This window comes from Streptomyces sp. NPDC093111 (assembly GCF_040683955.1).
In the GTDB taxonomy this organism is placed as follows: domain Bacteria; phylum Actinomycetota; class Actinomycetes; order Streptomycetales; family Streptomycetaceae; genus Streptomyces.
This window is the reverse complement of the sequence record NZ_JBFBNW010000020.1, coordinates 54,845-111,517: the sequence shown is the minus strand read 5'-3', so window position 1 is coordinate 111,517 and position 56,673 is coordinate 54,845. Positions and strand designations below refer to the sequence as shown.

Annotated in this window: 48 protein-coding genes (2 of these 48 only partly in view); 29 read left to right on the top strand and 19 right to left on the bottom strand. The window is 73.7% G+C overall.

Annotated features, from left to right (window positions below; genetic code table 11):
* Positions 1-245 carry the 3' portion of a helix-turn-helix transcriptional regulator gene (locus AB0Q96_RS30720; RefSeq protein WP_365331114.1) on the top strand. Its footprint begins 739 nt before the window's first position, so 245 of the gene's 984 nt are visible here — the last part of the coding sequence; the start codon falls outside the window, past its left edge; its stop codon occupies positions 243-245.
* Positions 246-290: 45 nt separating this feature from the next.
* Here the strand turns inward: AB0Q96_RS30720 and AB0Q96_RS30715 are convergent, their stop codons facing one another.
* The 5 genes from AB0Q96_RS30715 to AB0Q96_RS30695 form a co-directional block, all read right to left on the bottom strand.
* On the bottom strand, positions 291-3,110 hold the full coding sequence (locus AB0Q96_RS30715) for an AAA family ATPase (RefSeq protein WP_365331112.1): 2,820 nt from the start codon (positions 3,108-3,110) through the stop codon (positions 291-293).
* Between the two features lie 531 nt (positions 3,111-3,641).
* On the bottom strand, positions 3,642-4,874 hold the full coding sequence (locus AB0Q96_RS30710; protein ID WP_365331110.1) for a 3-deoxy-7-phosphoheptulonate synthase: 1,233 nt from the start codon (positions 4,872-4,874) through the stop codon (positions 3,642-3,644).
* Between the two features lie 7 nt (positions 4,875-4,881).
* Positions 4,882-5,961, bottom strand: coding sequence for a hypothetical protein (locus tag AB0Q96_RS30705; RefSeq protein WP_365331108.1), 1,080 nt, complete (start codon positions 5,959-5,961; stop codon positions 4,882-4,884).
* Positions 5,962-6,223: 262 nt separating this feature from the next.
* A complete protein-coding gene (locus AB0Q96_RS30700) occupies positions 6,224-8,335 on the bottom strand; it encodes an anthranilate synthase family protein (RefSeq protein ID WP_365331106.1) in 2,112 nt (703 codons plus the stop codon).
* Positions 8,332-9,978 (bottom strand): FAD-dependent monooxygenase, encoded by a 1,647-nt coding sequence (locus tag AB0Q96_RS30695; protein ID WP_365331104.1) that lies wholly within the window; start codon positions 9,976-9,978, stop codon positions 8,332-8,334. The genes AB0Q96_RS30700 and AB0Q96_RS30695 overlap by 4 nt, the downstream gene beginning before the upstream one ends.
* Before the next feature lie 307 nt (positions 9,979-10,285).
* Between AB0Q96_RS30695 and AB0Q96_RS30690 the strand changes: the two genes are divergently transcribed.
* The 13 genes from AB0Q96_RS30690 to AB0Q96_RS30630 all read left to right on the top strand — a co-directional run bounded on the left by AB0Q96_RS30690 (position 10,286) and on the right by AB0Q96_RS30630 (position 24,858).
* Positions 10,286-11,554 carry an aspartate kinase gene (locus tag AB0Q96_RS30690; RefSeq protein ID WP_365331102.1) on the top strand — a complete coding sequence of 423 codons (1,269 nt, stop codon included), beginning with the start codon at positions 10,286-10,288 and terminating at the stop codon, positions 11,552-11,554.
* 23 nt (positions 11,555-11,577) lie between these two features.
* Positions 11,578-12,405 carry a 2-amino-3,7-dideoxy-D-threo-hept-6-ulosonate synthase gene (locus tag AB0Q96_RS30685; RefSeq protein ID WP_365331100.1) on the top strand — a complete coding sequence of 276 codons (828 nt, stop codon included), beginning with the start codon at positions 11,578-11,580 and terminating at the stop codon, positions 12,403-12,405.
* Between the two features lie 87 nt (positions 12,406-12,492).
* Positions 12,493-13,596 (top strand): 3-dehydroquinate synthase II, encoded by a 1,104-nt coding sequence (locus AB0Q96_RS30680; protein WP_365331098.1) that lies wholly within the window; start codon positions 12,493-12,495, stop codon positions 13,594-13,596.
* Between the two features lie 12 nt (positions 13,597-13,608).
* A complete protein-coding gene (locus AB0Q96_RS30675) occupies positions 13,609-14,370 on the top strand; it encodes an amidohydrolase family protein (RefSeq protein ID WP_365331096.1) in 762 nt (253 codons plus the stop codon).
* Positions 14,367-15,689, top strand: a complete 1,323-nt coding sequence (locus AB0Q96_RS30670) for an AMP-binding protein (protein ID WP_365331095.1) — start codon at positions 14,367-14,369, stop codon at positions 15,687-15,689. Before AB0Q96_RS30675 ends, AB0Q96_RS30670 begins: the two co-directional genes overlap by 4 nt.
* 77 nt (positions 15,690-15,766) lie before the next feature.
* On the top strand, positions 15,767-16,963 hold the full coding sequence (locus tag AB0Q96_RS30665) for an FAD-dependent monooxygenase (RefSeq protein WP_365331093.1): 1,197 nt from the start codon (positions 15,767-15,769) through the stop codon (positions 16,961-16,963).
* 32 nt (positions 16,964-16,995) lie between these two features.
* Entirely contained in the window at positions 16,996-17,802 is an 807-nt protein-coding gene (locus AB0Q96_RS30660) for a 2,3-dihydro-2,3-dihydroxybenzoate dehydrogenase (protein ID WP_365331091.1), read from the top strand.
* Between the two features lie 42 nt (positions 17,803-17,844).
* Positions 17,845-18,504, top strand: coding sequence for an isochorismatase family protein (locus tag AB0Q96_RS30655; RefSeq protein ID WP_365331090.1), 660 nt, complete (start codon positions 17,845-17,847; stop codon positions 18,502-18,504).
* 78 nt (positions 18,505-18,582) lie between these two features.
* The gene (locus AB0Q96_RS30650; protein ID WP_365331088.1) at positions 18,583-19,137 is read left to right on the top strand and encodes a cupin domain-containing protein; all 555 of its coding nucleotides are present in this window, start codon (positions 18,583-18,585) and stop codon (positions 19,135-19,137) included.
* A 257-nt stretch (positions 19,138-19,394) separates the two neighbouring features.
* Positions 19,395-20,078 (top strand): DsbA family protein, encoded by a 684-nt coding sequence (locus AB0Q96_RS30645; RefSeq protein ID WP_365331086.1) that lies wholly within the window; start codon positions 19,395-19,397, stop codon positions 20,076-20,078.
* Positions 20,079-20,242: 164 nt separating this feature from the next.
* Complete coding sequence (locus AB0Q96_RS30640) at positions 20,243-21,895, top strand: FAD-dependent monooxygenase (protein ID WP_365331084.1); 1,653 nt, start codon at positions 20,243-20,245, stop codon at positions 21,893-21,895.
* 33 nt (positions 21,896-21,928) lie between these two features.
* Positions 21,929-23,368: an MFS transporter gene (locus AB0Q96_RS30635; RefSeq protein WP_365331082.1), complete on the top strand. Its 1,440-nt coding sequence runs from the start codon at positions 21,929-21,931 to the stop codon at positions 23,366-23,368.
* 440 nt (positions 23,369-23,808) lie between these two features.
* Positions 23,809-24,858, top strand: coding sequence for a methyltransferase (locus tag AB0Q96_RS30630; protein ID WP_329418471.1), 1,050 nt, complete (start codon positions 23,809-23,811; stop codon positions 24,856-24,858).
* A 93-nt stretch (positions 24,859-24,951) separates the two neighbouring features.
* On the opposite strand, the gene AB0Q96_RS30625 is transcribed toward AB0Q96_RS30630, so the two are convergent.
* Positions 24,952-25,491, bottom strand: a complete 540-nt coding sequence (locus AB0Q96_RS30625) for an HPP family protein (RefSeq protein ID WP_365331080.1) — start codon at positions 25,489-25,491, stop codon at positions 24,952-24,954.
* A 171-nt stretch (positions 25,492-25,662) separates the two neighbouring features.
* Here AB0Q96_RS30625 and AB0Q96_RS30620 point away from each other — a divergent pair, with 171 nt between their 5' ends.
* From AB0Q96_RS30620 to AB0Q96_RS30610, 3 genes are read left to right on the top strand one after another with little or no spacing between them, the layout of a single operon-like run.
* Positions 25,663-26,418, top strand: a complete 756-nt coding sequence (locus AB0Q96_RS30620) for a (Fe-S)-binding protein (protein ID WP_365331078.1) — start codon at positions 25,663-25,665, stop codon at positions 26,416-26,418.
* Positions 26,415-27,920: a lactate utilization protein B gene (locus AB0Q96_RS30615; RefSeq protein ID WP_365331076.1), complete on the top strand. Its 1,506-nt coding sequence runs from the start codon at positions 26,415-26,417 to the stop codon at positions 27,918-27,920. The genes AB0Q96_RS30620 and AB0Q96_RS30615 overlap by 4 nt, the downstream gene beginning before the upstream one ends.
* The gene (locus AB0Q96_RS30610; RefSeq protein ID WP_365331074.1) at positions 27,917-28,588 is read left to right on the top strand and encodes a lactate utilization protein C; all 672 of its coding nucleotides are present in this window, start codon (positions 27,917-27,919) and stop codon (positions 28,586-28,588) included. Before AB0Q96_RS30615 ends, AB0Q96_RS30610 begins: the two co-directional genes overlap by 4 nt.
* Here the strand turns inward: AB0Q96_RS30610 and AB0Q96_RS30605 are convergent.
* Positions 28,575-29,138 (bottom strand): hypothetical protein, encoded by a 564-nt coding sequence (locus tag AB0Q96_RS30605; RefSeq protein ID WP_365331072.1) that lies wholly within the window; start codon positions 29,136-29,138, stop codon positions 28,575-28,577. The two genes, AB0Q96_RS30610 and AB0Q96_RS30605, sit on opposite strands and share 14 nt — an antisense overlap.
* 288 nt (positions 29,139-29,426) lie before the next feature.
* On the opposite strand from AB0Q96_RS30605, the gene AB0Q96_RS30600 reads away from it, so the two are divergent.
* On the top strand, positions 29,427-30,644 hold the full coding sequence (locus AB0Q96_RS30600; protein WP_365331070.1) for an AI-2E family transporter: 1,218 nt from the start codon (positions 29,427-29,429) through the stop codon (positions 30,642-30,644).
* A gap of 24 nt (positions 30,645-30,668) precedes the next feature.
* Here the strand turns inward: AB0Q96_RS30600 and AB0Q96_RS30595 are convergent, their stop codons facing one another.
* On the bottom strand, positions 30,669-31,568 hold the full coding sequence (locus AB0Q96_RS30595) for an EamA family transporter (RefSeq protein ID WP_365331068.1): 900 nt from the start codon (positions 31,566-31,568) through the stop codon (positions 30,669-30,671).
* A gap of 69 nt (positions 31,569-31,637) precedes the next feature.
* Between AB0Q96_RS30595 and AB0Q96_RS30590 the strand changes: the two genes are divergently transcribed.
* Complete coding sequence (locus tag AB0Q96_RS30590; protein WP_365331066.1) at positions 31,638-32,519, top strand: LysR family transcriptional regulator; 882 nt, start codon at positions 31,638-31,640, stop codon at positions 32,517-32,519.
* Here the strand turns inward: AB0Q96_RS30590 and AB0Q96_RS30585 are convergent.
* The 8 genes from AB0Q96_RS30585 to AB0Q96_RS30550 form a co-directional block, all read right to left on the bottom strand.
* Complete coding sequence (locus AB0Q96_RS30585; RefSeq protein WP_365331065.1) at positions 32,494-33,447, bottom strand: PhzF family phenazine biosynthesis protein; 954 nt, start codon at positions 33,445-33,447, stop codon at positions 32,494-32,496. The two genes, AB0Q96_RS30590 and AB0Q96_RS30585, sit on opposite strands and share 26 nt — an antisense overlap.
* Positions 33,437-34,636, bottom strand: coding sequence for a CaiB/BaiF CoA-transferase family protein (locus AB0Q96_RS30580; protein WP_365331063.1), 1,200 nt, complete (start codon positions 34,634-34,636; stop codon positions 33,437-33,439). Before AB0Q96_RS30580 ends, AB0Q96_RS30585 begins: the two co-directional genes overlap by 11 nt.
* A gap of 72 nt (positions 34,637-34,708) precedes the next feature.
* Positions 34,709-36,598: a GAF domain-containing protein gene (locus AB0Q96_RS30575; RefSeq protein WP_365331061.1), complete on the bottom strand. Its 1,890-nt coding sequence runs from the start codon at positions 36,596-36,598 to the stop codon at positions 34,709-34,711.
* Positions 36,599-36,682: 84 nt separating this feature from the next.
* Positions 36,683-37,516 carry a 3-hydroxybutyrate dehydrogenase gene (locus AB0Q96_RS30570; protein WP_365331059.1) on the bottom strand — a complete coding sequence of 278 codons (834 nt, stop codon included), beginning with the start codon at positions 37,514-37,516 and terminating at the stop codon, positions 36,683-36,685.
* Positions 37,517-37,571: 55 nt separating this feature from the next.
* Complete coding sequence (locus AB0Q96_RS30565; protein ID WP_365331058.1) at positions 37,572-38,054, bottom strand: NUDIX domain-containing protein; 483 nt, start codon at positions 38,052-38,054, stop codon at positions 37,572-37,574.
* 70 nt (positions 38,055-38,124) lie between these two features.
* Positions 38,125-39,750: an apolipoprotein N-acyltransferase gene (lnt, locus tag AB0Q96_RS30560; RefSeq protein ID WP_365331056.1), complete on the bottom strand. Its 1,626-nt coding sequence runs from the start codon at positions 39,748-39,750 to the stop codon at positions 38,125-38,127.
* Between the two features lie 67 nt (positions 39,751-39,817).
* Positions 39,818-40,375, bottom strand: coding sequence for a hypothetical protein (locus AB0Q96_RS30555; protein WP_365331054.1), 558 nt, complete (start codon positions 40,373-40,375; stop codon positions 39,818-39,820).
* Between the two features lie 239 nt (positions 40,376-40,614).
* On the bottom strand, positions 40,615-41,400 hold the full coding sequence (locus AB0Q96_RS30550; protein ID WP_365331052.1) for an aspartate/glutamate racemase family protein: 786 nt from the start codon (positions 41,398-41,400) through the stop codon (positions 40,615-40,617).
* 58 nt (positions 41,401-41,458) lie between these two features.
* Between AB0Q96_RS30550 and AB0Q96_RS30545 the strand changes: the two genes are divergently transcribed.
* From AB0Q96_RS30545 to AB0Q96_RS30525, 5 genes are all read left to right on the top strand, one after another.
* Positions 41,459-42,691: a glycosyltransferase gene (locus AB0Q96_RS30545; RefSeq protein ID WP_365331050.1), complete on the top strand. Its 1,233-nt coding sequence runs from the start codon at positions 41,459-41,461 to the stop codon at positions 42,689-42,691.
* 248 nt (positions 42,692-42,939) lie between these two features.
* Positions 42,940-43,440: a DUF6643 family protein gene (locus AB0Q96_RS30540; protein WP_365331048.1), complete on the top strand. Its 501-nt coding sequence runs from the start codon at positions 42,940-42,942 to the stop codon at positions 43,438-43,440.
* A 37-nt stretch (positions 43,441-43,477) separates the two neighbouring features.
* On the top strand, positions 43,478-44,311 hold the full coding sequence (locus AB0Q96_RS30535; RefSeq protein WP_365331046.1) for an MOSC N-terminal beta barrel domain-containing protein: 834 nt from the start codon (positions 43,478-43,480) through the stop codon (positions 44,309-44,311).
* A 101-nt stretch (positions 44,312-44,412) separates the two neighbouring features.
* On the top strand, positions 44,413-45,018 hold the full coding sequence (locus AB0Q96_RS30530; protein WP_365331044.1) for a hypothetical protein: 606 nt from the start codon (positions 44,413-44,415) through the stop codon (positions 45,016-45,018).
* A gap of 82 nt (positions 45,019-45,100) precedes the next feature.
* Positions 45,101-47,506, top strand: a complete 2,406-nt coding sequence (locus tag AB0Q96_RS30525) for a right-handed parallel beta-helix repeat-containing protein (protein WP_365331042.1) — start codon at positions 45,101-45,103, stop codon at positions 47,504-47,506.
* Here the strand turns inward: AB0Q96_RS30525 and AB0Q96_RS30520 are convergent.
* Entirely contained in the window at positions 47,476-49,875 is a 2,400-nt protein-coding gene (locus tag AB0Q96_RS30520; protein WP_365331040.1) for a hypothetical protein, read from the bottom strand. The two genes, AB0Q96_RS30525 and AB0Q96_RS30520, sit on opposite strands and share 31 nt — an antisense overlap.
* A 146-nt stretch (positions 49,876-50,021) precedes the next feature.
* On the opposite strand from AB0Q96_RS30520, the gene AB0Q96_RS30515 reads away from it, so the two are divergent.
* The 3 genes from AB0Q96_RS30515 to AB0Q96_RS30505 all read left to right on the top strand — a co-directional run bounded on the left by AB0Q96_RS30515 (position 50,022) and on the right by AB0Q96_RS30505 (position 51,901).
* Positions 50,022-50,849, top strand: coding sequence for a DeoR/GlpR family DNA-binding transcription regulator (locus AB0Q96_RS30515; RefSeq protein ID WP_365331038.1), 828 nt, complete (start codon positions 50,022-50,024; stop codon positions 50,847-50,849).
* Between the two features lie 28 nt (positions 50,850-50,877).
* On the top strand, positions 50,878-51,336 hold the full coding sequence (locus AB0Q96_RS30510; protein ID WP_365331036.1) for an SRPBCC family protein: 459 nt from the start codon (positions 50,878-50,880) through the stop codon (positions 51,334-51,336).
* Positions 51,337-51,397: 61 nt separating this feature from the next.
* A complete protein-coding gene (locus tag AB0Q96_RS30505; protein ID WP_365331034.1) occupies positions 51,398-51,901 on the top strand; it encodes an SRPBCC family protein in 504 nt (167 codons plus the stop codon).
* On the opposite strand, the gene AB0Q96_RS30500 is transcribed toward AB0Q96_RS30505, so the two are convergent.
* Positions 51,858-52,988: a PLP-dependent cysteine synthase family protein gene (locus AB0Q96_RS30500; RefSeq protein ID WP_365331032.1), complete on the bottom strand. Its 1,131-nt coding sequence runs from the start codon at positions 52,986-52,988 to the stop codon at positions 51,858-51,860. The genes AB0Q96_RS30505 and AB0Q96_RS30500 overlap by 44 nt on opposite strands.
* 214 nt (positions 52,989-53,202) lie before the next feature.
* Between AB0Q96_RS30500 and AB0Q96_RS30495 the strand changes: the two genes are divergently transcribed.
* Together AB0Q96_RS30495 and AB0Q96_RS30490 are read left to right on the top strand one after the other, a co-directional pair.
* Positions 53,203-53,496 carry a hypothetical protein gene (locus tag AB0Q96_RS30495; protein WP_365331030.1) on the top strand — a complete coding sequence of 98 codons (294 nt, stop codon included), beginning with the start codon at positions 53,203-53,205 and terminating at the stop codon, positions 53,494-53,496.
* 171 nt (positions 53,497-53,667) lie between these two features.
* Positions 53,668-54,162: an ATP-binding protein gene (locus tag AB0Q96_RS30490; protein WP_365331028.1), complete on the top strand. Its 495-nt coding sequence runs from the start codon at positions 53,668-53,670 to the stop codon at positions 54,160-54,162.
* Positions 54,163-54,266: 104 nt separating this feature from the next.
* Here the strand turns inward: AB0Q96_RS30490 and AB0Q96_RS30485 are convergent, their stop codons facing one another.
* A protein-coding gene (locus tag AB0Q96_RS30485) for an FtsX-like permease family protein (RefSeq protein WP_365331026.1) crosses the window boundary here: on the bottom strand, positions 54,267-56,673 show its 3' portion. It continues 143 nt past the right edge of the window; 2,407 of the gene's 2,550 nt are visible here — the last part of the coding sequence; the start codon falls outside the window, past its right edge; the stop codon is at positions 54,267-54,269.

Sequence of the window (56,673 nt, the reverse complement as noted above, 5' to 3'; positions counted from 1 at the left end):
TCGAGCAGTCCTGGCAGAACGCGCTGCCGCTGCACGGCGGCGCGGCGCGGCCGGGCGGCCTCGCGCCGGGCGACCGGCGGCTGCTGCGGCTCCTGGCGGGCGGTGCGAGCGACGAGGTGATCGCCCGCGAGCTGGGGATCAGCCGGCGCACCTTCTTCCGGCGGCTGCAGATCCTGATGGCCCGGCTGGGCGCGGCGAACCGCTTCCAGATGGCGCTCCAGGCGCAGCGCGCCGGCTGGCTGTGACACGGAGCCGCCCGGCCGGAGGCTCCGGCCGGGCGGCGGTGCCGGTCAGCCCTCGGCCTCCGCGGCGGCGTCCTGCTTGAGGACCCAGCGGGTCAGCGCGACGCGGCTGGACAGGCCCAGCTTGGAGAAGATGTGCCGCAGGTGGCTGTCCACGGTGTGCGGCGAGAGGAAGAGGCGGGCCGCCACCTCCCGGTTGGTGAGGCCCTCGGCGACCAGCCGGGCGACCTTGATCTCGGACCGGGTCAGCTGGCTCCAGGCGAGCGAGGCCAGCTGCGGCGGGCCCGCCGCCGTCCGGGCGACCAGGGGCCGTCCGAGCCGTTCGGAGACCCGGTCGGCGTCCATCCGCAGACCCGCCGTCGTGAACAGGTCGTACGCCTCTCGGATCAGGTCCGTCGCCTCGTGCCGGTGGCCGGTGTGCTGCATCGCCGCGCCCAGGTCCTCCAGGGCCTCGGCGCGCAGCGGGGTGCGCGGGCTGTCCTGGTACGCCTCGACGGCGGCCCGCAGCATCGCCGGGTCCCCTTCGAGGAGGCCGCGGGTGTGGGTGTCGGCGGCGGCCAGTGACGCGAAGCCCGGGTTGCGGCGGGAGAGTCCGCTGATGGCGTCGGCGACGGCGCTGGCGATCTCGCGGGCGCCGGTGCGCAGGGCCAGCCGCACCACGCGCGGGGCGGCGCCCGGCTCCTGGGTGAACAGGAGGACCCGGCCCGGCAGGCCGTCGAGCAGCGGCTTCAGTGCCTCCAGCGCCTGTTCGGGGCGGCCTTCGGCCTCCAGGAGCAGGGCCGTGCACCAGGCGAGGTCCTCGACGCGGGAGCCGATGCCGTCCGCGTCGAGGCGGCGGGCGCACTCCAGGCGGGTGCGGGCCGTCTCCAGGTCGCCGGAGCAGAGCGCGAGCCGGGAGAGGGTGGCGAGCAGGGGCACGCCCATGGCCATGGTGGTGAGCTGTTCGGCCATGCGCAGACCGGCCTCGGCCTCGGCGACGGCGTCGTCGACCAGGCCGCGGGCCAGCCACAGTTCGGCCCGGTGGTAGTGCCACAGCGGCTGCGACCAGGCGGTGCCGAAGCGGTGCGCCTCGCGCTGGCCGTACTCGTAGACCGCGGCGGCCTCCGTGAAGCGGTCGGCCGCGGCCATCGCGGAGCCGAGCCACAGGCGCGGGTGGAGCTGCGCGGCCTCGCCGCCGTACTCGTCGGCGATCTGCACCGCCTCGCCGGCCAGGGTGATGGCGCCGGAGATGTCGCCGGAGGACTGTGCGGCGATGCTCTGGGCGGCGATGCCGAGGGCCATCGACGGGTACTCCGCCGCGCTGCGGGCGAGCAGGACGGCCTGGTCCGCCGAGACGGCCGCCTCGGGCAGTCCGCCCGCGTTGAGCAGGGCGTGGGCCTGGATGGCAAGCACCCGGGCGCGGACCGAGTCGGCGACGCTGGGCAGCGCGAGCGCCCGCTCGGTGTAGCGGACGGCGGCGACGTCCTGGCCGCCGTGCTTGAGCGCCGAGGCCAGCCCGTACAGGAGCATGGCCTCGGTCTCGGGGTGCATGCCGGTCTTGAGGGCGGACTCGCCGAGCTCCTGCGCCTCGGAGAGCCGGCCGACGGTGGAGAGCAGGCCGACCGCCTCGGCGGCGAGCCGCGGCCGGACCGGGTGGTCGTCGCCGATCGCCTTGAGGGTGCGCAGGGCGAGGTCGGCGGCGGTGCTGGGGGAGGTGCGGGCGAGCTGGGTGATGGTGGTGCGCAGGGCGTCCACGGTCTGGCTGTTCCAGTGCGAGCTGCCGCGGATCAGGTGCTCGGCGATCTCGCTGGCCGGGCGGTTCTCGGCGCGCAGCACGGTGACCGCCTCGCGGTGCAGCACCTTGCGCACGGGGCCGGGGATGGCGCTCAGCACGGACTCGCGGATGAGGTCGTGGCGGAAGGCCAACTCGGTGCCGGTCTCCATGAGGGCGTCCTGCTGCATCGCCTCCTCGGCGGCGGCGACCAGTTCGACGGCTCTTCGGCCCCACAGGCCCGCGGCCTCGTGCACGGTGAAGGGGCGGCCGAGGACCGCGCCCGCCTCCAGTAATCGGTGGGCGTCCTGCGAGAGGCTCTGCAAGTGCCGCTGGACCGCGTCGACGAAGCCGGCCGAGAGGTCGGCGCCGATGGGCCGGTCGCCGAAGCCGGGCAGGCCGTCGACGGCCGGCAGCGGTCCGCCCCCGGTGCGCTGCCCGCTCAGCAGCTCCTCCAGGAGGAAGGGGTTGCCGCCGCTGCGGCGGGCGAGGGCGAGGAGGTCCCGGTCGGGTTCCGTGCCGAGGATCTCGCGGCACAGCGCGTTCACGGCCTCGTCGTCGAGGGGGTGCAGGTCGAGGCGTTCGACGCCCTCCTGGAGCAGCAGTTCCACGGCGCTGCGGCCGGGCGAGCGGGAGGGCGCGGTGCGGCAGGCGAGCAGCCACAGGACGGGCGAGGAGGTCAGCGAGGGAACGAGGAGGCGCAGCGCGAGGGCGGTGAGCTCGTCGGCCCACTGCACGTTGTCGAGGGTGATGAGGAGCGGCCGCTCGGCGACGTAGCGTTCCAGCCGGTCGCCCAGCTGGTCGATGAGCCAGAAGCGGTTGGAGGCGGGGTCGCCCAGCTGGTCGAAATTGTCGACGACGAGGGGGGCGCTGTTCCGCAGGGCGCCGAGCAGGGTGCTCAGAGGGGCGACGTGGTCGAGCTTGGTGGCGCGTCCGGTGGCCGTCGCCATGCCCAGCTCGGTGGCGTATTCGCTGGCGGCCGTGAGGAGTCGACTCTTGCCGATTCCGGGTGAACCTTCAATAATCAGACACTCGCCGACGCCGGCCATGGTGTTGTCGAGCGCTGTGCGGATGCGGGCCAGTTCGGCGGCTCTGCCGACCATGCGTCCCACGGGCATATGCGTGTCCTCCCCCAACTCACGCACCACTTCTCATGGATGCACCCAGCGCGCTTCGTGAGCTGCGTCACTCACTCCGCGCCGCCATCGTCGCACACGGCGTCAGGCTACTGTTCGAACCCCTGAACGGCGACCGGGCAGATCACCCCTTGATCGACTCGATACCGCGGGATGACTCGGGCATGACCGATCCTCGCACCTGTGGCGCGATCGGATCGCGGTGATTTCACGCCGATCCGGTGAAGTCGACGCACACCGGATCACCGGCGCCGCGCCCCGCGAGAACTCGCTTCGCACGCCGGAGGGGTGAAGGACCGGAGAAACGGGCCCGGAGCGCATGAATCCGGCCGGAAGGAATCGCGCCGCCGGGGACCGGAATCCATCAGGTCCCCGACGGACGAAAGCGGCCAGCGGAGCGATTCGGACGCCCTACTAAGCTGGTTCGTACAGGAGTTGAACACACTACGAATCAACTTAGGACATGCCCCGGGAACGGCAGGGCGACGCGGCGCCGTCGGCCCTGACGCCGCCTCAGAAGCAGTCGGCGATCAGCTCCAGACCTTGCTCCGGGCTGAGCCGGGGGTCGCAGAGCGTGGTATAGCGCCCTGTCAACTCCCCCTCGCTCGTGACGGCACCGCCGACGCACTCGGTGACCGGCTCCCCCGCGGCCTCCAGATGGACGCCGCCCGCGGGCACGCCCTGCGCCTCCAGCGTCCGCAGGAAGATCCTCACCTCCCCGACGAGCGTGTCGAGGTGACGTGTTTTCAGGCCATTGGACGCGGTGACCGTGTTGCCGTGCATCGGGTCGCAGAGCCAGACCGCCGGGTGCCCGGCCTCCCGTACCGCGGCGACCAGCCCCGGCAGCGCCTCCGCGGCCCGGTCCCGGCCCATGCGCGCGATCAGGACCAGCCGGCCCGGCGTGCGCTCCGGGTCGAGCAGCCCGCACAGGCGCCGCAGCGCGGCGGGGTCCGCGGTCGGGCCGACCTTGCAGCCGACCGGATTGGCGAGGGTCGCGAGCATCCGCACATGGACGGAGTCGGGGTCGCGGGTCCGCTCGCCGATCCACGGCAGATGCGTGGAGGCCAGGTACGTCCCGAGGCGCGGGTCCTCGCGCAGCAGGCCCGCCTCGTAGTCGACGACCAGCGCCTCGTGACTGGACCACGGCCCGAGCGAGGGGCCCCGGTGCCCCGCGGCCTCCTCGGCCGCCGCCCGCGCGGACCGGTGCTCGTCCACCTGGCCCAGGACCCGGGACGCCGCCTGGTAGGCCCAGAGCATGCGGCGCGGATCGGGCTGCCGGGCGGCCCGGCTGGGCACCTCGGAGTTGACCAGGTGCCCCCGGAACGAGGGCAGCATCCGGTCCTCGTACCGCTCCACCGGCTTCGACCGGGGCTTGGCGTACTGGCCGCCGATCCGGCCGATCCGCAGCACCGGGCGGCCGGTGCGGTCGCCGATCGCCTCGGCGAACCGGTCCAGCATGTCGAGCCGGGCGCCGATCGCCTCGGGGCCGCACTCGTAGAAGCTCTCGGCGCAGTCGCCCGCCTGCACGACCTGCCATGCGCCGAGCGCGACCTTCGCCAGGGCGGCCCGCAGCCGGACGAGGTCGTCGGCACGGACCAGCGGGGGCGCGGAGGTCAGGGCCTCCATGGCCGCCGGGTACGCCGGGTGGTCGCGCCACTGCGGGTTCTGCGCGGCGGGCTGGGCGGTCCAGCGGTGCAGATCGGCGTGGGGTGCGGTGGAGAGGGCGGTGGACGGGGCGGTGGCCATGACTGACTCATTCATCGGCGTCACGGGCGCCCTCGACGGGCCAGCCCTGGTGGGAGGTCGGAAGGGCGGAGGCGGCGCACAGCGCCCCGGCCAGCACGGACTGGACCTGCGCGTACTTGACGGCCGACGCGTCGCCGGCCTGCCCCGGTACGGTGTGGAAACCGCCGTGCCGACGGTCGGCCAGCCGGTCGATCGCCGCCCGGGAGACGGCCGTGGCCCCGCAGTCGTCGTGGCCACGGGAGCGGAGCACCGCACCGGCGAGCAGGAGGTGCGCGGCGTCGCCGCCGCTGATGCCCGACGCGCCTTCCCTGGACGTGAAGTGACGGACCGTCACTGCCATCGTCCGGTGCGCGGCGTCGGCGTGCTCCGCCGATTCGAGCAGCCGCGCCGCATGGGCCAGCGCGAGCGCGATCCTCGGCTCGCCCCCGGGCGTGGGCAGTTCGCGCGCCGCACGACCCAAAGCCGTGGCCATGCGCGGGAGTTGCTCCGTGTCCACGTCGGACTCGCCGAGCGCGTCGGCGATGGCCAGCGCGCGCAGGGCGGCGGCCGCGGTGAGCGGCGAGGGCGCGTCGTCGCCGGTCCGCTTCCAGTCCTCGCTGAGGGCGCCGGGGAACGCCCCGTCCCGGCAGGTGCCGAGGCAGCGGTTCAGCAGGTCGACGGCCCGGACCCGGGCCACCGGGTCGGCGGTGAACCGGCTGCCCACGAGCAGCGCGGTGGCCGCGTGGAACTGGTGGCGCAGGGTGCGGGCACGGCCCTCGGGCCGAACCCGCCAGGACCGGTCGGCCACCTCGGAGAAGCCGGGCCGGCCGTCCCGGTCCAGCAGGGCCTGGAGCCCCTGGAGCGCGATCGGCAGCTCCTCCGGCGCGTTGTCGGCCAGGGCGAGCACCGCGGCGGACTGGTCGGTCAGGTGCTTGTGACCGCTGATCGGGCTGCCACCGGCCGCGGGCGCGGCCCGGTGCACGCCGCCCTCCCGCCGGTCCAGGAGGTGGTGGGCCAGCCAGCGCATGGCGGAGTGGCGGAGGAGTTCCGGCTGGGAGGTCCGACGGCCGGGCGGCCGTTCGGTGCGGTCGGATGGGCTCTGGGACATGGGGGTTCCTCGTCGTCCTCGTCCGTGGGCAAGGGGTTCCGGGGGTGCGGAGGGGATCCGGCGGTGCGGAGGGGATCCGGGAGTGGGGAGGGGTTCCGGGAGTGCGGAGGAGATCCGGGAGTGCGGAGAGGGTCCGGGGGTGCAGTCGGGATCCAGGAGTACGGAGAAGATCCGGTGGCGCCGAAGGGGTCCGGGATCGCGACCTCCGGGGATCGCGACCTCCGGGGGACGCGACCTCCGGGGACGGTCCGCGGGCGTCGGCTCAGACGGCCACGGGGGCCACCGGGGACAGGACTCCGCACAGCAGCGCGCTGAGGATCCCCGGCCCGTGCTGGGTGAGCACGGACTCGGGGTGGAACTGCACCGTCGCGAAACCGGGACCGCGCATCGCGTGGACCTGGCCGGTGACGGGATCGCGGCTCACCTCGACCGGCCGGGACAGGCCCGGGAGGGCGAAGGCGTCCGCCGCGCAGACCGCGGCGAAGGTGTTGTAGAAGCCGACCAGTTCCTCCCCCCACGGCAGCCGCACCGGCAGCTGCACGCCCTGGTTGGGCCGGTCCCGGCGCACCAGGTCGAGGCCGAGGACCCCCGACACCACCTGGTGCCCGAGGCAGACCCCGAGGAAGGGGACGTCCTTGGCGAGCAGGCCGCGGACCGCGCGGCGCAGCGCGGCGATCTTCGGATCGGCCAGGTCCCGGGGGTCGCCGGGGCCGGGGCCGACCACGGCGAAGTCGTACCCGGCCGGGTCGGGGTGGTCCCGCCAGGAGCGCACCTCGACGTCGCAGCCGAGCGCCTCCATCTGACGGGCCAGCATGGCGGTGAACGTGTCCTCGGCCTCGATCACCAGACCGCGCCGCCCCGCGAGCTCCGGCGGCCGGTGCGCCGCGCCCCGCTCGGGCTCCAGCCAGAACCGGGCGAGCGAACGGTTGCGTTCGGCCAGCAGCGCGCGGACCTCGGGGTGCTCCCCCAGCCGTAAGGGGGCCGTCCGGGCGGCCGGAACCACCGGCGCGGCACCCACCGGGCACCCCTCACGACCGGCCTCCGCCACCTCTCCTACCCCTCCCTCCCCCACCGGCTCGTCCGGCTCGTCCACCCCGAACGCCGCCAGCAGCCCCGCCGCCTTCGCGCGGGTCTCGGCGGCCTCGGCGGCCGGGTCGGAGAGCCGCACCAGGGTGGCGCCGACGCCCAGGCGCAGCCGGCGGGCGGCGTCGACCTCGGCGGTGCGGATCACGATCGCCGAGTCCAGCGCCACCTCCCCCGCGGCGTCCCGGCCGATCAGCGCGGCCACGCCGCTGTAGTAGCCGCGCCCGCCGCGCTCGTGCCGGGCGATCACCCGGCAGGCGTTCTCCAGCGGGCTGCCGGTGACGGTCGGCGCGAAGAGGCTGCCGCGCAGGATCGCGTCGACACCGGCCCGGGTGCGCCCCTCGATGAGGTACTCGGTGTGCGCGAGCCGGGCCATCTCCTTGAGGTACGGGCCCCGGGCGATGCCGCCGTCCGGGCAGAACCCGGCGATCATCTTCAGCTCCTCGTCCACGACCATCAGGAGCTCGTCGGCCTCCTTCCGGTCGCGGAGGAACGTGGACAGGTCGGCGAGTTCGGGTCCGGCCGGCGGGTAGCGGTAGGTGCCGCTGATGGGGTTCATGACGGCGGTGCCGGCGTCCACGCTGATGTGGCGTTCCGGCGTGGCCCCGAGCAGCATGTGGTCCCCGGTGTACACCAGGAACACCCAGTACGCGCCCTGGCTCTGGGCCAGCAGCCGCCGGTAGACGGACAGGGCCTGCTCCGGCCCGAAGCCGGGGAGGTCCGCCGTGAAGGTGCGGTGGATGACGAAGTTGGCGCCTTCGCCCGCGCCGATCTCCTGCTTGACCACGTCGCGGACGATCGCCTCGTACTCCTGGTCGTCCAGGTCGAATCCGGCGTCGCGCAGTTCGACGGGCGTGCGCGGCAGGCGTCGCATCAGCTCGTCGACGCCGACCGTCCCCTGCCTGCGGACCGTCAGGGTGCGGATCGGCGCGTGGTCGTCCTGGCACACGAAGCCGCGTTCGGTGATCTGGCGGTACGGGATGAGGGCCAGCACCTGGTGCCGGGGTCCGTCCGGGCCGGCGTCGGCGCCCACCGGCGCGCCCGGCTCCGCCTCCGTGAGCGGAAGTTCGGAGAGCAGATCGGCGGTGCCGGGGTCGCCGAGCAGGATCTCCACCCGGTCTCCGGTGCGCTCCGGCCGGTAGAGGAGGGCGAACGCCTCCGGTACGGGCGTCCCGCCGATGCCCGCCGGACCGTCCCCGGCATCCCCTGTATCCCCCGGACCGCCGTGGTTCCCGGCGTCCCCGCCGGCTCTTGCCGCGCGGGCGAGCAGCAGGTCGAGGAGCTCGCTCATGCCCCGACCGCCTTCGCGCGGCCGAGCACGAGGTCCAGCAGTGCCGAGCCGTCCTCCGGGAGGCGGTCGCCGCGCCAGGCGGCGTGCTGGTCGGGTCGTACGAGGACCAGGTCGGCGCCCCACACCGTACGGATCGCGGCGGCTTCGGCCGCGTCGAAGGTCAGGTGTTCCAGGGGCACGCCCTGTTCGGCGGCCCGCTTGGCGAGCGGGGCGCCGGCGCCCGTGCCGGAGAGGTCGACGAGGGTGAGGCCGGGGCCGAAGCGGTCGAAGAGCTGGGTGCCGTCCGCCAGGGGCAGCGCGGGCACCCGGCCGCCGGGCCACACCTGGGGGGTGATGCCCGTCCACTCCCAGCGCGGGGCGGGTCCCGGCTCGGCGGCGACGACCCGGGAGCGGTGGTAGCGGTGTCCGAAGTGGATGCCGGAGTTGTCGACCTGGTACGACTCGCGCTCCAGGAATCCGGCCAGCTGCTCGCGGGAGGCGCCGTCACGGGCGAGCTGTCCGAAGCGCCGCCAGACCTCCAGGAGGTTGCTCGACATCTCCTTGTTGAACAGGGCGACCGGGCGCCGTTCGTCCTCGTAGCTGTCGAGGAGCGCCTCTCCGCCCCAGCCGGCGAGGCGGGCGGCCAGCTTCCAGCCGAGGTCCACGGCGTCCGCGATGCCGGTGTTCGCCCCGTGCCCGCCGAAGGGGTAGAACTGGTGGGCCGAGTCGCCGGCCAGGAAGACCCGGCCCTCGCGGTAGCGGTCGGTGACGGCGAGCGTGCCGGTCCAGTGGCTGACCGTGAGCACCTCGTCCACGGTGAACTCCTCGCCCAGCTTCTCGCACATCGCGGCGACCGGGTCGCCCTCGAAGCGGGTGCCGTCGGGTATCTGGAACGAGGCGGTCCACAGTTCGCCCTCGTCCCGGGAGACCAGGGTGATGCCCCGGGCGCTGGTGGTGATGAACGCGCGTCCGTGGCGCCGCAGCAGCGGGTCGGAGCTGCGGAAGTAGACCGAACAGCGGCTGCTGGAGGGGCCGCTGACGGGCTGGTCGACGCCGAGCGCGCGGCGCACGGCGCTGCCCCCGCCGTCGCAGCCGACCAGGTACTCCACCCGGAGCTCGCGTTCCCGGCCGGCCGGCTCCTCGCCGCGGTCGGCGAGGGTGACGGTGACGCCGTCCGCGTCCTGCGCCAGGGCGGTGACCTCGACGCCCTCCTCGAAGTCCACCAGCGGGTGCTCCCGCAGCGCCTGCCGGAGCACGTCCTCCAGGAGCGAGCCGGTGATCCGCAGATAGGGTTCGGCCGCCCCGGTGCCGTCGGCGGCGGTCGCGTACCGCTCGGCCTGGGCCCGCGGGGACGGCTGGCGCCAGACCGCCACCGGCGGCTCGTCCAGGCCCGTCAGGAAGACGAAGTCGGCGTCGAATCCGGCGGGCACCGCGCCTTCCCTGACCCGGTCGGCGAGGCCGAGCCTGCGCAGCAGCTCCATGCTGCGCGCGTTGATGTAGTCCATCTTGGGGAACAGCGGCGGCGCGGCGGCCCGGTCGACCACCCTGCTCCGTACGCCGTGCCCGGCCAGTTCCAGCGAGAGGATCGCGCCCGCCGGTCCCGCGCCGGCCACCAGCACCCGCGCCTCGTCCCCCGTGCGGCTCCGCAGCTCTTGCACACCCACGTCGGACGGCTCCTTCGGCTCCTGCACGGCCCCCTTGGACACGCGACGTTGCCACCATCCTCACGGGGCGTCCGGTGCCCGGGGATCACGACTTCGCGTGATCCCCGTGATCTCGCGCCATCACGCCACTGCCCGGATATCCCGTGAAACGGCGATGACCGAAACCTTGTGCTGGACCAGGCTGACCCTCGCCGCTCGAACAGATGGGTGAGGCCGCCTTCGGGTCACAGCGACCGGAAGGCATCTGACAGCCGACAGACAGCCGACAGCCGACATTCGACAGAAACAGCCGACGGGGGCTCCTGACATGGGCGTGCTGGTTCAGAAATACGGTGGCAGCTCCTTGGCCAGCACGGAGCGCCTGGACGCGGTGGCCGCGAGAATCGCCGAGACGCACCGTCGCGGCGCGTCGACCGTCGTCGTGGTGTCCGCGAGGGGCGGCGTCACCGACGACCTCCTCGCGCAGGCCGCCGCCGCCGGCGGCTCCGACATCGGTACGGAGCACCTGCGCGAGACCGATCAGCTCCTCGCCACCGGGGAGTGCGCCTCGGCGGCGCTGCTGGCGCTGACGCTGCTGCGCCTGGGGGTGCCGGCGGTCTCGCTGACCGGGGCCCAGGCGGGCATCGCGGTGGTCGGGAAGCCGGGTTCCGCCATCGTCGACCGGATCGACACCACCCGGATCAACGAGCACCTGGAGCAGGGCAGCGTCACCGTGGTCACCGGCTTCCAGGGCCGCAACGCGCACGGGGACACCGTGACGCTCGGCCGGGGCGGCTCGGACACCAGCGCCGTCGCCGTGGCCGCCGCCCTGAAGGCGCGGTGCTGCGAGATCTACACCGACGTCGACGGGGTCTACAGCGCGGACCCCACCCATGTCCCGGACGCCCGCAAACTCCCCTTCGTCCACGCCTCGATGATGGCGGAGATGGCGTTCGCGGGGGCGAAGGTCCTCCACCCACGGGCGGTGGAGCTCGCCGCGCTGCACGGGGTCGAGCTGCATGTCCGTACCTCGCTCGGAACTCAGGAGGGAACCGTTGTCGGACAAGGAGAGGAAGAGGGGGGCGAAATGACCTCGCTGGAAACGGGGGGCGCGGTCGTCGCCGTCACGTCGGACCCCGATGTGGCAAGGGTCCTGGTGCACGCGCGGGGACGCAGCGATCTGGCGGCCGAGGTGCTGTCGATCCTCGCCCGGCACGCCGTGCCGATGGATCTGGTGGCCCGTTCGGGTCCCCACGAGGAAGAGTTCCGGATGGGGTTCACCATCCGCAGGAGCCATGTGTCCGAGGTCGGGCCCGCGCTGGACAAGGCGGTCGCCGTGCACGGCGGTGAGGTCCGGGTGGACTCGGACGTGGCCAAGGTGTCGCTGATCGGCATGGGGCTGCTGAACCGGCCCGAGTACGTGGCGCGGATGACCGCGGCGCTGGCCGCCGCCGGCATCGCGACGAGCTGGGTGTCCTCCTCCCAGTTACGCGCCTCGGTCACCGTGCCCGCGGACCGTCGCGTGCAGGCCCTGTGCCTGCTGCACAAGGAGTTCGACCTGTCCGGAGCCGGTACCGAGCAGACCGTGGCGCTCTGAGCCACCAGTTGGGGAGGTCAGTCGTGTCAGTCAACTATTCCGCGCGCAGTCTGCGTCTGCGGCGTCTGTTCCGTCACCGCGACCAGAGACTCATGGTCGTGCCGCTGGACCACTCGATCGCGGACGGCCCGCTCACCGCCCGGGGCGGACTCGACGCCCTGGTCGGGCAGTTGGTCGGCAACGGGGTGGACGCGGTGGTCCTGCACAAGGGCAGCCTGCGCCATGTGCGGACCGACCGGTTCACCGGGATGTCGCTGATCATGCACCTGAGCGCCAGCACGGCCCATGCCCCGGACCCGGACGCCAAGTACCTGGTCACCGGGGTCGAGGAGGCCCTGCGGCAGGGTGCGGACGCGGTCAGCGTCCACGTCAACCTCGGCTCGCGGGACGAGCGGCAGCAGATCGCCGACCTCGGCGCGGTGGCGGACGTCTGCGACCGCTGGAACGTGCCGCTGCTGGCGATGATGTACCCGCGGGGTCCCAAGATCAGCAACCCGCGCGACCCCGAACTCGTCGTGCACACCGCGACGCTCGCCGCCGACCTCGGCGCCGACATCGTCAAGACCCTCTACACCGGCTCGCCCGACGAGATGGCGGACATCGTCGAGGCGTGCCCCATCCCGGTGATCGTGGCCGGCGGTGTCCGGTTGGACGCCGAGGACCAGGTCCTGGACTTCGTGGGCGACGCGATCCGCGGCGGGGCCGCCGGGGTCGCCATGGGCCGCAACGTCTTCCAGGCGCCCGACCCCGGGGCGATGGCCCGCAAGATCTCGCAGATCGTCCACAGCACGAGCGAGGGCCCCGGCGCGCACTCCGCCCGCCGGGAGGCCCTCGCCTCCGGAGCCGTCTAGCCGTCCGGCCGGGGCGGACCGCCGTCCGCCGACGCGCCGCTGCTCAACCGGAACCCGTTCACGTGTGACATATAAGGAGCCGTACCCGTGAAGCTCACCTGGATCGACGTCCGCTCGCTGAAGAACGCCAAGAAGGCCGTCATCGAAGAGGCCGTGCACCAGCGGATCGACGGTGTCGTCAGCTCCAGCCTGTCGGACCTCAAGGGCCTGCCGCCGACCGTGAAGAAGGTCTTCCTCCCGCAGGGGAAGGAACTCCCGGCGGAGTTCGGGCCCGCCGACGTGGTGATCCTGTCCGACCGTCAGGGCGACGCGGCCGAGCTGGCCAAGGCGCACCCGACGATCGAGTTCGGGCGTTTCGTGGAGATCGTCGACGCCGACACGCTGGAGGACGCCTGCGTGGCCTCCCGCGAGGAGAAGTGGGCGCTGCTGCTCTTCCGTGACCCCACCAAGATCCCGCTGGAGATCGTGCTGGCCGCCGCGGCCAAGGCCGAGGGCAGCATCATCACCGTGGCCCAGGACGTGGAGGAGGCCACCATCATCTTCGGCGTCCTGGAGCACGGCTCCGACGGCGTGATGATGGCTCCGAAGACGGTCGGCGACGCCACCGCGCTGAAGGCCGCCGCCGAGGTCCAGCCGGCCGAACTCCAGCTGACCGAGCTGGAGGTGGTGCGCACCGAGCACATCGGCATGGGCGAGCGCGCCTGCGTCGACACCTGCTCGCACTTCCGCGAGGACGAGGGCATCCTGGTCGGTTCGCACTCCAAGGGCATGATCCTGTGCGTCAGCGAGACGCACCCGCTGCCCTACATGCCGACCCGCCCGTTCCGTGTCAACGCCGGCGCGATCATGTCGTACACGATCTCCGGCGAGAACGACCGCACCAACTACCTGAGCGAGCTGAAGGCCGGCAGCAAGGTCCTGGCGGTGGACGTCAAGGGCCAGACCCGGGTGGTCACGGTCGGCCGGGTGAAGATCGAGTCCCGTCCGCTGATCTCGATCGACGCGGTCGCGCCCGACGGGCGGAGCGCCAACCTGATCCTCCAGGACGACTGGCACGTCCGGGTCCTCGGCCCCGGCGGCACGGTGCTGAACAGCACCGAGCTGACGCCCGGCGACAAGGTGCTCGGCTACCTGCCGACCGCCGACCGGCACGTCGGCTACGCGATCGACGAGTTCTGCATCGAGAAGTAGGGACACGTCCTGATGGAGCGGCAGCCCGTATTCGACTTCCACGCCAGGCTGCCCGCCGCCCCCGGTGCCCTCGACCGGCTGCTGTCCGTGATGGACGGCAGCGGGGTCGGGCGCGCCGGGGTCGCGGCGGGCGGTGTGGTCGATCTGGACGTCCTCGCCCGCCAGTTGATCGAGGGCGGGCACGTGACCTCGGACCCGGACAACGCCGGTGTACGGGACGCCGCGCTGGCCTCGGGCGGCCGGCTGACGCCGTTCTGGTTCGGCAACCCGCACCGCGGGACCGCCGGTTACCGGGCGGACGGCGCGCGGTTCGCCGCCCTGGAGCTCTCCCCGGCGGTGCACGGCGTCCCCCTGGACGATCCGCGCACCGCCGCCTTCCTCGATCTCGCCGCGGAGTTCGGGCATCCCGTCTACGTGGTGTGCGTGGACCGGGCGGGCTGCCGGGTGTCGGACCTCGCCGCGCAGGCGGCGAAGCGCCCGGGGACCGTGTTCGTGCTCGGGCACCTCGGCATCGGGCTGATCGACACCTACGGGATCAGCCTGGTGGAGCCCGTCCCGAACGTGGTCGTGGAGACGTCCGGGGCGTTCGGCTTCACCGTCCGGGTCGCGATCGAGCGGCTCGGGGCCGAGCGGGTGCTGTTCTCCGCCGAGCACCCGCTCCAGCATCCCTCGGTGGAGCTGACCAAGTACCAGGCCCTCGGGCTTCCGCAACCGCTGCTGCACCAGGTGCTGTGGCAGAACGCCCACCGGATACTCGGACTGGAGTCACCATGAGCCGGCAGTTCTCGGAGCGCCTTCCCCAACTGGGCGACTGGCGCGATCAGGAGCAGCTCCGCAAGATGCAGGACGAGCAGCTGCGCGAGACGCTCGTCTGGGCCCGGAACTCGCCCTTCTACCAGCGCCGTTTCGGCGGCGGGCCCGCGCCCGCCTCGCGCGCCGACTTCGAGGGTCTGGCCCTGACCGGCAAGCAGGACCTGAGGGACGCCTATCCGTTCGGCATGCTGGCGGTGCCGAAGGGCGAGCTGGCCACCTACCACGAGTCCAGCGGCACGGCGGGCAGTCCGACCCCCTCGTACTACACCGAGCGGGACTGGACCGACCTGTCCGAGCGCTACGCCCGCAAGTGGGTCGGCATAGGGCCGGACGACACGTTCCTGGTCCGCACCCCGTACGCGCTGATGATCACCGGTCATCTGGCGCAGGCGGCGGCGCGGCTCAAGGGCGCGACGGTGGTCCCCGGCGACAACCGCTCGCTGGCGATGCCGTACTCGCGCGTGCTGCGGGTGCTGCACGACCTGGAGGTCAGCCTGACCTGGTCGATGCCCACGGAGATCCTGCTGTGGGCGGCGGCGGCGCGGGCCGCCGGGCTGGTCCCGGACCGCGACTTCCCGGCCCTGCGCGCGGTGTTCGTCGGCGGGGAGCCGCTCAGCCCGGCGCGCCGCGCCCGGATCAGCGAGATCTGGGGCGTCCCCGTCGTCGAGGAGTACGGCTCCACGGAGACCGGCAGCCTGGCCGGCGAGTGCCCGGAGGGGCACCTGCACCTGTGGGCGGACCGGGCGGTCTTCGAGGTCTACGACCCGGGGACCGGCACGCTGTCGGCCACCGGCGCCGGGCAGTTGGTGGTCACCCCGCTGTACCGCCAGGCCATGCCGCTGCTGCGGTACAACCTGGAGGACAACGTCGAGGTCTCCGACGAGCCCTGCCCGTGCGGTTGGCAGCTGCCGACGGTGCGGGTCCTCGGGCGTTCCTCGTTCGGCCACCGGGTCGGCTCCGCGACCGTCACCCAGGCGCGCCTGGAGGAGCTGGTCTTCGGGCTGCCGGTCGAGCACGGCGTCATGTTCTGGCGGGCCCGTGCCCGCGCCGATCTGCTGGAGCTGGAGATCGAGGTGGCCCCCGAGCACCGGGAGGCGGCCCGCACCGCGCTGGCGGCGGCGATCGAGGCCGAGTACGGGCCCGTCCCCGCACGGATCGACGGGGTGCCGCCCGGCTCGCTGGTGCCGCTGGAGGCCCTGACGGGCGTCCACGACGTGGTGAAGCCGCGCAGCCTCTTCGGGCCGGACGAGGACTGGAGCAAGGCGCTCCTCTACTACTGAACCACTTCCGCACGTCCGTCAGACATCGGGTCCCGGCTGTCACGGGCGGCACGGGAGGCATGAAAGGAGAGCAGCGCATGGCGGAGGTACCCCCAAGAATCGCCATTGTCGGCGCCGGTATCGCCGGAGTCGCGCTCGCGGTGGCCCTGTCCAAGCGTGGTCTCACCTGCGACGTGTTCGAGCGCACCCGGCACCTGCGTGAGATCGGCGCCGGGATCCAGATCTCGCCCAACGGTTCGCGGCTGCTGCTGGCCCTCGGGATCGGCCGCAGCCTGGACCGTACCGGCGTACGGCCGGAGTCGATCGACGTACGCAACTGGGCCGACGGCGGCACGCTGGCCCGTACCGTCCTCGGCGAGGCGTGTACCGACATGTACGGGGCGCCCTACCTGGCCCTGCACCGGGCCGGGCTGCACAGCGCCCTGGTGGAGCAGCTCCCGGAGTCCGCCCTGCACCTGGGCATGGAGTGCGTGGAGATCGACGAGCTCGACGACGAGGTGGTGCTGCGGTTCGCCGACGGCTTCGAGTTCCGGGCGGATGTCGTCATCGGTGCCGACGGCATCCGCTCGACCGTCCGCGGGCGGACCGTCGGCGACGAGCCGCGGTTCTCCGGGCAGTCCATCTACCGGGCCGTCGTCCCGGCGTCGGCCTGGCCGGCGGCGGAACGTCCGCACGTCTCCATCTGGATGGGGCCCGGCCAGCACTGCGTGGCCTACCCGATCTCGGGCGGGCGTGCGGTCAGCATCGCCGCGACCGCCCCGGCGGGCGACTGGCGGCGCGAGTCCTGGTCGGCCGAGGGCTCCCCGCGGGAACTGCTCGACGCCTACGCGGGCTGGGCGCCGGAGCTGCTGTCGCTGCTGTCCGCCGCGTCGAGCGTGACCCGCTGGGCGCTGTACGACCGCGACCCGGTGGAGAAGTGGAGCAGCGACCGGGTGACCCTGATCGGCGACGCCGCGCATCCGATGCTGCCCTTCGGGGCGCAGGGTGCCGCACTGGGCCTGGAGGACGCGCTGGCCCTGGCGGTCTGCCTCAAGGACGCCACCGCCAAGACCGTGCCCGACGCGCTGCGCCGTTACGAGGGGCTGCGCAGGCCGCGCGCCGAGCAGGTCCACCGCTTCATCCGGGAGAACGAACGCAATCACCACGTCGAGGACGGCGACCGGCAGCGCGAACGGGACGCCGCCCTGGACACGGACTTCGGGCTGCGCCAACGGGCCTGGCTGTTCGGGTACGACGCCGTCGCCGAGGCGGCCGAGGCCACCGTTCAGGAGTAAGCGAAACACCATCAACGAGGCAGGGGGAGCCAATGAGCACGGTGTTGTCCACCGGTACGGAGGGGATCAGCGGCCGCGTCGCCGTGGTGACGGGTGCGGGCCAGGGCATAGGCGCGGCCGTCGCCCGGCTGCTCGGCGTACACGGCGCCCAGGTGGCGCTGTGGGACGCGGCGCCGGAACCGGTCACCGACGTGGCCGCGGAACTCGACGCCGCCGGCGTCAAGAACACGCCCATGTGCGTGGACGTCCGCGACAGCGCCGCGGTCGAGGCGGCGGCGGAGCGGGTGGAGCGTGAGCTCGGCCCGGTGGATCTCCTGGTGAACGTGGCCGGGGTGCTCCGTACCGGTGCCGTCCTCGATCTCGCCGACGAGGCGTGGGACGAGGTCTTCGGCGTCAACGTGCGCGGGGTGTTCGCGGTCTCCCGCTCCGTCGCCGGCCGGATGGCCGGCCGCGGCAGGGGCGCGGTGGTGACCGTCGCCTCCAACGCGGGCGGCGTGCCGCGCGTCGGAATGGGCGCGTACGCGGCCTCCAAGGCGGCGTCCTCGATGCTCACCAAGTGCCTCGGGCTCGAACTCGCCGGCCGGGGCGTGCGCTGCAACGTGGTCTCCCCCGGCTCCACCGACACCCCGATGCTCCGGGACATGTGGGACGCGGCCGGCGACGGGGCGAACGACGCCACGGTCAACGGCTCCCTGGAGGCGTTCCGGGTCGGGATACCGCTCGGGCGCGTCGGCACCGCCGAGCAGGTCGCGCAGGCCGTCCTGTTCCTGCTCTCCGACCAGGCCTCCCACATCACCCTCCAGGACCTGTACGTCGACGGCGGCGCGGCGCTCGGCTGACCGCCGACGCCCGCCGCCGTCCGCCCACGAAGGAGAATCGAGATGGCGATCCCGCCGATTCCGCCCTATCCGCTCCCGACCGAGAGCGAGCTGCCGCGGAACCGGGTGTCCTGGCTGCCGTCGGCCGACCGGGCGGCGCTGCTCGTCCACGACATGCAGCGCTACTTCCTGGCCCCGTTCGACCGCGCGGCCGAGCCCGCGGGCCCGCTCCTCGCCCATGTGCGCCTGCTCGTGGACACGGCGCGCGCGCTCGGCGTCCCGGTCGCGTACACGGCCCAGCCGGGGGACATGGACCCGCGTCAGCGGGGACTGCTCGCCGACTTCTGGGGGCCGGGCATGAGCAGTGCCCCGGAGGACCGGGAGCTGCTGCCGGAGATCGCGCCGACCGGCGACGACACGGTGCTGACGAAGTGGCGCTACAGCGCGTTCCACCGCACCCCGCTCGCCGAGCTGATGCGGGACCGGGGGCGGGACCAGCTGATCGTGGTCGGGGTCTACGCCCACATCGGCTGCCTGGCCACCGCGTACGACGCGTTCGCCCACGACATCCAGCCCTTCCTGGTCGCGGACGCGCTCGCGGACTTCGGCCCGGCGGAGCACCGGCAGGCGCTGGACCAGGCGGCGGACCGCTGCGCGGCGGTGCTGACCACCTCCCAGGTGGTCGAGGCGATCGGGATCCCAGGAACACGTGATGTGGCCTAGCGGGCGGCGCCTGGAAGCTGAAGGTGACGTTTCGGTCACGGCCGGCCGCGCCCGGAACGATACGAGAGGAAAGCAGTCATGACCTTCATCTCCGACAACTCCGTCACCGACGGATTCACGCTGGGGCCCGGTGAGGGCCGGCCGATCGGCCACCAGGTGAACCTCAAGGTCGGACAGGAGACCACCCCGAACCTGCTGGCCGTGGAGTGCGAGTTCGCGCCGGGCTTCGACGTCGGCGCGCACAGCCACTCCACCCACGAGGAGATCTTCTACGTCCTGGAGGGCGAGGTGGAGTTCTTCGCCTTCCAGCCCAAGGTGATCACCTCCGAGCCCGGCTCGTGGACCCAGTGGGAGTCCAAGACCGGGCAGAAGGTGACCCGCGCGACCCCGGGCACCGTGCTGTACGTGCCGAAGGGCACCCCGCACGGCTTCCGCAACCCGGGCGACGTGAAGATGCGCTTCCTGCTGGTGGGCACGCCCGCCGGGCACGAGAACTACCAGCAGGAGATCGCCGACCTGCTCGCCTCGCCCCCGAAGGACGAGGAGGACCTGCGCCGCGCCGTGGAGGAGATCCGCCGCAGGAACCACACCGAGCAGCTGACGCCGGCGGTCCGGGCTCCCTCGGACATGTGACCCGGCCGCCGGGCCGCGGCCGTACGGTTCCGGCCGCGGAGCGCTGAGGGCCGGTCCCCCGAAGGGGACCGGCCCGCGGTGCTGCCCGCGCACGGCCCCGGCCCACGGGATGCCGTGTTCACGCCATGCCGCACGCCCGCCCCGCGCACCACCCGCGCCACGCACGCCATGAACGCCCCGCACGCCCCGCGCACCGCCTACGCCACGCGGACGCACCCGCCCTGCCCCACCCGTACCGACACCGGAGGCCCGATCCCGTGCCCGACGCACCCGTCACCCTGACCTTCTGGTCGGACCTGAGCTGTCCCTGGGCGACCCTCGCCCTGGACACCCTGCACGCCGAGGCGCTCCGCCTCGACGTGGAGCTCCTGGTCGACCACCGGGCGTTCCCGCTCGAACTCTTCAACAAGATGCCCACGCCGAAGCACATCATCGACAGCGAGATCGTCGCCATCGCCGGCCGGCTGCCGGAGCTGGGCTGGCGGCTGTGGCACGCCCCCGACGCCACGTACCCGGTCACGATGCTCCCCGCCATGGAGGCCGTGCAGGCCGCCAAGGACCCGGCCGTGGGCGGCCTGGCCGGCAGCGACCAGCTCGACACGGCGCTGCGCCGCGCCTTCCTCGTCGAGAGCCGCTGCGTCAGCATCCCGGCGGTGATCCTGGAGGCCGCCGACACCTGCCCGCTCGTGGACACCGACGCCCTGGAACGCGCCATGGCCGAGGGCCGGGGCCGGGCCGAGATCCACCGGGACTGGAAGGAGGCCGTGCGCACCTCGGTGCAGGGCAGCCCCACCCTGTTCGGCGCCGACGGGCAGCCCGTGCACAACCCGGGCCCCCGCTACCACTGGTCGAAGGACGTCCCCCCGCCGGAGGGCGGATTCCCGGTGCTGGAGGAGTACAGCCGCGACTGGGCGGCGACGCTGCTCGGCGCGAAGGGCTGAACGGGCCGTTCCGGCCTCTTGACGGACCGACCGGTTGACGCGATTCCGCATGGCTGACCGGCCGGTTCCCGTCGTCGATCAAGATCCCACGAACACGTGATGTCCACGCGCCCCCGGAGGGGGATGCTGCGTACGTCACCTCGGGCAGCGGAGGGTTAGGAGCTATGGACAACGTCCCCGTAGTCGTGGTCGGTGCAGGACCGGTCGGGATGATGACGGCACTGGAACTGGCCCACCATGGTGTGGCCTGTGTGCTCGCCGAGCAGAACGCCGGCCCCACCGTGCATCCCAAGATGGAGTTCACCAACCCCAGGACCATGGAGCACCACGCCAGGCTCGGGGTGGCGGACGACATCCGCAGGGCGGGCGTGCCCGCCGAGTACCCCTTCGACGTGCTCTGGTCGACGGGACTCGACGCCGAGCGGCTCGCCGTCTGGCAGCAGCCCTCCGTCGAGGAGAAGTGGCGGCTGATCAGGGAGAACGAGGACGGCGGGCAGCCCAGCCAGCCGTACCAGCGCGTCTCGCAGGCCGACCTGGAGCCGGTCCTCCTGGACCACTGCCGCCGTCACCCGCTCATCGACGTGCGCCACCTGTGGCGCTTCGAGTCGCTCCGGCAGGACGCCGACGGTGTCACCAGCACCTTCCGCGACCTGGACGGCGACCTCACGCGCACCGTGCGCTCGGCGTACGTCGCGGCCTGTGACGGCGCCGGCAGCACCATCCGGCGGGCCGTCGGGATCCCGCTCACCAACGGCGGCATCGCGGACGGCGAGGGCGGCGAGGTGCACGACCTGCCGGCCGCGTTCTCCGTGACCTTCCGCAGCTCCGACAGCGAGAGCCTGTTCCGGCACGGCTACTTCTGGCACTACTTCACCAACCGCTACGTGCTGATCTCGCTCGACGAGGCCGGCACCTGGGCCTTCCACTCGCTGCGCCAGGAGGACTTCGACCCGCCGCCCGCCGACCCGGCGGCGTGGATCCAGGAGCAGCTCAACGTCGACCTGGACATCGAAGAGGTGCACGTCACCTCGCGCTGGACGCCGAAGTACCTGATCGCCGACGGCTACCGCTCCGGCCGGGTCTTCCTCGCCGGCGACGCCGCGCACCAGATGTTCCCCTCCGGCAGCCACGGCATGAACACCGGCGCGGGCGACGCGGTCGACCTGGGCTGGAAGCTGGCCGCGGTGCTGAACGGTTTCGGCGGGCCCCGGCTGCTCGACAGCTACGAGGCGGAGCGGCGCCCGGTCGGCCTGCGCAACATGACCATGTCGCGCCGCCACCTCGACGTGCACTTCCAGTTCATGCGGCTCGGCGCGGAGGGCGCGACGCCCGCGGAGCAGGGCGCGTTCCTCTCCGCGCAGCCGGGCGAGAACACGTACGAGGGCATCTACCTGGACTACCGGTACGCCGGATCGCCCGTCGTCTGGGCCGACGGGACGAGCGAGCCGCCCTCCGACCTGCTGCGATACGTCCCCAGCACCTGGCCGGGCTCCCGCCCGCCGAGCCTGGTCCTGGAGGACGGCGGGCAGCTCTTCGACCTGTTCGGCCGCGAGTTCACGCTGGTCGACATGGTGGGCGACGGCCAGGCCGACGCGCTGCTGGCCGCGGCCGGGGCGGCCGGACTGCCGATCACCCACGTCGTCGTGAAGGACGACCGGGTGCGGGACCTGTGGGACTGCGACCTCGCGCTGGTACGCCCGGACCAGCACATCGCCTGGCGCGGGGACCGCTCCCCCGCCGACCCGGCCGCCGTCATCGACCGGGTGAGGGGCGCAGCGAGTGACGAAGCGCCGCCGACAGGGGTGGCGAACTCGTGACGGGCATTGCAGATTCGTTTTATGGAGGCGTCAGTGGCGACCGAACAGTTTGAGAAAAGCAATACCTCCCGCGGCGACGCGGGAACGGCGAACGGGCGGGCCTGGCTGATCCTGGCGCTGGTCTGCGCCTGTCAGTTCATGGTGATCCTGGATTCGTCCATCGTGAATGTCGCCCTGCCCTCGGTCCGTGAGGACCTCGGCTTCACCGACACCGGTCTCGCCTGGGTGGTGAACGGATATCTGCTGACGTTCGCCGGCATCATGCTGCTCGGCGGACGCGCGGCCGACCTGTTCGGTCCGCGCCGGATGCTGACCGCCGGTCTGCTGGTGTTCTCGGTGTCGAGCCTCGTCGGCGGTCTCGCGTCCGCCTCCGAGGTCCTGGTGACGGCGCGTGTGGTGCAGGGCGTCGGCGCCGCGATGATGGCACCGTCGACGCTGGCGGTCATCAACACGGTCTTCACCGAGCCGGGTGAGCGGGCCAAGGCGTTCGGCGCCTGGGCCTCCTCGGGCGGCGTGGGCGGTCTGGCCGGCGCGATCGTCGGCGGCGCGTTCACGACCGGTCTGTCCTGGCGCTGGGTCTTCCTCATCAACGTGCCGATCGGCGCGCTGCTGATCGCCGTGACGCTCACGCAGCTGTCCGCCGCGCGCACCACCCGCCGCGAGTCGCTCGACCTCCTGGGCGCCCTGACCGGCACCCTCGGCCTGGCCGCGGTGGTCTTCGGCGTCATGCACATCGCGGACCACGGCTGGACCGACACGCTGGTCGTCGGACCGATCCTGGTCGGCCTGGTCCTGCTGCTCGCCTTCCTGGTGGTCGAGACCAAGGTCGCCCACCCGATGGTGCCCCTGAAGCTGTTCAGGAACCGGGGCATCGCCACCGGCAACGCGATGCTGCTGCTGTTCGGCGGGATCGCCATCGCGATGTGGTACTTCACGGCGCTCTTCCTGCAGAACGTCCTCGGCTTCACCGCGCTCCAGGCCGGTCTCGGCCAGACGCCCGCCGCCGTCGGCTTCATGGTGGTCGCCCGCTACGCCTCGGCCTGGCTGCCGAAGGTCGGCGTGCGTCCGCTGATCCTGGCCGGCAGCGCCTGCTTCGTGGCGGGCTTCCTGTGGCTGTCCGCGGCCGGCCCCGGCAGCGGCTACGCGGCGAGCGTGCTCGGCCCGACGCTGCTCATCTCGGTCGGCATCGGTCTGACCTTCCCGACCCTGATGGCGGCGTCGACCGCGGGCGCGCCCGAGGAGTACGCGGGCATCGTCGGCGGCCTCGCCAACACGGCGAGCCAGGTGGGCGGTTCGATCGGTCTGGCGGTCCTCGCGACGGCCGCCGGCGCCAAGGCCGCCGACGCGGCCGAGGGCACCTCCAAGGTGGACGCCGTGGCCTCCGGCTACGACCTGGTCTTCCTGTGCGCCGCGGGCATCGCCGTGGGCATCGCTCTCGTCAGCCTGCTGGTGCCGAAGAAGGAGAACGCCTGACCCGTTCCGGCGTCCCGGGCGCGCCCCCTGCCGACGGCTTCCCGCCGTCGACAGGGGGCGCGTTCTCGTTTGAGGCGTACGCGTCGAGGCGTACGCGTGAGGGCGTTCTCATGGGGGCGTTCTCATGGGGCCCCAGACCCGGCGGCGGCTCCCGTACCGCCCTGCCACACCGCCCTACCACACCGGCGATTCAAAAGGGATCCCCCGGTACGCGTGCTACCGAAATTCACCCGTTCCCGGGTCGTTCGGAGGCCGTTCCCGGGCATCACGAGAGTCCATTAACCCGCCCCACCGGGGCCTTTCGTAGATCGCATGAATACGTGATGCTCCTCATCTCCCCGTGCGACAGCCTGTATTCACGCCCTCCGCTGAGCGGCCGTCCGGAAAAGACATCGCCCGACCGGGTATTCACCACGCACTGAATCTGGGAGCGAAATACAATGTCGGACACTTCGATCGACCCCTCGACGAGTTCCATCGAGCCGCTGCGTGAGCTCTTCTACGGCCACTACAGGTTCCAGTACCTGAGCGCCGCCTGCCAGTTCGGCCTCTTCGAGCTGCTGGGGCGCGAGCCCGGCCTCACCCGGAAGGACGTCGCGGACCGCCTGGGCATCGAGGAGCAGCCGGCCCGCATCCTGCTGCTCGGCTGCACCAGCGCCGGCCTGCTCCGCAAGGAGGACGACCGCTACTACAACACGGCGGTCTCCGAGCCGCTGGCCGGCAAGCTGGACGACATCCCGGCCGCGTTCGTGCCGTGGGAGCAGCAGATCAACTACCGGCCGATGTTCTGGTTCTACGAGTCGCTGAAGGAGTACAGCAACGTCGGCCTCCAGAAGGAGGTCCCGGGCGACTCCCCGACGCTGTACGGCCGCCTCGCGCTGGACCCGGCGAAGGAGACCGTGTTCCACAACATGATGGGCTCCGTGAGCCGCGTCATGGCCGAGGAGCTCGTGCAGGAGCTGGACCTGTCCGGCTACACCCACCTGCTGGACATCGGCGGCGGCACGGCCGTCAACGCGACGCACCTGGCGCGCCGCTGGCCGCACCTGCAGATCACCATCGCCGACCTGCCCACCGTGGCGGAGCGCGCCAACCAGAAGATCGCCTCGCTCGGCCTGAGCGACCGGGTCCGCGCCGTCGGCCTCGACGTCTTCAAGGACGAGTTCCCCAAGGGCTGCGACGCGGTCCTCTTCGGCCACTTCCTGGAGATCTGGTCCGCGGAGCGCAACAAGGAGCTCATCGCCAAGGCCGCCCGCGCCGTCGAGCCCGGCGCCGGCCTGTTCGTGGCCACCCCGCTGGCCCACGACGACGAGACCGGCCCGGACGTGGCGGCCGCCCTGTCCGCGTACTTCCTGACCATCGCGTCGGGCGAGGGCATGGTCTACACGCCCAAGGAGTACGAGGAGTGGGCCGCCGAGTTCGGCTTCGAGGCGAGCGGTCGCCTGCACGTCGGCATCGGCGACATCGTCATCAAGGGCACCAAGCGCTGATCCGCCCGGCACCCGCCTGATCCAGAACGCCCGCTTCCCGGTCTCCCCCGGGGAAGCGGGCGTTCTGCGTCGCGTCCCGCGCGGGGGCGTCGCCTACCACCAGTAGACGGGGTACCTCGGGCCCGCGCGGCGGACCCGGGAGGCCGCGTAGCCGGTCAGGACCAGGAGGACCGCGGAGCCGAGGAGCAGCGGGACGAAGCGGCCCGGCGCGGGTGCCTGGAGCACGATGACGACGGCGGTGGCCACGGCCGGGGAGTGCGGGGTGCGGGCGAGCGCGTTCAGTGCCATGGTGACGCCCGCGGCGAGCGCGGCGACCCAGGCGGCTCCGCCGGCGAGCGTGAGCGCCGCGTAGCCGGCGCACATCCCCATCAGGTGCCCGACGAGCACGCTGCGGGGCTGCGCGAGCGGCAGGGTGGGGGCGCTGTGCACGAGCGCGGCGCTCGCCGCCAGCGGCGGGATCAGCACCGGCTCGTGCAGCACGGCGCCTATCCCGACCAGCCCGAGCAGGACGGTGGTGGCGCCGCTCACGCTGAGCAGGGCCGCCGCGGGCGCGGGGCGGGCGGGCGGACGGGCCGCCGGAGCGGTGGGGGCGGTGGGGGCGGTCTGGGGGCGCGTGGGCGCGGCTGTCGTCATGATGGGCGTTCCGGGGTCGGGCGGCCTGCGGCCGGATTCTGGACCCCGGTGCGGCGGTGCCCTCGCGCTCAGCCTATCCAGCGGGTTCCGGCCACGGGCCGCCGGGGCTGTCTAGGGTGATCACCAGCTGGTGCGAGGAACCCCGCCCCCGACCTCCCCGAAGGAGCCGCGATGCGTGTCGCCCTGTTCCTGACGTGTGTCAACGACACCCTCTATCCGGACACCGGCCGCGCCGTGGTGCGCCTGCTGACCCGCCTCGGCGTCGACGTCGACTTCCCGCGCGGGCAGACCTGCTGCGGGCAGGCCCACTACAACACCGGCTACCGGCACGAGGCCGAACCGCTCGCGCGGCGCTTCGCGGAGGTCTTCGGAGGTTACGAGGCGATCGTGACGCCCTCCGGTTCGTGCGGGGCGATGGTGCGCGAGCTGTATCCGCGGCTGGGCGAGCGGGCCCGCGCGGAGGGCCGCGGCGACGGGCTGGCCACGGTCCTGGCGCCGGTGGTGCCGAGGACGTACGAGCTGACGGAGTTCCTCGTCGACGTGCTGGGCGTGACGGACGTCGGCGCCCACTACCCGCACACGGTCACGTACCACCCCACCTGTCACGGGGTGCGCGGCCTCGGGCTCGGCGACCGTCCGCTGCGGCTGCTGCGGGCGGTGAAGGGGCTCGACCTGCGGGAGCTGCCGGGTGCCGAGGAGTGCTGCGGCTTCGGCGGCACGTTCGCCCTGAAGAACCCGGACGTCTCCGCGGCGATGGGCGCGGACAAGGTGCGCGGCGCCGAGTCGACCGGCGCGGAGGTGCTGTGCGCGGCCGACAACTCGTGTCTGATGCACCTCGGGGGGACGATGGTGCGCCTGCGGACGCGGCTGCGGCCGGTCCACCTCGCGGAGATCCTGGCGAGCACGGAAGCGGAGCCCCTGGCATGAGCGGCACCTTCGTCGGCATGCCGGCGTTCCCCGAGGCGGCGCGCGAGGCCGTGGCCGACGAGCGGCTGCGCGGCAACCTGCGGCACGCCACCCGCACGATCCGCGCCAAGCGGGCCGCCGCCGTCGCGGAGCTCTCGGACTGGGCGGAGCTGCGGGAGGCCGGCCGGCGGATCAAGGACCACACGCTGCGTCACCTCGACCACTACCTGCTGCGGTTGGAGGAGTCGGTGACGGCCGCCGGCGGCACGGTGCACTGGGCGGCGGACGCGGCGGAGGCCAACCGGATCGTCACGGACCTGGTGAAGGCCACCGGCGAGTCGGAGGTCGTCAAGGTCAAGTCGATGGCCACCCAGGAGATCGGCCTCAACGAGGCCCTGGCGGCCGAGGGCATCCGCGCCTACGAGACCGATCTCGCCGAGCTGATCGTGCAGTTGGGCGACGACCGGCCCTCGCACATCCTGGTCCCGGCCATCCACCGCAACCGCGGCGAGATCCGGGACGTCTTCCGCTCCGAGATGAAGGAATGGGGCCGCCCGGCGCCCGAGGGCCTCTCCGACTCCCCCGCCGAACTGGCCGAGGCGGCCCGGCTCCATCTGCGGGAGAAGTTCCTGCGGGCCAAGGTGGGCATCTCCGGCGCCAACTTCATGGTCGCCGAGACCGGCACCCTGGTCGTCGTCGAGTCCGAGGGCAACGGCCGCATGTGCCTGACCCTGCCCGAGACGCTGATCTCGGTCGTCGGCATCGAGAAGACGATCCCGACCTGGCGGGACCTGGAGGTGTTCCTCCAGACCCTGCCGCGTTCCTCGACCGCCGAGCGGATGAACCCGTACACCTCCCTGTGGACCGGCACGACCGACGGCGACGGGCCGCGCGCCTTCCATCTCGTGCTGCTCGACAACGGGCGCACCGACACCCTCGCCGACGAGGTCGGCCGGCAGGCGCTGCGCTGCATCCGCTGCTCGGCCTGCCTCAACGTCTGCCCGGTGTACGAGCGGGCCGGCGGGCACGCCTACGGCTCGGTCTACCCGGGGCCCATCGGCGCCATCCTCAGCCCGCAGCTGCGCGGGACGGCGAGCGAGATCGACGCCTCCCTCCCGTACGCCTCCTCGCTGTGCGGCGCCTGCTACGAGGTCTGTCCGGTCGCCATCGACATCCCGGAGGTCCTGGTCCACCTGCGCGAACGCGTCGCCCAGGGCGGTCCGGCGACCCGCGAGGGCAACAAGGTGGTGCTGCGTCCCGCGAAGGGCCACGCCGCCGAGCGGGCGGCGATGCGCGCGGCCCGCTGGGCGTTCGGCCGGCCGGGCGTGCTGCGCACCGGCCAGCGGCTCGCCGCCCGCACCCGCCGGCTCCACCCCCGGACGCTGCCCGGCCCCGGCCGGGCCTGGAGCGCGACCCGCGACCTGCCGCCGATGCCGGCGGAACCGTTCCGCGACTGGTGGGAGCGGACCGACGGCGGCCGGAACGACGGTGCCACCCCGCAGGACCGTGAGGAGACGCGATGAGCAGCAGGGACCGGGTCCTCGGCCGGGTGCGGCGCGCCCTCGCCGGACCTCCGAGGGACCCCGAGCCGTACGAGGAGGCCGTCCCGCGCGCCTATCTGCGGCAGCACGGCGAGCGGAGCCCCGAGGAGACCGTGGACCTGCTCGCGGAGAACCTGGCGGACTACCGGGCGCTGGTGCACCGCTGCACGCCCGGGGAGCTCCCCGCGGTCCTCGCGGGACTGCTGGCGGCGCGGGGCGCGCGGACGGTACTGGTGCCGCCGGGCCTCGATCCCGGCTGGCTCGCGGCGAGCGACGCCGAGCGGGTCCCGGACCGCGCGGAGAGCACTCCCGGCGCACTCGACCGGATCGACAGCGTGGTCACCGGCTGCGCGGTGGCCGTCGCCGAGACCGGCACCCTGGTCCTCGACGGCTCCGCCGACCAGGGCCGCCGCCGCATCACCCTGATCCCGGACCACCACATCTGCGTGGTCCGCACCCCCGACCAGGTGGTCACCTCCGTCCCGCTCGCCCTCGGCCGCCTCGACCCGACCCGCCCCCTGACCTGGATCTCCGGCCCGTCGGCGACCAGCGACATCGAACTGGACCGGGTGGAGGGGGTGCACGGCCCGCGCACCCTGGAGGTCGTCCTGGTCGGCGACCGGCCCTCGTGGGGGTTCAGGGGCAGGTGACGTTGATGGTGACCTCGTGGGTGGCGGCGACGCTGCTGCCCCAGTTGCCGAGGACGTCCTTCATCTGGACGCCGTAGTAGGACCAGAGCTTCCAGGGGCCGGCCTGGCAGGGGTACGCGGTGCCGTTGGTGGCGGCCTTGTCGCTGCCGGAGGCGCCGGGGAAGACGGCGTCGGTGGTCTTGGTGCCGTCGGGGAAGGTGATCTCGTAGGAGCTGGGCTCCCAGATACGGCAGCCGTTGGGCGGTGCCGCCCAGCCGATGATCTTCCACCAGCCGCATTCGGTCCACAGGGTCGGGTAGACGCCGCCGTTGCCGCTGTCGTAGAGGCAGAGCCAGCTCTTCATCCGCCGGTCCTGGTTGCTGTCCTTGTAGTCGACCCACTCGCCGCCACAGTGCGGCTCCTCGACCGTCCTCGTCACGGAGACCGCCCGCTCCGCCGCGGGCGTGGCCGCGGCGGGCGTGGACGTGACGGTGAGAGCGGCTACGGCAGCCAGGGCTGCGGACACAACGGTGCGGTGCAGGGCGGCAGCCCGGACACGAGAAGTGATCATGGAGACATCCTGGCGTTCCGTCTGCCCCTGTCCCCTCGGAGAAACGATCATCCGTCACTCGAAAGAGGAGCCGGGAGACGCGATCCGTGGCCGGTCCTGCCCCTCTGGAGACCGCTGTCGACGCCGGGCCCGCGATACCCACGCGAAGCGCTCCGGGTCGGGTGCACGATCCACCGCAGTGCCGCACGCCCCGGGGACACCCCGGGGGCCGACATTCGCCCGACCCGGTCGGGCGAATGTCGGCTCCCGGCCGTGGCGTGGCACGGCCACGGTGGTACGTCGTCGGTCATGCAGCCAGCCGCACCGCCCACGGTCGCCCCGCTCCTCCGCACGGCCGCCGCCTACGCGTGGCGCGTGCTGGTCGTCGGCGCGCTCGTCTACGTCCTGTTCTCCGTGCTCGGGCGGTTCCACGAGGTCGCGGTGGCGGTGTTCCTCGGCCTGGTGATCACCGCGCTGCTGCGCCCGGTCGCCGATCTCGTCGCGCGGAAGCTGCCCCGCCCGCTCGCGGTGGCCCTCACGCTGTTCGGCGGCATCGCGCTCGTCCTCGGCGTGCTCACCCTGGTCGGCGAGGCGGTCGCGGGCGAGAGCTCGACGCTGGCCCGGGAGTTCCGGGACGGCGTCGGCCGGATCGAGGACTGGCTCCAGCGGCCGCCGTTCCGGCTGAACCCGCGGGCCCTCACCGACATCCAGGCCAAGATCGGCGACTTCCTGTCGAGTCACCGGTCGACCCTGGCCAGCCAGGCGCTGAGCGGGGCGCACCAGGTGGTGGCGGTGCTGACCACGCTGGCCCTCGCGGTGTTCTGCTCGGTGTTCTTCATCCACTCCGGGGACCGGCACTGGGACTGGTTCCGGGATCAGCTGCCCGGGTCCGTGCGCGGGCGGGTGGGGGTCGGCGGGCGCGCCGCCTGGCGCACGTTCACCGGCTACACCCACGGGATCGTGCTGGTGGCCGCGACGAACGCGATCCTCGTCGGCGTCGCGCTGTGGCTGCTGGGCGTGCCGCTCGCGGTGCCGTTGGCGCTGCTGGAGTTCGCGGCCGCGTTCGTCCCGCTGATCGGCTCGCCGGTCGCGCTCGCGGTCGCCGCGGTCGTGGCGCTCGCCACGAAGGGTCCGTGGGTGGCGGCGATCGTGATCGCCCTGATCGTGGTCATCGGCCAGATCGAGGGCCACCTGCTGCACCCGCTGGTCATGAGCTGGGCCGTACGGCTGCATCCCCTGGTGGTGGCGATCTCGGTGGTCGCGGGTTCGATCGCGGCCGGCATCCTCGGCGCGGTGGTGGCGGTGCCGTTGGTGTCGGTGGTGTGGTCGGTGTATACGGCGCTGCGCGAGGCGGGCGGGGAGGGAGCGGGTGGGGTGGAAGTGGGGGTGGGTGACGCAGGGACGGACGGCGACGGCAGCCCGGGCGCGCCCGGGCCTGGCGCGCCGGGTCCAGGAACGCCTGGTCCTGGAACGCCTGATCCTCACCCGCCGGGTCCCGGAACCCCTGCCCCAGGCGCGCCCAGCTAGTCGACCGCCCGGCCCGCCGCGGGTTCAAACGGCGGGCCCGCGGCCCGAGGTGGCGATGCTCAACACGTTGGCGCCGACGACCGCCCCGATGGCGGTCGCCTCGATCCAGCCGAGGCCCTGGCCGAGCCCGATCCAGCCGACCAGGGCCGCGAGGACGGGGTTGACGCTCATGAAGAGCCCGAAGGCGGCGGGCGGCACGTGCCGGAGCGTGAAGAGGTCCACGAGGTACGGGACGGCCGAGGCGAGCAGTCCGGCGGCGACCGCGTAGCCGAGGGACGCGGCGGTCGGCGGGTGGCGCAGGACGACGTACAGCCCGATCGGCAGGAACATGACGGCGGACAGCAGCGCCGCCGCCGCGCTCCCCTGGGCACCGGGGATCCGGCTGCCGACCGTGCGGTTGAGCAGGATGTACGCGGCCCAGCACACCGCCCCGAGCAGGCCCGCGCCCATCCCGACGTAGTCGGTGGAGGTCTGCGGGCGCATGAGGACGACCACCCCGGCCGCCGCCACGACCGCGCAGAACGCGTCGACCCGGCGGCGGGTGGCGGCCAGCGCGATGGCGAGCGGCCCGAGGAACTCCAGGGTCACGGCGAGCCCGAGGCCCACTCGGTCGATGGCGGTGTAGAGGGAGAGGTTCATCGTGCCGAAGACCAGCGCGAGCAGGGCGACCGGCCGCCACTGGTGCCAGGTGAAGCTGCGCAGCGCGGGCCGCCCGACGGCCAGCAGGACGGCGGCGGCGACGTACTGCCGCACCGCGACCACGCCGACGGGCCCGAGGACGGGAAAGGCGAGGGAGCCGCTGGCGGCGCCGATCTGGTTGGACAGACCGCTGCCGAGCATGGCGGCGACGCCCGCCGAGGAGGCGCGCGGGGTCGGCCCGGGGCGCGGCGCCGGGGCGGTTCCGGCGGCAGGAGCAGAGTGCATGAGCAGATCGTCGATGCCCGACCTCCTTGCGCAAAATGCATGAACGGGTCAGGTCTATACGCTGGAGTCATGGACGACAGGAACAGTGCGGGCGGCGCGGGTGTGGAGCTGCGGCAGCTGCGCTGTCTCGTCGCGATCGTCGACGAGGGCACGTTCACCGACGCGGCGCTCGCGCTGGGCGTCTCCCAGGCGGCCGTCTCCCGCACCCTCGCCTCCCTCGAACGGGTCCTCGGCGTACGCCTGTTGCGGCGGACCTCGCGCGCGGTCACCCCGACGGCGCACGGGATACGGGTGGTGGCGCACGCGCGGCGGGTGCTCGCGGAGGCGGACGAACTGGTCCGGGAGGCGACGTCGGGGCAGCGCGTCCTGCGGATCGGCTACGCCTGGTCGGCCCTGGGCCGGCACACCCCGGCGTTCCAGCGCCGGTGGGCGGCGGCGCACCCGGACGGCGAGCTGCAGATGGTACGGGTGAACACCGCGACCGCCGGGCTCGCGGAGGGCTCGTGCGATCTCGCCGTGCTGCGCAGGCCGCTGGAGGACCGGCGCTTCGACTCCGCGATCGTGGGCCTGGAACGGCGGCTGTGCGTGATGGCGGCCGACGATCCGCTGGCCCGGCGCCGTTCGGTGCGCCTGGCGGACCTGACGGGTCACACGCTGCTGATCGACCGGCGCACCGGCACCACCACGCCGGAGCTGTGGCCGCCGGACTCCCGGCCCGCGACGGAGGAGATCTTCGACGTGGACGACTGGCTCACCGCGATCTCCACCGGCCGCCGCATCGGGATGAGCGCGGAGGCGACCGCGAGCCAGTACCGCCGCCCGGGGGTGGTCTACCGCCCGGTGCGGGACGCCGAGCCGGTCGCGGTGCGGCTGGCCTGGTGGCGGGACGATCCGCACCCCGCCGCGCCCGGTGTGATCGAGCTGCTCACCGCGCTGTACCGCGAGGTGTGACGGGCCGGCCCGGGCCGGTGTCTCCTTCGATCAGCGCCGTGCCGCCGATCAGGATCCTGGGTGCCCGGGCCGGCGCCCCCGTCCCGGCGGTCGGCCGGTCGACGCACGTGGCCGTGATGCGCGCGGGGCTGCCGAGGGCGTCGCCCATGTCGACGGCGAGGTCGGTGTGTCCGCGTCCGGCCAGGTGGGCGGCGAGGCAGGCGGTGCTGTTGGCGTTGGCGATGTCCTCGGGCACCCCGATGGAGGGGGCGAACATGCGGGCCGCGAGGGAGCCCGAGGGGGACGGCGGCGAGTGGACGTAGGCGCCGAGGAGTCCGAGCCGGTCGCAGGCCGCGCGCAGCCGGTCGGGGTCCGGCGCGAGCGCGGCGAGGGCGGCGCGGGAGTCCACGGGCACCAGGATCCGCTGCCGGCCGACCCCCGCGACCCGCGCGTCCGGGCCCGCCTCGCCGGGTGCGAGGCCCAGGGCAGGCAGGACGAGGGCGAGTTCGGCGGCGGTCGGTGCGCGCAGGTCGACGGGGCCGGGGTCGAACAGGCCGGTGCCCCGGTCCCCCTCCGCCCGGGCGCGGCCGGAGAAGACATGCCGGGCGGTGCGGAGGGTGGCGCGGTACGGCTCCCCCGGCGCGGCCCGCGAGGCGAGGAGGACGAGCGCGGCGACGGTGCCGTGCCCGCAGGCGGGCAGCTCGCCCTCGGCGGTGAAGAAGCGCAGGTCCACGGTGGGTTCGGGGGCGTCCTCGTCGCGCACGCGGACGTACACGGCGTGCGAGGCGCCCCATGCCCCTGGCACCCCGCGGCGGGCCTCGTCGTCCAGGGACGCGGCGGCCTCACCCGTCTCCAGGACGACGGCCGTGGGGCTGCCGCCGGCCCCGTCCCGCTGGCAGGCGTGAACGAGGTGGACCTGTAGGCCCGGTGACGAGGTCTCAGATCGCACGGTCGGCCCGCATCCGGTCGATGTCGGGCGCCGCGTAGCCCAGTTCGGCCAGGATGCGCGCGGTGTGCTCGCCGACCGCGGGCACGGCGCCCATGTGCGCGTCGACGCCCGCGAGATCGGCCGGGGGCAGCAGGGCGGGCACGAGGGCGCCGCCGGGGATCGGGACCTCGCGCCAGCGGTCCCGGGCGCTGAGCACGGGGTGTTCCAGGAACTCGGCGATGTCGTTGACCCCGGCGTTGGCGACGCCCGCCTCGTCGAGCAGTTTGCCCGCCGTCACGCTGTCGAGCTCGGCGAACCGGGCGGCGACGAGCGCGTCCAGCGCGTCGCGGTGGGCGACCCGGTCCGAGCCGGTGACGAACCGCGGATCGTCGACCAGACCGGGCCGGCCCAGGAACCGCTCGCACAGGGCGGCCCATTCGCGCTCGTTCTGGACGGAGAAGAGGACGTCCTTGCCGTCGGCCGCGGTGAAGGCGCCGTAGGGGGCGATGGTGGCGTGCCGGGTGCCGACGCGCGGGGGCTGGGTGCCGCCGAATCGGGTGTAGTAGGCGGGCTGGCCCATCCATTCGGCGAGCGCCTCGAAGAGCGAGACCTCGACGGCGCGGGCCACGCCCGTGGTGGCGCGGGTGAAGAGGGCGGTGAGGATGCCGCTGTAGGCGTACATCCCGGCGGCGATGTCGGCGACGGACACCCCCGCGCGGGCGGCGCCGTGTTCGTTCCCGGTCAGTGACACCAGGCCGGTCTGGCACTGGACCAGCAGGTCGTAGGCCTTGCGGTCGGCCCACGGTCCGCTGGTGCCGTATCCGGAGACGGTGCAGGGGATCAGCGAGGGGAAGCGCTCGGCGAGCGCCTCGGCGCCGAGTCCCATACGGGCGGCGGCGCCCGGCGCCAGGTTCTGCACGAACACGTCGGCGCCTTCGAGCAGGCGCTCCAGGACCTCGCGCCCGGCCTCGCTCTTCAGGTCGAGGGTGAGGGACTCCTTCGACCGGTTGAGCCACACGAAGTAGCTGGACTCGCCGTGCACGGTCGTGTCGTACCGGCGCGCGAAGTCCCCCTCTCCCGGGCGCTCCACCTTGATCACCCGGGCGCCCAGGTCGGCCAGTTGGCGGGTGGCGAAGGGCGCGGCCACGGCCTGTTCGAGGCTGACGACGGTGATGCCGGAGAGCGGGAGCCCGTCGGGGCGTGCGGTCATGGAGGGGCCTCCTGGAGGTGCGGTCCTGGCGCGGCCGTGGCAGGGAGCCGCAGGGGGTCGGGCCGGGTCCGGTCAGCGTATGACGGCCTCCGCCAGGGCGTGCAGGCGCAGGGCCAGCTGGATCTCCAGGGCGCGGGCGGGGGTCTGCCAGTCGGCGCCGAGGAGGCGCCCGATGCGCTCGATGCGCTGGGCCACCGTGTTCACGTGGACGTGCAGGTCGTCCTTGGTGCGGGCGGGGCTCATCCCGCACGCGAAGTAGGCGTCCATGGTGCGCACCAGGTCGGTGCCCCGGCGCCGGTCGTAGGCGACGACCTGGCCGATGGTCCGGTCGACGAAGCCCTCGATGTCGCGGGTGTCGGCGAGCAGCAGGCCGAGGAAGCCGAGGTCCTCGGCGGCCGCGCCCTCGCCCTGGCGGTGCAGCAGCCGCAGGGCGTCGAGGCAGCGGCGGGCCTCGTCGTACGCCGGGGCCACCCGGTCCGGGTGGACGAGCGGGGCGTCGAGGGGGGCGGAGGCGCCGACGGTGACCGGCTCGTGGAGGGCTGCGCCGAGGTGCCGTGCGGTCTGCCGGGCCAGTTCGGCGGCGCTCTCGCCGGGGCCGAGGGGCAGCAGCAGGACGGTGCCGCCGTCGCGGGCGGAGGCGAGGCCGTGCCGGGTGGCGGCGAGGTGCGAGGCGGCGGAGCGCAGCCGCTGGCGGTCGGCGCTCTCCCGTCCGCCGGCCTCCGGCTCGGCTCCGGCGCCCGCCCGGTCGATGCGGGCGGCGAGCACCACATGGGGCCCGTCGCCGTCGCTGCGCAGTCGGGCGGCGCGCTCGCGCAGCAGGCGCCGGTCGCGGTCGGGGGCGTCGAGGAGGTCGTCGAGGAGCTCGCCGCGGACACGCTGTTCGGCCTCGCCCGCGGAGCGGCGGGCCAGCAGCAGCAGCGAGGTGACGAGGGCGGCACGCTCCAGGGTGCGCAGGTCGACGGGGTCGACGTCGGGGCTGCCGCGCAGGACGAGGGCGCCGAAGCTCTCGCCGCCGGCGGAGACGGCGGCGATCCAGTCGTCGCCGTCGCGCGTGGCGTGGCCCTCGGTGATCCGGCCGGGGCGGGCCGGCTCCTCGGTGAACTCGACGGATCCGCCGAGGACTTCGGAGACGGCGGCGGCCACGTCGTGCACCCCGCCGCCGCGCAGCACGAGCTCGGTGAGCCGGTCGTGGACCTCGGAGGCCCGCTCGATGACGCCGCTGTGCTCGCGGATGATGTCGTTGGCGCGCTCCAGCTCGGCGAGGGCGGAGCGGGTCTCGGCGAGCAGGTTGGCGGTGTCGATGGCGACGGCGGCGTGGGCGGCGAAGGAGCCGAGCAGGGCGACCTGCTCGCGCTCGAAGACCCTGGCCCGCCGGTCGGCGGCGAAGAGGACGCCGATGACCTGGCTGCCGAGGGTGAGCGGCACGCCGAGGATCGCGACCAGGCCCTCGTCGCCCACGGCGCTGTCGATGGACTCGGTGTGCTGGAAGCGCGCGTCGTGGAAGTAGTCGTCCGTCACGTACGGTCGGGCGGTCTGGGCGACGAGGCCGCCGAGCCCCTCCCCCATGCCGAGCCTGACCTGCTGGAAGCGGGCCGAGACGGAGCCTTCGGTGACCCGCATGTAGGTGTCGCCGCGGACCGGGTCGTGGAGGCTGAGGTAGGCGACCTCGGTGCCGAGCAGGGAGCGGGCGCGCTGGACGATGGCGCGCAGCACGTCGTCGAGGTCGCGCAGGCCCGCGAGGTCGTTGGCGGTCTCGAAGAGCGCGGACAGCTCGGCCTCGCGCCGCCGCCGGCTCTCCAGCTCGGCCCGGACCCGCAGCGCGAGCTGCTTGGCCTGCTCCAGCTGGGCCAGCTCCTCCGGGCCCGCGCCGCTCGCTCGGGCGAGCAGCGCGGGCCGGTCGTACGCCTCGGTGGCGGCGCCGCGGGCGAGGAGCTCCAGGTAGACGGCCTGTTCGTGGGTCATGGTCACAGGGATACCTGCCGTACGGGGGGTCGCACCAGCCCTGTGGACAACCGCCTGTGGACACGGGACTCGGTGCGCGGGCGCTCAGTGGGCCGTCCAGCCCCCGTCGAGGACCAGCGAGGTACCGGTGACGAACGAGGCATGCGGGGCGCAGAGGTAGACCACGGCCTCGGCGACCTCCTCGGGCTCGATGAGCCGCTTCAGCGCCGAGTCCTTCAGCAGGACGTCGGTCAGGACCCGCTCGGCGGGGATGCCGTGGGCGGCGGCCTGGTCGGCGATCTGGCGCTCGACCAGGGGCGTGCGCACATAGCCGGGGTTGACGCAGTTGGAGGTGACGCCGTGCGGGGCGCCTTCGAGGGCGGCGGTCTTGGAGAGGCCCTCCAGTCCGTGTTTGGCGGCCACATAGGCCGACTTGAAGGGCGAGGCGCGGAGCCCGTGGACGGAGGAGACGTTGACGATCCGGCCCCAGCCGCGCGCGTACATCTCCGGCAGCGCGCCCCTGATCAGCCGGAACGGTGCTTCCAGCATCACGGTGAGGACGGTGTGGAAGACCTCCGGGGGGAACTCCTCGATGGGCCGGACGAGCTGGAGCCCGGCGTTGTTCACGAGGATGTCGGTGCCCGCCGCGGCCGCCTCGGCGGCGTCGAGGTCGGTGAGGTCGAGCAGCCGGGGCTCGACCGCGCCCGCGAGGCCCCGGGCGGCTCCGGCCAGTTCGTCGAGACCTTCGGCGGCCCGGTCGACGGCTCTGACCCGGGCCCCGGCGGCGGCGAGGCGCAGCGCGCAGGCCCGGCCGATGCCGCTGGCGGCGCCGGTGACGAGCGCGGTGCGCCCGGAGAGGTCGAGGGCGACGGCCCCGGGTACGGGGCCGGGCACGGGGGCCTGGGCCGGTACGGGGCCTGGTGTGGTGGGGGCGCTCATGTTCCGCACCCTATGAACGGCCCCACCCCCGACCGATGTGCTGCCCACCCATAGTTCAGCCCTGGGGAGTGGTGTCGAACCATGTGGGTTCGTCGGCCAGCGCCTTCTCGATGCGGAGGTACGAGAACCGCTTCATCTCGGGCAGCCGGTCGGTCTCGAACCAGCCGACCTCCAGCGACTCGTCGTCGTTGACCCGGGCCTCGCCGCCGACGGCCCGGCAGCGGAAGGAGACGTCCATGAACTGGCACTGGTCGCCGTTGGGGTAGACGACCGGCTTGCGCAGGGTCTGGACGAGCACGATCCGCTCGGCGACGCAGTGCACGCCGGTCTCCTCGTACACCTCGCGGACGGCGCAGGCGGCGGGCTGCTCGCCGGGTTCGACGATCCCGCCGATGACCGCCCACATCCCGGTGTCGGCCCGCCGGCCGAGCAGCACCCGTCCGCGGTCGTCGAAGACGACCGCGCTCACGCCCGGCAGGAAGAGCAGCTGGTGGCCGGCGGAGGCCCGGATGTCACGGATGAAGTCAGGGGTGCCCATGGGGCGACCCTAGATCATCTTCCGGGTCCCGGCGGGCCGGCCCCGGTCCGGCCCCCGTCGTCCGCCCCGGTCAGGCCCCGGCGCCGCCCCGGCCCCGCCTGGCGCGCACGGAGCGGGCCGCCGACCAGCCGAGACCGGCCACGGCGAGGGCGACGAGCAGCGCCTCGGGCAGGGTGCCCATGCGGGTCGCGGGGGTCAGCGAGGAGCGCAGCGGCACCTTCTCGACCAGCACGTCGGGCGTGAACATCTTCGTCTGCGCCACGATCTCGCCGTCGGGGCGGATGACCGCGCTGACCCCGCTGGTGACGGGGACGACCACGCTGCGGCTGTGCTCGACGGCCCGCACCCGGGACATGGCGAGCTGCTGGTAGGTCATCTCGCTGCGCCCGAAGGTCGCGTTGTTGCTGGGCACGGAGATGAGCTGCGCGCCGTGCGTGACGGTGTCCCGCACCGCCCAGTCGAAGGCCGCCTCGTAGCAGGTGGCGAGGCCGACCTTGGTGCCGGCGAGGTCGAAGACGCCGACCTTGGTGCCGGCGCCGAAGTCGCGCCGGACCCGGTCGACGTTGCTGTTGAAGAGGCGTACGAAGGAGCGCATCGGGATGTACTCGCCGAAGGGCTGCACGTGCCGCTTGTCGTACTCGGCGACCGGACCGCGCCCGGGGTTCCACTGGATCAGGGTGTTGCGCAGCTTGCCGGTCTCGGGCGCGATGACGGCGCCGATCACGGTGGGCGCGCCGATCGCCCGTACCGCCTGGTCGATCACCTCGTAGGCGTCGGGGTTGGCGTACGGGTCGATGTCGGAGGAGTTCTCCGGCCACAGCACGAGGTCGGGCTGCGGCTCGCGGCCCGCCTTCACCTCGGCGGCGAGCTCCTTGGTGCGGTTGGCGTGGTTGTCGAGCACCGCGCGGCGCTGGGAGTTGAAGTCGAGACCGAGGCGCGGCACGTTGCCCTGCACGGCCGCGACGGTGGCGGTGCCGTCCTCGGCGGAGTCGTCCACGAGCGGCAGCGCGGCCAGCGCGCCGGTGACGGGGACGAGCACGGCGAGGGCGGCGGCGACGAGCGGGCCGCGGGCCACCGGCGCCGGGGTCCCGTCCGTGCCGGAGCGGCGCCGCTCCAGGACCAGGCGCACCACCTCGTACAGGCCGAAGCCGCACAGGGCGACGGCGAAACCGAGCACGGGGGTGCCGCCGACGGCCGCGAGCGGCAGGAAGACGCCGTCCGCCTGTCCGAAGGCGATCTTGCCCCAGGGGAAGCCGCCGAACGGCACGCGCGCGCGTGCCGCCTCGCCGAGGATCCACACGGCGGCGGCGAAGAGCGGCCAGGCGGGCAGCCGCGAGACCGCGGCGATGCCGAGCCCCACGGCGGCGACGAAGAGCGCCTCGACGGCGGCGAGCGCCAGCCAGGGACCGGCGCCCACCTCCTCGCCGGTCCACACCAGCAGCGGAAGCAGGAAGCCGAGACCTGCCAGGTAGCCGAGGCCGAATCCGGCGCGCAGCCGCCGGCCGCGCAGGGTCCAGCCGAGCAGCCCGAACGCGGGCAGCGCGAGCCACCACAGCGGCCGCGGCGGGAAGCTCAGGAAGAGCAGGAGCCCGGACAGGACGGCCGCACCGGGCCGCAGCAGTCGCCGCGGCACTCGGCCACGCCCCGACGCGGGAGCGGGTTCGGGCACGTCGACGGGGGTAATGGTGGCGCTCACGTGCCGGAGTCTAGTCGCGCCCCCTGTGGGCCCGACGGGACGGCGCCCCCAGGGGCGCCCGCGCTCCTCAGTGGCCCGTCGGCCCGGTGGGCGTCGCCCTCCGCAGCAGCCCCCGGATCGCCCGCACGGCCGCCTCGGCGTCGTCGACGGTCACCGTGAACGTGCGCCCGTCGCCGAGCCGCAGCACCAGCCCCTCGCCGCGCCGGACGACGACCGCCGTGCCCTTCTCGGGGCGCCAGCGATAGCCCCAGCCGCCCCATTGGCGCGGGGTGACGGAGGGCTCGAAGTCGGCCCCGACCACGTGGGAGAGCGGGATCCGGCGGCGCGGCACGCCGATGTGGCCGCAACGGACCTCCATGGCGTCGTCGTCGACGCGGACCGCGACGTGCACGAAGGCGAGCGTGCCGAAGAGCACGAGGACGCCGGCCGCGACACAGCCGATGACCGCCATCAGGAGGGGTGCGATGCCGGAGGTCCAGGGGGACTCGACGGCCAGGGTGATGCCGAGCGCCATGCAGGCGGCTCCGGCGACGGCCGGCAGCCACTGGAGGCGGTTGGTCGCCCGGCCGGTCCAGACCGGGGGCGTGGGCCGCTCGGGCCCCTGGTGCGAGGAGTGCTCCCTCATGGCAACAGCCTAGGTACGTCCGGTCGCTCCGGCGCCCTGGCAGCGGCAAACGGGGGCGCGCCCCTAGGTCGTTTCCGGAAAGTCCCGCCTGGCTCGCGGCGTCTGGCACGCACGATCGCGGCGTTGCCGGAACGCCCAAGTAGCTCCGCTACGAGGACATCCCGACGCCTTGCGCTCGCACGCACCAGACGCCGCGAGCCCTGCCCTGCGGGCAGACGGCGCTACTTTCCGGACACGACCTAGCGCGCGGCGGCGGCCGACTCCAGGAAGCGCCCCTGCGGGTAGCCGAGGGCCGCGGCCGGCAGCCCGCCGGTGCGGCCGCTCAGGAGCACGGTCAGGGTGCCCGTCGGGGGCGCCGTCGGGTCGGCCTCGGCCCCGATGCGCCGGAGTGCCTGGCTGGCCACCGCCCCGGCGGAGCCGTGCAGGACGACCGGGGGCAGGTCGGGGCGGTCGAGGGCGGCCAGGATCTGCTCGTCGACGAGCTCGTAGTGGGTGCAGCCGAGCACGACGGCCCGGACGTCCCGGGGCGTCAGCGCGGCCGCGGCGGCGACGGCACGCCGCACGCCCTCCGCGTCGTCGTGCTCGACGGCGTCGGCGAGGCCCGGGCAGGGCACCTCGGTGACCTCGGCACCCTCGGCGAAGTCGCGGATGAGTCCGCGCTGGTAGGGGCTCCCGGTGGTGGCGGGGGTCGCCCAGATCGCGACCTTGCCGCCGCCGACGGCGGCGGGCTTGATCGCGGGCACGGTGCCGATCACGGGGATGCGGGGCTCCAGTGCCTCACGGAGCGCGGGCAGGGCGTGGACGGTCGCGGTGTTGCAGCCGACGATCAGCGCCTCGGGCTCGTGGGCGGCGGCGGCCCGGGCCACGGCCAGCGCCCGGCCGGTGAGGTCCTCGGCGGTGCGCGGGCCCCAGGGCATGCCGTCGGGGTCGCAGGAGAGCACCAGGTCCGCGTCGGGCCGCATGCGGCGCACCGCGACCGCTGCGGGGAGCAGGCCGATTCCGGAGTCCATGAGCGCGATCTTCACCCGGTCACCCTAGCCGACCACCCTTGCATCCCCGGCAATCTGGGGCAGACTGCGGCGAATGAGCCCGCTTGCCTGGATCGCGATCGCCTCCCTGGCCGTCTGGGCCTGGCTGCTGCTCGGCCAGGGATTCTTCTGGCGCACGGACCAGCGCCTTCCGGTGCCCGTGCGCCCGCCCGAGGTGTGGCCACGGGTCGTGGTCGTCGTGCCGGCCCGTGACGAGGCGGAGGTGCTGCCGCTGAGCCTGCCGTCGCTGCTCGCCCAGGACTATCCGGGGCAGGCGGAGGTGATCCTCGTGGACGACGGGAGCACCGACGGCACCGGGCGGCTGGCCGAGGAGCTGGCGGCACGCCAGGCGGGCCTGGCGCTGACGGTGGTCTCGCCGGGCGAACCCGAGCCGGGCTGGACGGGCAAGCTGTGGGCGCTGCGGCACGGGACGGCGCTCGCCCAGGCGCGCGGGCCGGAGTTCCTGCTCCTGACCGACGCGGACATCGCGCACGAGCCGGACAGTCTGCGGCTGCTGGTGGCGGCGGCGACGGGACACGACCTCGACCTGGTGTCGCAGATGGCCCGGCTTCGGGTGGCGAGCCCCTGGGAGCGGCTGATCGTCCCGGCCTTCGTCTACTTCTTCTGCCAGCTGTACCCGTTCCGCTGGATCAACCGGCGCCGCCCCCTGGCGACGGCGGCGGCGGGCGGCTGTGTGCTGCTGCGGACGGAGACGGCCAAGCGGGCCGGGGTGCCGGACGCGATCCGGCAGGCCGTCATCGACGACGTGTCGCTGGCGCGGGCGGTGCGGGGCGTGGGCGGGCGGATCTGGCTGGGGCTCGCGGACCGGGTGGACAGCATCCGTCCGTACCCGCGCCTGGGCGACCTGTGGCGGATGGTCTCGCGCAGCGCGTACGCGCAGCTCCGGCACAGCCCGACGCTGCTCGCCGGGACGGTGGCGGGTCTCGCCCTGGTCTATCTGGCGCCGCCCGCGACGGCGGTGGCCGGGCTGCTCACGGAGGACGCCCCGGCGGCGTGGGCGGGCGCCGCGGCCTGGGCGGTGATGGCGTTCACGTACCTGCCGATGCTCCGCTACTACCGGCAGCCGCTCTGGCTCGGGCCGCTGCTCCCGTTCACCGCACTCCTCTATTTGTTGATGACGGTGGACTCGGCGGTGCAGCACTACCGGGGGCGGGGCGCGGCGTGGAAGGGGAGGACTTACGCCCGGCCGACGAAATCCGCACCGCAGCGCGCTTTTCCCGGCACACGGAGTAATGGCCGGAAGCCGCCGTCACGCCGGGGTCATTAAACCTGCACGCGAGACGGGCTCCGGACGCTCCCGGAACCCCTTTGTCGCCGCCGGTTTTCTTTACGTCAACCTGACACCGGACCGGTCGGTAACCCCTCCTCAACTGGGGTTTACAAGATCCATACGCCATCGGGCGTCCGTTTTTGTCACGTTCGATCGCATTGGGGATCGGTGGCCTCTCAGAACCCGTCAACCAACCGCCATTCCGGGCTCCCCATAGGGCACATCGTGGGCTTACCTTATGAGCCATGACCTCCCCGCGCTCCACCTACGGAGGCGGTTACTACACCGCGCCGTCGTTCCCCGACACCCCGATCTACGACTCCCTCGTCGCAGAGCGGGGCACGCCTCAGATCGCCCCGATCCGAGTGCCCTCCGTGTACGACACCAACAGCGGCTTCTCCGGAAGCAGCGGCTACCTGCCGGCCCTGCCCGCGGCCCTGCCCGCCCTCCCGGCGGCCCCCGCCCCGCAGCAGCCCACCCCGTCCTACGGCGGTCACGGCGGCGCGTACGGCTACCCCCAGCCCACCCCGCAGATGGCCCCCGTGCCGCTGCAGCACGCCCCCGCCCCGTACATCCCGCAGCAGCCCGTCACCCCGCGCGGCTACCCGGGGCCCCAGGCTCCGCAGCAGCCCCGCCCCGTGGCCGGCGGCTACGAGGCGATGCGTCCGGCCGCCCCCCGGCCGATGCCGACGCCCGCCGCGTACGAGGACCCGTACAACCGCCCCTACCAGGGCCGCGGGTACTGATCGCGGAGGCGGGACGGGCGACTGGCAGGATGGCGGCATGCCGATTCCTGTCTTGCGTTCCGTCCACGTCCACCCGGTCAAGGCACTGCGCGGGTTCTCCCCCGCCCAGGCGGAAGTCGAGCCATGGGGACTGGCCGGCGACCGCCGCTGGACCGTGGTGGACACCACGGGCAAGGTCGTGACCCAACGCCAGCACGCGCGGCTGGCGTTGGCCTCGGCCGCCCTGCTGCCGGACGGCGGTGTCACGCTGGCCGCGCCCGGCGCCGACCCGCTCACGGTCGAGGTGCCGAAGCCCCCGAGGGAGGGGGACACCATCACGGTGGAGATCTTCGGCGACCTGGTGGAGGCCGCCCCCGCCGACCCCGCGGCGGACGCCTGGTTCAGTGCCTACCTCCAGAGCGAGGTCCGCCTCGTCCACATGGACGACCCGGCCCGCCGGCGTCCCGTCGACCCGGACTTCGCGCTGCCCGGCGAGACCGTCAGCTTCGCCGACGGCTACCCGCTGCTCGCCGCCACCACCTCCTCGCTCGACGCCCTCAACTCCCTGATCGCCCAGGGCGACCACGCCGACGAGGGCCCCCTGCCGATGAACCGCTTCCGGCCGAACCTGGTCATCGACGGCACCGCCCCCTGGGCCGAGGACGGCTGGCGCCGCCTCGCCATCGGCGAGGTCACCTTCCGCGTCGCCAAGTCCTGCGGCCGCTGCGTGGTCACCACCACCGACCAGGAGACCGCCGAGCGCGGCAAGGAGCCGCTGCGCACCCTGGCCCGGCACCGCAGGGACGGCAGCCGGCTGATCTTCGGCCAGAACCTGGTTCCCGAGCGGCGGGGCGTCATCAAGGCCGGCGACCCGGTCGAGATCCTGGACTGACCCCGCCGACCGGTCCGCGTCACTCTTCCGTGCTCGACAGGCGAGGAACCCTCCCCCGGGGCACACTCGTTGGAAGAGCGGACAACGAGGGGGTGCGGAGCGTGCGTGCAGCCATCGGACTCTGGCGCTGGCGGCACAATCCCGTGCGCCGGACCACCGACGTGATCGAGGCATGGGTCGCCCTCACGGCGGCCGTCCTGCTGTGTCTCGCAGTGCCCGCGGCCGGGCTGGCCGCGGGCCTCTCGGCGAACGGATCGTTGCAGCGCGCGGTCCGCGCCCAGTACCAGGAGCGGGTGCCGACCGTCGCCCGGGTGGTGCGCACCGCCGAGGAGGGAGCCGGGCGGCGGACCGCCGAGGAGGCCGGCGAGCAGCGGCTCAGGCCCGCCGTCGTGGCCGAGTGGACCGCCCCGGACGGCAGCTCCCGGACCGGCACCCTGAACACCACCCGGCAGCACGCGCGCCCCGGTGACGCCTTCCCGCTGTGGACCGACCGGTCGGGGCGGCCCGTGCCCGCCCCGATGCACCCGGAGACCGCGCGGGCGCACGCCCTCATCGCGGGCCTGACCGTGGCGTTCCTCGGGGGCCTGCTCGTGGAGACCGCCCGACGGCTGGTCGTACAGCGGCTGGTACGGCGGCGGTACGCGCGTCTCGACCGCGCCTGGGCCCAGGCCGGTCCCGACTGGGGCCGTACGGGGACGGGCAGCTGACCCGTCAACCCCGCGGCGCCGCGCGCGCTACGGTGGGGCATCGGAGCAGCGTCGGCGCACGAGGCGGGGGCAGAGCACACCCATGGCACAGGGCACGGTCCAGGTGACGCACACCGGCACGTCGCGGTGGCGGCGCCGCACGGGCGAGTACGCCTCCCTCGCCGCCGCCCTGGAGGCCGCGGGCGACGGCGACACCCTCACCGTGGCCCCCGGCACCTACCGGGAGAACCTGGTGATCCAGCGGGCCGTCACGCTGCGCGGCGGGGACGGCGGCTCGGTGCGGATCGCGCCGGCCGACGGGGTCCCGCTGACCGTACGGGCCTCGGCCACCCTGCGCGACCTGCACGTCGAGGGGCAGGACGCGGCGGCGCCCGCGCTGCTCGTGGAGGACGGCACGCCGGAACTGCTCGACCTGCGGATCAGCACCCGCTCCGCCGCCGGCATCGAGGTGCGCGGCGCGGCCCGCCCCACCGTCCGCCGCTGCACCGTCGACAATCCGGCGGGCGTCGGCATCGCCGTCCTCGACGGCGCCGGCGGGGTGTTCGAGGAGTGCGAGGTCGTGGCCGCCGGCCAGTCCGGCATCTCCGTGCGCGGCGGCGCCCACCCCCGGCTGGAACGCTGCCGGGTGCACCACGCCTCGGGCGCCGGCATCGCCGTCAACGGCGAGGGCAGCGGCCTGGAGGCGCTCGGCTGCGAGGTGTACGAGATCAAGGGCACCGGCCTGCAGATCGCCTCCCGCGCCACGGCGCACATCGGCGACTCGACCGTGCACCGGACCTCCGCCGACGGCATCACCCTCGACACGGACGCCGTGCTCACGCTCTCCGACTGCGACATCCACGACATCCCCGAGAACGCGGTGGACCTGCGCTCGCGTTCGGTCCTCACGCTGACCCGCTCGACGGTGCGCCGGTTCGGGCGCAACGGCCTGTCGGTGTGGGACCCGGGGACCCGCGTGGACGCCAACCAGTGCGAGATCCACGACAGCACGGGCGACTACCCGGCGGTCTGGGTGAGCGACGGGGCGACCGCCGTGCTCGACTCCTGCCGGGTGCACGACGTGCCCGACGCCCTGTTCGTCCTCGACCGCGGCTCACGCGCCGACGTCGTCGACAGCGACCTGTCCCAGGTGCGCAACACGGCCGTGTCGGTGAGCGACGGGGCCACCGCGCAGCTCGACGACTGCCGCATCCGCGAGGCCGCCACGGGCGCCTGGTTCCGGGACCACGGCAGCGGCGGCACCCTCGCCGGCTGCACCATCGACGCCGTGCAGACCGGGGTCATCGTCACCAAGGGCGCCGACCCGACGATCGAGCGCTGCACGGTCACCTCGCCCGCCGAGGCCGGGTTCTACGTCTCGGCCGAGGGTCGCGGCTCCTTCCTCGGCTGCCGGGTGACGGGCAGCGGCGGCTACGGCTTCCACGTCATGGACGGCTGTCGGACCACCCTGCGCAAGTGCCGTACGGAGCGGTGCGCGCGCGGTGGTTACGACTTCCCCGAGGAGGGGCCGGTCGTCGAGGACTGCACCAGCGACGAGAGCCAGCTGCGGACGCCCGTGGCTCCGGACGCCGGCACGGTGCTGACGGCGACGCGGACCGGCGGGCTGCTCGGCACCGTACCGCCGCCCCGCGCCCAGGCCGCCGCGCCGCCGGAGGAGCCGCCGGCGCCGGTGGAGGCGCGTTCCTCGCACGAGGTGCTGGGCGAACTGGACACGCTGGTCGGCCTGGAGAGCGTCAAGCACGAGGTGCGGACCCTCACCAACATGATCGAGGTGGGCCGCCGACGCCAGGAGGCCGGCCTGAAGGTGGTGTCCGCGCGCCGCCACCTCGTCTTCACCGGCAACCCGGGCACGGGCAAGACGACGGTGGCCCGGCTGTACGGCGAGATCCTCGCCTCGCTCGGCGTGCTCGAACGCGGGCATCTCGTGGAGGTCTCCCGGGTCGACCTGGTCGGCGAGCACATCGGCTCGACGGCCCTGCGCACCCAGGAGGCGTTCGACCGGGCCCGCGGCGGGGTGCTCTTCGTCGACGAGGCGTACGCCCTGTCACCGGAGGACTCGGGGCGGGACTTCGGCCGGGAGGCGATCGACACGCTGGTGAAGCTGATGGAGGACCACCGGGACGCGGTCGTGGTGATCGCCGCCGGGTACACGGCGGAGATGGAGCGCTTCCTGACCGTCAACCCCGGTGTGGCGAGCCGCTTCTCACGGACCATCACCTTCAGCGACTACCTGCCCGAGGAGCTGCTGCGGATCGTGGAGCAGCAGGCCGAGGACCACGAGTACCGGCTCGCCCCGGGCTCCGGGGAAGCGCTGATGACGTACTTCACCGAGCTGCCCAAGGGGCCGGCCTTCGGCAACGGGCGCACGGCGCGGCAGACCTTCGAGTCGATGGTGGAGCGGCACGCGGGGCGGGTCGCCGCGCTCGCCGAGGCGAGCACGGACGACCTGACCCTGCTCTACCCGGAGGATCTGCCGGAGCTGCCCTGACCCGGACTCTCCTGGTGTTCCGGGGTGGTGCCGCGCTGGCGGGGCAGCGCGGGCGGCAGCCGGTCCAGGAGGGCGGCGCGCGCGGCGGCGAACTCGGGGTCGGCCTGGTAGTCGGAGTGCCCCAGGATCGGTTCGGGCAGCGGGTGTTCGCGGGTGCGTCCGTACGCGACGGGGTCGAGCAGCACCGGACGGTCGACGGCCGGCCGGTCGCCCTCCGCCGGGACCCGCACCGGTCCGCCGATCGGGTCGGTCGCCCGATAGAGGTTGCTCCAGCAGTGCACCGTGCGGTGCAGCCCGCGCAGGGCCTCGGGGCCGAAGTAGGCCGGGAACCAGCGCCCGTAGAGGCGCTCCAGGGGCGAACCATAGGTCAGCAGCGCGACCCGGCCGCGGGTGGCCGGCGGCAGCTGCCAGACGGCGGCGGCCGCGAGGACGCTGCCCTGGGAGTGGCCCGAGATGACGAGCCGGCCGCCGGTGCGCCGGGTCCAGGAGCTCATCCGCCAGGTGAGGTCGGGCACGGCCCGCTCGGCGTAGCAGGGCGGGGCGAACGGGTGCGCGGCGCGCGGCCAGAAGGTGCCGACGTCCCACAGGATGCCGATCGTGCGCCGCGCGGAGGGGTCCTTGTAGGCGCGCCTGCCCCAGGTGACGAAGAGCAGGAAGCCGAATCCGATCATCCAGGAGCCGAGGGCCTGGGCGGCGGTGGCGGCCGAGGCGATCGCCGGGTGGGCGCCGTCGAAGGCGCGGCCGGGCACGTTGCCGCTGGCCCAGGCGCCGGCCACGGAGGCGGCGCCGAGGAGCAGGGTGGCTCCGGAGACGACGCCGACGAAGTGGGGCGCCGAGTCGGTGAGGGCGGCGCGGGCCCGGCCGGCGGCGATCTGACCGGTGCGGACGGGGTCGGGGTCCTCGAAGGAGTAGTCGGCCTCGACGGCCGCGCGCAGGGAGCGGGCGGCGAGGGCCGTGCGGGCGACGAGGACGGCGCCCGGGACCAGGAGCAGCAGGAGCAGCACGGGGATGACGGACGCCTGCCAGCTGAGCAGCACCGGCGGCCCGGTGATGAGCCCCTCGCCGGTGCCGGGGGTGCCGGAGCCGTCGAGCCAGTCGGCGACCCGCTGGGCGACGCCGCCGGACATGACCCCGCCGAGGGCGCAGGCCAGCATGGCGACGGCGGGGCCGCCGAGCCCGTACAGGGCGGTTCGCGGGTCGCGGCGCGGGCGGCACAGGAGCAGGGCGACCACGCAGAGCCCGACGACGAGGGCGCCCTGGGCGAGGGTGAGGGTGCCGAAGACGACATCGCCCGGCAGGGTGCCGGTGGAGACCCAGCCGGGGCGGGACCAGCCGGTGTGCAAGGCGGTGAGCAGGAGCACCAGCAGGGCGGTGGCGGGCAGCCAGGAGACGAGGGCGCGTTCGATCCGCAGGTCGAGGCGGTTCTCGCTGCGCCCCCGGCGGCAGACGACCACCAGAACGACCACGGCGAGGATCGCGAGGGCGCTCCGTACGACGAGGCCGAGCGACCCGAGGAGGCCGCCGGGGGCGTCGTGCCGGGCGGCCGCCCCGGCGAGGACGACGGCGACGGTGAGGAAGCCGGCGGCGGTGTGCGCGGCGCGCAGCCGGGCGACGAGCCGGCGCCCGTACCAGAAGCCGGGGCGGCCGAGCGCGGGCCGCAGCGCGGTGGGGGTGGCGGCGTCGGCGGCCTCGGTGTCGGGGGCGGGCGGTTGGGCGGGGCCGGGGTCGGTCTCGTACCCCGTGGGCGGGCGCTGGGCCTCGTACGCGCTCCAGGTGCGGTTGGACAGGTACCAGAGCAGGCCGACGAGCGCGGCGGGGACGACGGCGGCGAGGGCGAGCCGGCGGCCGGGCTGGGACCACCAGCCGCCGCGCTCGGCGGACAGGAAGCCGAGCCAGGAGCGCTGTCCCGCGCAGGCGCCGGAGCCGGCGCACTGCCAGGCGGTCAGGTCGAGGGCGACCTCGCAGGCGGCGGCGGTGAGCAGGACGGTGAGGGTGAGCGCGACGAGCCGGACCAGGACGCCGTAGAGGCGTACGAGGCGGGCGTGGCCCTGGGTGGGCGGGCGCATCCAATGGGCGAGGTTGGCGACCATGAACGGCAGGAGCAGCAGCCACAGGGCGCGCGCTCCGTTGCCGGAGGTGAGGTTGGACCAGCAGTAGGCCTCGGGGACCGGGCGTTCGGCGTAGCGCTCGGGGTGGTCCTCGGCGTCGAGATCGTCCCTGCGGCGGTACATCGCGGCCGTCCGGTCGCCGGTGACCCGTGTGGTGCGCGGGTCGTCCAGCATGTCGGCCGCGGTGGCTCCGCCCACTCCGTGGACGAGCAGTTCGAGCGCCGCACCCCCGCTCTTCGGGTCGGGTGTGGCAGGGGACACTTCGGTGACTCGCTCTCTGAGTGGGAGGATTCGACGGCGGCATCAGGATCGCGGACGGCCTGCCTCCTCGGCACGGACCTCCCGGATTCCGACACCCCTTCTCCTCTTTCTTCCCTGTTCCCTGCGGAAAGGACCGGCCCCGGCGGATGAGCGACAATCAGAACCTCCTCGCGGAGCAGCGGCGCGCCCTGATTCTCGACGAGGTGCGGCGGCGCGGAGGCGTCCGGGTCAACGAGCTGACCCGCCGTCTCAACGTCTCCGACATGACGGTCCGCCGGGACCTGGACGCGCTGGCCCGGCAGGGGGTGGTCGCGAAGGTGCACGGCGGGGCGGTGCCGGTGGTCGAGGCGAGCAGCCACGAGCCGGGCTTCGAGGCGAAGTCGGCGCTGGAGCTGGGCGCGAAGGAGGAGATCGCCCGGGCGGCGGCGGCGATGGTGCGGCCGGGGACGGCGATCGCCCTGTCCGGCGGTACGACCACGTACGCGCTGGCCCGGCATCTGCTCGACGTGCCGGACCTGACGGTGGTGACCAACTCGGTGCGGGTCGCGGACGTCTTCTACGAGGCGCAGCACTCGGGTTCCGGCGGGGAGGCCCGGCCGGGGGCGGCGACGGTGGTGCTGACCGGCGGGGTGCGCACGCCGTCGGACGCGCTGGTGGGGCCGGTGGCCGACCAGGCGATCCGTTCGCTGCACTTCGACGCGCTGTTCCTGGGGGTGCACGGCATCTCGGTGGAGGCCGGCCTGTCGACGCCGAACCTGGCGGAGGCCGAGACCAACCGGCGGCTGGTGCGTTCGGCGCGGCGGGTGGTGGTCGTCGCGGACCACACCAAGTGGGGGACGGTGGGGCTGAGCTCCTTCGCCACGCTCGACGAGGTGGACACCCTGGTCACGGACCGGGGCCTGTCGGCGGAGCTGCGCGAGGAGATGGCGGAGCGGCTGCCGGGACTCGTGGTGGCGGGCGAGGAGCCGGAGTGAGCGCCGGGCCGGTGCGGGCGGGGCGCGGATGAGCCGGTTCCGGGTGGAGCGGAGCGTGGCGTTGCCGCCCGCCGAGGTGTGGCGTCGGCTGACGGACTGGCCCGCGCACGGCGCGCAGGTCCCGTTCACCCGTACGACGGTGCTGACGGCGGGGCCGAACGCGGTGGGCACCCGGTTCACGGCGCGGACCGGTGTGGGGCGGCTCGCCTTCGACGACCCGATGGAGGTCGTGGTCCTCGAACCGCCCGCGCCGGGCCGGACCGGGGTGTGCCGGCTGGTGAAGCGGGGGCGGGTGGTGCTGGGCGCGGCCTCGTTCGAGGTGTCGGCGGAGACCGGCGCCGGGGCCTCGGGCGGCCCCTCGGGCAGTCGGGTGGTGTGGGTGGAGGAGCTGCGCCTGCGCGGGGTTCCGGCCGCCTTCGATCCCGTACTGGCCTTCGCGGGGCGGGTGTTGTTCGGCCGGGCCCTGGACGGGCTACTGCATAACTGACGGTTTGTCAGCTACGGTGGAAGCTCCGGATCCACGGCCCGCCCGACGGGAGGTACCGCCCATGGCACGCCGACTGAGGCCGGTGGAGCTTGACTTCGCCGCGTCCGCGCCGCTGCGCCTGGTGTTCACCACCGGACTCGCCGCCCCGCCGGCGGCGGTGTACCGGTCGCTGGCGGTCGAACTGGCCAGCACGCCCGCGTGGTTCAGTGCCGTCAGGTCCGCCACGCCGACGCACGGCGGCGCGGGGCGGACGGTCCGCCTGAAGGGCGGGGTGGAGTTCCGCGAGACGATCCTGGCGACCGACCCGGCCGCGCGCTACGCGTACCGGGTCGACGAGACCAACGTCCCCGGGCTTTCCGCCCTCCTGGAGGAGTGGGTCCTCTCCCCCACGGCGGACGGCACCCGGGTCCGCTGGACCATGGCCGTCGACGGGAACCGCCCCTGCCGGGTGGCGATGCGGCTGGCCCGGCCGGGGGTCGGCAAGTCCTTCCGGGACGCGATGCGCAACCTGGAGCGGAGGCTTACTCCGGCCAGGCACCCGTCGCCAGGAAGCGCTCCACGGTAGCCGCGTACGGCGCGATGTCGAGGCCCTGCTCGGCCAGCCAGGCGTCCGAGTAGTACTTGTCGAGGTACCGCTCGCCCGGGTCGCAGATCAGGGTGACGACACTGCCGGTGCGCTTCTCCGCGACCATCTGGGCGATGATCTTGAACGCGCTCCACAGGCCCGTGCCGGTGGAGCCGCCGGCCTTGCGCCCGATCGCCGTCTCCAGGGCGCGGACGGCGGCGACGCTCGCCGCGTCGGGCACCTTCATCATGCGGTCGATGGCGCCGGGGACGAAGCTGGGCTCCATCCGGGGCCGCCCGATGCCCTCGATCCGGGAGCCGCAGTCGGAGCTGGCCTCCGGGTCGTGGTGGGTCCAGCCGTCGAAGAAACAGGAGTTCTCCGGGTCCGCGACGCACACCCGGGTGTCGTGCTGCATGTAGTGCACGTAGCGGGCGATGGTCGCCGAGGTGCCGCCGGTACCCGCGGTGGCGACGATCCACGCGGGCTCCGGGTAGCGCTCCAGCTTGAGCTGCTCGTAGATCGACTCGGCTATGTTGTTGTTGCCCCGCCAGTCGGTGGCCCGCTCCGCGTACGTGAACTGGTCCATGTAGTGGCCGCCGGTGCGCTCGGCGAGCGAGGCGGCCTCGTCGTACATCGTGCGCGAGTCGTCGACGAAGTGGCACTGCCCGCCGTGGAACTCGATCAGGCGGCACTTCTCGGGGCTGGTGGTGCGCGGCATGACGGCGATGAAGGGCACGCCGATGAGCTTGGCGAAGTACGCCTCGGAGACGGCGGTCGAACCGCTGGACGCCTCGATGACGGGCGCGCCGGGGCGGATCCAGCCGTTGCACAGGCCGTACAGGAAGAGCGAGCGGGCCAGCCGGTGCTTGAGGCTGCCGGTGGGGTGCGTCGACTCGTCCTTCAGGTAGAGGTCGATGCCCCAGCTGTCGGGGAGCGGGAAACGCAGCAGGTGGGTGTCGGCCGAGCGGTTGGCGTCGGCGTGCACCTTGCGCACGGCCTCCTTGAGCCACGACCGGTAGCCGGGGTCGCTGCGGTCGACGTCGATGGTGGCCATGGCTCTGCGCGCGATGTCGTCGATGCTGGTCATGTGCGCCCTCTTCTCATGGAATGTGCAACCGTGCCCCACTGACCGACAATACCGCTCCCACCTGGGCAAACGTTCCCTTTGGGAGTCCATAGGGGTGGCTTGCAGACGCTCCCGCGGAAGCCTTCCGGCCGCTTCCGGGAAGGGCCTGCTGGTGCGGGGCGCGGGGGCCCGGCACACTGGGGTCGGGAGTGCCTGCGCGAAGGGGGCGGACGAGATGACGGAACCCGAGTTCACGGCCACGGGGGTACGGATCGACCGCTGGCCCAGGTCGCTGACGCGCGCGGGCGAGGTACGCGTCGAGGACGGCCGGCTCTCCCTCCTGACCAGCTACGGCAGCGAGATCGACAGCGCGCCGTTGGACGAGGTGCGGGCCGGCCGGCCCTGGTTCGCGAAGCCCGACGAGGCGGTCGCGACGGTGAACGGCACCCGCTACCGGATCTCCGGCATGTCGGACGCGGGCTCCGGGCGACTGCTCGAAGTCCTCAGGAAGTCCGGCCCGCACTCCTGACCTGCGGCGAGTCGCCGCGAGTTGCGGCCCCGTCACCACTGGTTCAGGCTGGAACCACCTCACCGAGGGTTTACCGGCGGTGACGCTGCGAGCCGGCCCACCGCCCTGCCACACCGCATGACAGATCCGAACCTCCGTCTTCTTCCGGACCTATTTCGGGGAGTCGCAGCCGTGATCAGCGAGCCCAGCAGGTACTGCACGGTGGAGCTCCAGGCCCTGCCGCCGCGGATCGGTCAGGTCCGCAGAATCGTTTCGGCGCAACTGCGCCACTGGCAGCTCGACGCATTGATCGACCTTGCCGCGCTCGGCGTCACCGAGCTCCTGACCAACGTCCACCGGCACGCCCAGCCGGACAAGACATGCACCGTCGAGGTCGCGCTGCTGCTCGACCGCCTCACGGTCTCCGTCCGCGACCACGATCCGCGGATACCCGACCTCACCGAACCCTCCGATACGGACACCGAGTTCGCCACCTCGGGCCGCGGCCTCGCCATCATCGAGGCGATGAGCGAGAGCTGGGGCGTCCGGCCGCACGGCGATTCGGGGAAGGTCGTCTGGTTCACGCTCCAGGCCCCGCCGTCGCCGGTGGCGGAGCCGCCGCGGACCGATGTGGTGTACGGGGCGACGACGACGGGGCCGCTGGAGTCGGCGGCGCTGGTGCCGTGACTCCTGGATCCGGGCGACGGGATCCAGGAGTTCGGGTCCAGGACATTGGATCCAGGACACTGGGTCCAGGACACTGGATCCAGAGGATTGGATCCAACGCCCCGTCACTCCGTCGCGATCGCCCGCAGGATGTCCAGGCGGGCGGCCCGACGGGCCGGGCGCCAGGCGGCGGTCGCTCCGGCGGCGAGGCCGACGGCGGCGACGATCGCGAGTGAGGCCGGCGGAAGCGCGAAGACGAAGGCGCTGTCGCTCGCGCCGTCGGAGGCGCGGACCAGGACCCAGCCGAGGAAGCCGCCGAGGAGCAGACCACCGGTCGTGCCGAAGGCGGCGATCAGGACGGACTCCCAGCGGACCATGGCCCGCAGTTGGGAGCGGGTCTGGCCGACGGCCCGGAGCAGCCCCAGTTCGCGGGTGCGCTCGTGGACGGCGAGGGTCAGCGTGTTGGCGATCCCCAGCAGGGCGATCAGCACCGCGAGCGCGAGCAGCGCGTAGACGAGGGTCAGCATCATGTCGATGCCGGCCGCCGACGACTCCGCGTACGCGTCCCTGGTCTGCACCTCCGGGTCGCCGTACCGTGCCGCGACCCGCTCCACCGCCGCCTTGCCCTCGTCCACGGAGACGCCGTCCTTGAAGGTGACAGCCACCAGCCGGTCGGCGTCCTGGGTGTGGTGCGGGGCCCAGGCGGCGCGGGTGAGGACGTAGTCGCCGGCGAGTTCGGACTCCTGGTAGACGGCCTTGACGGTGAAGGTCCGCCGGGTGCCGTCGGCGAAGGCCAGCTGGGCCGTGCGTCCCGGGGCCAGCCCGTAGCGGTCGGCTTCGGAGGACGCGACGGCGAGGCCGTCCGTGCCGAGCCCGTCCAGGGAGCCCCGTACGGTCCCCAGGTCGAAGGTGCGGGCCAGCGCCGCCGGGTCGGTGACGGTGAGGGCCCGGCCTCGGCCGTCGACCTCCGCCACGCCCCGGCCGAGCCCGACGGCGGTCTCGACCTGCGGCAGCGCGGCCACGGCGGGTCCGAGCCGTGGGCTGAGGCCGCTGCCGCCCGCCCCGAAGGACGGCGCGCTGACGGCCACGTCCCCGGCGAAGGAGTGCGAGACGGTCCGGTCCATGGTCGCCTTGAGCGAGGCCCCGAAGACCGTGAAGAGCGAGACGACGGCGACGCCGATCATGAGCGCCGTGGCGGTGGCGGCGGTCCGCCGCGGGCTGCGCAGCGCGTTGCGCCGGGCGAGCCCTCGGTTGGCGCCGCGCAGCGGGCCGCCGAGGATCCGTACCGCGAACGAGGAGGCCGGCGGGCCCAGGACGACGAACGCGGCGACGGCGAGCACCGCCCCGGCCCCCGCGAGCCACAGCGACGGCGGGCCGAGCACGCCGGCCAGGGCCAGGCCGACGGCCAGGGCGAGGAGTGCGGCTCCCGTGACGGTACGGGTGCGGGAGGAGGCGGAGGCGTCGACGGCCGTCTCGCGGAGCGCGGCGAGCGGCGCGGTGCGCCCGGCCCGGACGGCGGGCAGCAGGGCGGAGCCGACGCAGACGGCGAGCCCGACGCCGAACGGCAGCGCGAGGGACAGGCCCTTGACCACCAGGTCCCCTTCGGGGAAGGGGAAGCCGATCGCCGGGAAGAGGGCCTGGAGCCCGGCGGCCACGCCGATGCCGCCCAGGAGTCCGGCCCCGGAGGCGAGGACGGCGACGGCGACGGCCTCCGTGAGGGTCATCGTGACGACCTGCCGACGGGCCGCGCCGAGGGCGCGCAGCAGGGCGTTCTCCCGGGTCCGCTGGGCGACGACGATCGCGAAGGTGTTGTGGATGGAGAACACCGAGACCAGCAGGGCGACGCCGCTGAACACCAGCAGGAAGGTGGTGAACAGGCTGAGGAAGCGGCCGGAGACGGACGCGTTGCTCTCGTCGGTGGCCTGCTGCCCGGTGAGGGCCTCGACTCCCTCGGGGAGTACGGGGTCCAGGGCGTCGACCAGTTCCCGCTGGGAGATCCCGGGACCGGCCCGGACGAGGATGTCGGAGGCGTCCCCGGCCTTCGGCGTGAGGTACTTCTCGGCGTCCGCGCGGGTCAGCCCGGTGTAGGTGACCTGGCCCATGCCGTCCGCGCCGCCGAAGGTGGCGAGGCCGACGACGGTGACCCGCACGGGGTCGGGGGTGCGGAGCACGGTGGTGGAGCCGAGCGTCAGCCCGCCGGCCTTCGCCGCGCCACGGTTGACGACGGCCTCGCCGCTCTTCTGCGGGGCGCGGCCCTCGGCGAGGGCGTACGGATTGAGCTGTGGATCCTGGATCCAGTATCCGGCGAGGGTGGGCGGTCCCTTGCCGCCGATCGGCTTGCCGTCGGCGCCGACGAGCTGCCCGGCCCCCTCGATGCGCGGCACGGCGGCGGCGACGCCCGGGACCCGGGCGATGCGGTCGGCGAGCGCCGCGTCGACGGGGCTGCGGGTGCCCTGCCCCTCGCCGGCGACGGTCACCACGTTCGCGCTGCGGACCACGGCGTCGGTGCCCCGGTTGGCGTCGGCGAACAGG

What these genes read in the sequence shown, in the direction of transcription:
- AB0Q96_RS30615 (WP_365331076.1), top strand. Translation starts at nt 26,415, where the DNA reads ATGAGCGGCACCTTCGTCGGCATGCCGGCGTTCCCCGAGGCGGCGCGC.
- AB0Q96_RS30605 (WP_365331072.1), bottom strand. Translation starts at nt 29,138, where the DNA reads ATGATCACTTCTCGTGTCCGGGCTGCCGCCCTGCACCGCACCGTTGTG.
- AB0Q96_RS30700 (WP_365331106.1), bottom strand. Translation starts at nt 8,335, where the DNA reads ATGAGCGAGCTCCTCGACCTGCTGCTCGCCCGCGCGGCAAGAGCCGGC.
- AB0Q96_RS30665 (WP_365331093.1), top strand. Translation starts at nt 15,767, where the DNA reads ATGGCGGAGGTACCCCCAAGAATCGCCATTGTCGGCGCCGGTATCGCC.
- AB0Q96_RS30675 (WP_365331096.1), top strand. Translation starts at nt 13,609, where the DNA reads ATGGAGCGGCAGCCCGTATTCGACTTCCACGCCAGGCTGCCCGCCGCC.
- AB0Q96_RS30590 (WP_365331066.1), top strand. Translation starts at nt 31,638, where the DNA reads ATGGACGACAGGAACAGTGCGGGCGGCGCGGGTGTGGAGCTGCGGCAG.
- AB0Q96_RS30670 (WP_365331095.1), top strand. Translation starts at nt 14,367, where the DNA reads ATGAGCCGGCAGTTCTCGGAGCGCCTTCCCCAACTGGGCGACTGGCGC.
- AB0Q96_RS30540 (WP_365331048.1), top strand. Translation starts at nt 42,940, where the DNA reads ATGACCTCCCCGCGCTCCACCTACGGAGGCGGTTACTACACCGCGCCG.
- AB0Q96_RS30705 (WP_365331108.1), bottom strand. Translation starts at nt 5,961, where the DNA reads ATGTCCCAGAGCCCATCCGACCGCACCGAACGGCCGCCCGGCCGTCGG.
- AB0Q96_RS30655 (WP_365331090.1), top strand. Translation starts at nt 17,845, where the DNA reads ATGGCGATCCCGCCGATTCCGCCCTATCCGCTCCCGACCGAGAGCGAG.
- AB0Q96_RS30595 (WP_365331068.1), bottom strand. Translation starts at nt 31,568, where the DNA reads ATGCACTCTGCTCCTGCCGCCGGAACCGCCCCGGCGCCGCGCCCCGGG.
- AB0Q96_RS30495 (WP_365331030.1), top strand. Translation starts at nt 53,203, where the DNA reads ATGACGGAACCCGAGTTCACGGCCACGGGGGTACGGATCGACCGCTGG.
- AB0Q96_RS30660 (WP_365331091.1), top strand. Translation starts at nt 16,996, where the DNA reads ATGAGCACGGTGTTGTCCACCGGTACGGAGGGGATCAGCGGCCGCGTC.
- AB0Q96_RS30690 (WP_365331102.1), top strand. Translation starts at nt 10,286, where the DNA reads ATGGGCGTGCTGGTTCAGAAATACGGTGGCAGCTCCTTGGCCAGCACG.
- AB0Q96_RS30535 (WP_365331046.1), top strand. Translation starts at nt 43,478, where the DNA reads ATGCCGATTCCTGTCTTGCGTTCCGTCCACGTCCACCCGGTCAAGGCA.
- AB0Q96_RS30545 (WP_365331050.1), top strand. Translation starts at nt 41,459, where the DNA reads ATGAGCCCGCTTGCCTGGATCGCGATCGCCTCCCTGGCCGTCTGGGCC.
- AB0Q96_RS30500 (WP_365331032.1), bottom strand. Translation starts at nt 52,988, where the DNA reads ATGACCAGCATCGACGACATCGCGCGCAGAGCCATGGCCACCATCGAC.
- AB0Q96_RS30625 (WP_365331080.1), bottom strand. Translation starts at nt 25,491, where the DNA reads ATGACGACAGCCGCGCCCACGCGCCCCCAGACCGCCCCCACCGCCCCC.
- AB0Q96_RS30710 (WP_365331110.1), bottom strand. Translation starts at nt 4,874, where the DNA reads ATGGCCACCGCCCCGTCCACCGCCCTCTCCACCGCACCCCACGCCGAT.
- AB0Q96_RS30570 (WP_365331059.1), bottom strand. Translation starts at nt 37,516, where the DNA reads ATGAGCGCCCCCACCACACCAGGCCCCGTACCGGCCCAGGCCCCCGTG.
- AB0Q96_RS30715 (WP_365331112.1), bottom strand. Translation starts at nt 3,110, where the DNA reads ATGCCCGTGGGACGCATGGTCGGCAGAGCCGCCGAACTGGCCCGCATC.
- AB0Q96_RS30580 (WP_365331063.1), bottom strand. Translation starts at nt 34,636, where the DNA reads ATGACCGCACGCCCCGACGGGCTCCCGCTCTCCGGCATCACCGTCGTC.
- AB0Q96_RS30505 (WP_365331034.1), top strand. Translation starts at nt 51,398, where the DNA reads ATGGCACGCCGACTGAGGCCGGTGGAGCTTGACTTCGCCGCGTCCGCG.
- AB0Q96_RS30510 (WP_365331036.1), top strand. Translation starts at nt 50,878, where the DNA reads ATGAGCCGGTTCCGGGTGGAGCGGAGCGTGGCGTTGCCGCCCGCCGAG.
- AB0Q96_RS30630 (WP_329418471.1), top strand. Translation starts at nt 23,809, where the DNA reads ATGTCGGACACTTCGATCGACCCCTCGACGAGTTCCATCGAGCCGCTG.
- AB0Q96_RS30640 (WP_365331084.1), top strand. Translation starts at nt 20,243, where the DNA reads ATGGACAACGTCCCCGTAGTCGTGGTCGGTGCAGGACCGGTCGGGATG.
- AB0Q96_RS30575 (WP_365331061.1), bottom strand. Translation starts at nt 36,598, where the DNA reads ATGACCCACGAACAGGCCGTCTACCTGGAGCTCCTCGCCCGCGGCGCC.
- AB0Q96_RS30515 (WP_365331038.1), top strand. Translation starts at nt 50,022, where the DNA reads ATGAGCGACAATCAGAACCTCCTCGCGGAGCAGCGGCGCGCCCTGATT.
- AB0Q96_RS30525 (WP_365331042.1), top strand. Translation starts at nt 45,101, where the DNA reads ATGGCACAGGGCACGGTCCAGGTGACGCACACCGGCACGTCGCGGTGG.
- AB0Q96_RS30610 (WP_365331074.1), top strand. Translation starts at nt 27,917, where the DNA reads ATGAGCAGCAGGGACCGGGTCCTCGGCCGGGTGCGGCGCGCCCTCGCC.
- AB0Q96_RS30565 (WP_365331058.1), bottom strand. Translation starts at nt 38,054, where the DNA reads ATGGGCACCCCTGACTTCATCCGTGACATCCGGGCCTCCGCCGGCCAC.
- AB0Q96_RS30555 (WP_365331054.1), bottom strand. Translation starts at nt 40,375, where the DNA reads ATGAGGGAGCACTCCTCGCACCAGGGGCCCGAGCGGCCCACGCCCCCG.
- AB0Q96_RS30600 (WP_365331070.1), top strand. Translation starts at nt 29,427, where the DNA reads ATGCAGCCAGCCGCACCGCCCACGGTCGCCCCGCTCCTCCGCACGGCC.
- AB0Q96_RS30620 (WP_365331078.1), top strand. Translation starts at nt 25,663, where the DNA reads ATGCGTGTCGCCCTGTTCCTGACGTGTGTCAACGACACCCTCTATCCG.
- AB0Q96_RS30650 (WP_365331088.1), top strand. Translation starts at nt 18,583, where the DNA reads ATGACCTTCATCTCCGACAACTCCGTCACCGACGGATTCACGCTGGGG.